This window comes from Parafrankia sp. FMc2, assembly GCF_041008525.1.
Classification (GTDB): Bacteria; Actinomycetota; Actinomycetes; order Frankiales; family Frankiaceae; genus Parafrankia.
In genome coordinates this window covers 1-55,013 of the sequence record NZ_JBFLUG010000048.1, presented here as the reverse complement: position 1 = coordinate 55,013, position 55,013 = coordinate 1, and the positions used below count along the sequence as shown (strand labels likewise).

Here is a 55,013-nt window from a genome sequence, read left to right as displayed (position 1 = left end):
TGGGCTGGGTACGGCGCAGCACCGCGACCTCATGCCGCAGCACCAGCAGCTCGATGTCCTTCGAGGCTGACGAACGGCCGAGGAGAACCAACCAGCCACACACCCGCACGAAGATCAGATAGAGCAGACGCACGGACACGACTGACCATCATGCCGCCAGTTCTCCATCGTCGCATCACCCCAGCTCACGGGCCCAAGTCGACTTTTGGCACCCCACAGCCGGCCACTCATATGACCGACCGCTTCCGGTGGACACCCCCGCGATTCCTGCTCGTGGCGTCGCTTCGGTCAAGTCTTCGGCACGACCGAAATGACTTCACCGGGATAAGTGGCGCATCGTGGGTCGTGCCGCTTTCCATCTGCGCCCGGAGGAGATACCGCTACTCCCAGAAAGGTGCTGCGGCCCCAGCGTTCCCAGGTCGAGGAGGACAACTTGCCGTCGCCCGACCAGCGACCTTCGCCTTCCCACCCGCCCTTTCCTGAGCTGCTTCTTCGCCCCGACCGGTCGCCCATCCCCGTGCTCTCCGATGGGTTGCTCGACCTGCCATGGGAGAGCCCGCCAAAGTCCGACGAGTTCATCCGGGAGGCGATGGCGTGGCATTTCAGTCCGGAGACCGGATCTCCGTTCTGGCTGGAACGAGCGCGGGCACTCGACTTCGATCCGGTGGTGGATGTGCGGACGATGGCCGACCTGGCGATGTTCGACAATGTCGTTGACGATCTCCGTGCGGTGCCGCTGGAGAGCCTTGTGCCGCTGGGATACTCCGCTTCTGGGACGTCCGGTGTGCGGCCGGAGGTCGGAGAGAGTGGGGGCACCACCGGTGAGCCGAAACGCGTGTTCACCTTTCCCGACGTCAAGAAGCAGTCCTGGACCTGGTACTGGTCGAGGCTCGCCGAGCACGGCGTCGGAGTCGACCGGAACTGGCTCGGGGTGGTTCCGGCGGGGCCGCACATGGTCGGCATACTGGCCCGCGACACCGCGGCCCATTTCGGGGCGATCTACTTCACGGTCGACCTCGACCCGAGGTGGGCGAAGCGGTGCGCTGCCCGCGGGGCCGTCGACGAGCTCAGGTCCTACGTCGAGCACCTGGTGGACCAGATCGAGTGGATTCTGCGCAGCCAGGACATCGGTCTGATTGCCATCACCCCACCTCTGCTGGAGGCTGTCTGTCAGCGGGATCACCTCGTCGATCTGATCAACGAGAAGGTTTCCACCATCACCTGGAGCGGCGCGTCGATGGATCATGACACCCGCGAGATGTTGCGGACGGATGTGTTCCCGGGTGTCGATCTGATCGGGATCTTCGGCAGCGCGATGATCTTCTGCGGGATTCCGGAGCGCCCCGGGGGCCGTTCCGACGAGCCGGCGGTCTTCGACCCCCCGTCCCCGTTCTCCTCGTTCTCCGTCGTCGACCCGGAGACGCGTCAGCCGGTGCCCTACGGAGAACGCGGCCAGCTGCTCACCCACCACATCACCCGGAACCTCTTCCTGCCGAACAATCTCGAGCGGGACACTGCGGTCCGTCATCCGCACGGTCTGGGTCACAGCGGGGACTCGATCTCCGAGGTGGCGCCCGTCCAGGAGTTCGGGGACGTCCGGGTGATCGAAGGGGTGTACTGAGGTGTCGGCGGGTCCCGCGGTGATCGGGCTTGATGCCCTCGGTCCCAGCGGTGCTTACCGGTCACGCACCACCGAACGGGTCGATGACGTCGCCGGGCGGCATGTCGCCGACCTCAGCCTGGTGCCCTCGCTGTTCGTGCAGCGCGCCATGCGGGCGCTGCGGCGGGCGCAGCCCCCGCCGCCCGAGCGGCGCCGGGCGATCCTGGCCGCGGCCGGCGCGCTCTTCGCCACCGGCACCGTCGGTGGACTGACCGTGGACGAGTACCGCCACCGGGTGGCCCGGGTGTCCGGCTTGCCGATCTCCGCCGTCCGCCGGACGACGGAGCATCTCGGTGACTACGCGGCGCAGGCGAGTGATGCCTCGGGACAGGCCCGGCCGACGGGTGCCGCGGCGGACTGGCGGGCGGCCGCCACACCGAACGGCGGGGGAGTGTGGACCCGGCGTGGCGATGTTCTCGCCGTGCACGCCCCGGCCAACACTCCGGCGATCCACACCGCCTGGCTGGATGCTGTTGCGCTCGGCTACCGGGTCGCCGTGCGGCCCTCGCGTCGGGAGCCGTTCACCGCGCACCGGCTCGTGCTGGCACTGCGCGAGGCGGGGCTCGGGGGCGACCAGGCGGTGCTGCTGCCCACCGGGCACAGCACCGCGGGCGCGGTCATCTCGGCGGCGGATCTGGCGATCGCCTTCGGGGGCGACCAGGTCACGCGGAAATACGGCGGCACCGCGGTGCTCTCCCAGGGACCCGGACGGTCGAAGATCCTAATCGCGGATGGCGAGGATCCGGCGCGTCATCTCGACCTGATCGTCGAGTCCGTCGCGGACCAGGCGGGAACGGGCTGCGTCAACGCGACGGCGGTGTTCGTGGAAGGCGACCCGCTGCCCCTGGCCGAGGCGCTGGCGGACCGGCTCGGGCGGCTGCGTCCGTTGCCCCCCGAACACGCCGAGGCCACGTTGCCGGTGAAGTCCCTGGGGGAGGCACGAGCCGTCGATGACTATCTGCGCTCCGCCGCCGGCGGTGCGAAGGGGCTGCTCGGCGGGGCGGGTGTGTCGGCCGATCTCGGGGATGGCTCGGCGTCGCTCACCCCCGCGGTCTTCGTCGTCGAACATGCCGGTGCGCCCCAGCTCAGGGTCGAGCTCGGTTTCCCCTGCGTATGGGTTGCGCCCTGGCGCAGGTCTGACGGGATCGGACCACTGAGCGAAACCCTCGTTCTCACCGCCGTCACCGAGGACGAGAACCTGATCCGGGAACTCGTCGGGGAACCTGGTATCGCCAATGTTTATATCGGCCCCATCCCCACTACCTGGACGCGCCCCGGACTCCCTCATGACGGTTACCTCGGCGAGTTCCTGATGCGGAGCAAGAGTTTCGCGCGTACCGGGAAATAGGAACTCTGTGCAGGCCTCGTGGTCACTGTGGTACGCCGGTTCCGGCCAGTACTAGAACCGCCGTGCCGAAACCCCGCCAACCGGTCCCTGACACCATGACAATCGGATTAGAACCGTTGTGGTTGTTTCAACGCGGATGATATTAGTTGGCGAGTGCATGACCGTATGAGGAAGAATTTCTACATCCGGAGATCCGGGTCTGTCACGGCCCCCGTCTGTGTCGGGGTGCCGCGTCCGTTGTTCGGCCGTGGCCCGCACCGTGCCGCGGCCGAACGTTGGCTCGCCCAGGTTGAGGGCGGAGCGGGATCGGTCCTCAGCGTCGAGGGCGGGATGGGCACCGGCCGTTCGGCGTTGCTCGGGGCTGTCGTCGCATCGGCGTGCAGGCGCGGTTTCCGGGTCGCCGAGGCGGCAGGAAGCCGCCACGAGACCGGGGCGCGGCTGCAGGTCGCCTGTCGGCTGCTGGAGATCACCTCTGCCGAGCGGGACCTCGGCGCCGGTCCGCAGGCGTCTGTCCCGCAGCCGTCCCGGGGGCCCGACGGAACCCGGCGGGGGCCTGATGCGACGCGCCAGACGATTGATGAGGCGTGTCGGAGGCTTGACGACCAGTTGTCTGCCCGGTCAGCCGCGTCGCCCATGCTCGTGGTCGTGGACGATGCGCAGTGGTCCGACGCAGATTCGTTGCGTTGCCTGGCCTTCGTCGCCCGCCGGTTGACCGGTCGGCGGCTGGGTGTCCTGATCGGCAGGCTCTCGGGTCGGCTGCGGCCGGAGCCGATGTTGCTTGACGAGCTGTTCCATGAGATGCGCGGTGGCAGGCGACTGGTCCTGGACACATTGGACGAACGTGCCGCTGACGACTTCGTCGGCTGGGCGCTGCCCGGGGCGTCCCGCGATTTCCGCGCGCGTCTGCGGTGGTGGACCGGTGACAACCCCTTCCTGCTCGACCAGGTGATGTCGGCGCTGGGTTGGAAGAACGGGGAGCCGGAGCCGGAGCCGCACATCGTCCCGTCGGGTGTGCTCCCCTGGCTGTCGGGCCGGCTGGGCGACGCCATGCCCATCGCGCGGGCGTTGGCGGTGCTCGCGGGGCCCGTCCCCGGTGGGGCGGACCTCCCAGACGTGGTTCCCTCCGGTGGAGAGCGGCCGGCTGTCGCGTCACTGGCGAGCCTCGCGCGGGTGTCGGTGCTGGACGCGGAGCGGGCTGTGGGGACGCTCGCCCGGCTCGGTCTGTGCCCGCCTGCGCTGGCCTGGTCCTCCGGACCGTCCGGGCCCCTGGGCATTCCGGCATTCCGGCATCCCGTCATCCAGGCGGCGGTTCTCGAAGCGGTCCCCGTGGCCGAGCGGGTGCGGTTGGTTCTCGGTGGCGCGCGACTGCTGGGCGCAGGTGGGGCGGCTGATGGAGCGCTGGTGTCCTACCTCCTCGGCAGCCGGGTGAGTGACCATCCGGCGGTGGGCGCACTGCTGTCGGCTCCGCTGGGCCGGGCACTGCGGGCCGTGCCGCCGGGAGAGCGGCCGGTAATCCTGCGCCTGGTGCTGGCCCACCCGCTGCCCGATGAGTGTCGAGCCGAAGCCCTGTGCCTGCTCGGTGCGGTGGAGCTCGATCAGGATCCGGAACTGGCTCTGACCCGGTTCGAGGACGCCGCTCGGCTCACGCAGGATCCGCGGCGGCGTCGGGCGATCGGGTTCGAACAGGCCAGGGCTCTCGATGCGCTGGGTCGGGCACAGGCAGCGGGGAAGGTGCTGCGCGACGGGTCTCCCGCCGGCTTGCGTGACCCCCTCGCGCGTCGGGCCGACGTGCTTCAGGCGACGCTGGCCGCGCAGGATCCGACAGCCGTGGGACCGGGTCCGTCCCTGCGGTCGCGGCTGGCCACCGGCCAGGACCAGAGCTCGGGCCAGAGCTCGGATCGGGACCTCGACGACGAGGCCGAGGAGATCGTCGCCGCACTGCGCGGCGGTGCGTCCGGTCGGCGGATGTCCCTGGAGCGGGCGTGGCGCTTCCTTCGTCCCGACGACCCGACGGGGCTCGCCGTCACCTGGGCGATGTTCCTCCGCGGTCGACTCGCCGCCGATCCCGCCGTGGCGCTGTCGCCGTTCGCCGTGTCGCCGCCACCCGAGGGGGCGGGTCCGGTCCGGGCGGTGCTGACACTCGCGCTGAGTGCCGAAGTCCTCCTGGCGGCGGCCCGGGTCGACGAGGCGGCGGTGGCCGCGGGGGAGGCGCTGTCCCGCCTGGCCGCACTGGAGCATCCGCAACGCCTTACCGGTGTGATCGCGGCTCTCGGCCCGCTGGTCGAGACCTGCGTCGAACGCGGCGAGCTCGGCCCGGCGCTGCGGCTGCTCGCCGAGGTCGATCTTGACGGCGACACCTCCATGGGATGGCATCACGTGGTGCTGTTGTGCAGCCGGGGCCGCCTGCGCCACGAGGCCGCCGACGCCGAGGGCGCCGTCGCGGATCTCCTGCGCTGTGGACAGCTGCTGGAGAGCTGGGGCGAGGCGGTGCCCTACCGGCTGCCGTGGCGGTCCCGCGTCGTACCGGCCCTGCTCGACGTCGGGGATCGCTCAGCCGCGCTGGAGCTGGCACGCATCGATCTGGCCACGGCGCGTGGCCGGGAGAACCGTCGCGAGTTGGGCTGCGCGCTGGGCGCCCTGGGGCAGGCGACCGGGGGAGTGGCGGGAGCCCGAATCCTCGCTGAGGCGGTCTCGGTGCTGCGTGACCCGCCGAGCCTTGACCTGATCGTCGCGCTGGGCGAACACGGCAGGGTGCTCGGTCGCACCGGGCGGGTGCAGGCGGGGCGGGCGAACCTGCGTGCGGCCTGCGCCCAGGCCGAGAAGGCCGGCGCTCGACGTCTCCGGGAGCGGTACGGCAACGAGTTGCGGGATCTCGGCGGCCGGGTGCGTGGTCGGACCTACGGCCCGGAGGCTTTGACGGCCAGCGAACGGCGCATCGCCCGGCTGGCGGCGGCCGGCCGAACCAATCGTGAGATCGCTGCGCAGCTTTTCGTCACACGCCGAGCGGTGGAGATGCATCTGACGCAGGTCTACCGCAAGCTCGGGATCACGGGTCGGGGTGATCTCGGCGCCATCAGTCTGGGTCTGCCGTGAACCGTCACCACCGTGTACCTGCCTAGCTATTTCGTTCCAGGCTGCCAGGTGAAGCAGCAGGGCGGCCCGCAAAGTCATTGATGCAGGTCGGTGGGGTTGTCCAGGGTGAGGATGGCCAGGAGCAGGGTGTTGTCGTGGCGGATTCTGTAGATGGTGGGGGCTATGCGGTTGTGACCGGCGAGACGGATCAACCCGATGGGCGATGTTACGGAGTGTGGCCATGATGCGGGGTAAGGGGCCGGTCCGGATCCTGGAGCATATTTACGGAAAGTGACGTCTCTGACCCAGTGGATGCGGTTCTCGATCGTTCGGTGCCCGCGGACGTAGCCGGCGAGCTCGGCGGGGGTGACCTCGTCGAGGGCCAGGCTTGTCAAGATGTGGAGGGTGACGGTCGTCGGGATCTTTCTGGTGACCTGACGGCAGCCCCTGCCGGTGGTCACGGTGCGCATGACGCGGCGGCGCAGGCGCGCAACGGTGCGGGCGTGGGGGTGGCGGGCGCGGATCGTGCCACTGGCCTCGGCGAGTTGGATCGTGCGCTTCTCGAGCCGGCCGTGGGCCTTCTCCTCGCTGCTGTGGCCGACCGGGGCCTTGGTCCAGTCGGTGGCCTGAACACAGTCGACGGCCAGAGCCGGGGTGTTGGCTTTGACGGTAAACACGAAGTGCGCGCCGAGTCCGGTGACGATCAGGTCGGCGTGGCCGCGGGTGGTGTGCAGGGCGTCGGCGGTGATGACAGTCCCGGTCAGCGGGTCGTGGCCGTGCAGTTCGCGTAGCAGCGGGCCGAATGCGGTGACCTCGTTGGTCTTCGCGCCGATCTCGTGTGCGGCGAGCACGGTGCCGGTGGTGTGCTCAGCGACCGCGAGCAGGTGCGGAGCCTGGCCATCGAGGCCGGCCGCGCCGCGCAGGGTCTTCCCGTTGACGGCGAGCACCCGGCGCCCGGCGCGGCCGGCCCGCCTCGACCGGGCGGCCAGCGCCGTCCCGGCCGCGGTCGCCAGCGCCGAGGCGTCCAATGCGGACAGGACCCCGGATCACCGTCCGCCGACGGCGCCTCACGCTGGCTGGTCAGGGGACTGGCCCGTGCGCCAGCCGTGGCCAGCACCACGGGCGGGGCATGCGCGACCCCGGCCAGCGTGCTCTCTCCGGCGGCTACCGCCACGGCGCACAGCGCCAGGACCACCGGCAGCTGGTGGCGCACTCCGCGCGGGTCACGCGGGTTGGCCACCTGGGTCAGGAAGTCCACGAGGCCCTGACCGGTGGCCGCCCGCGCCGCGAGCACCCCCAGCCCCGGACCGTCCGACCTGTTCCCGGCGGTGGGTGAAACGGGCATGTCAGACTGGACCGGCAACGAGGCCTCCCGGCGGCTGGTGATCTAAAAAATCTCCGTCTTACCGGGACCTCGTTGCCCCACCTCACCCGCCCTGTGGGCGTTGATTCTCCGTTGCCCGGACTGGCGATCTCCCGGCCAGCACCACCCGACGGAGAATTGCAGAGCGTAGCGGCTAGCCGTCCACGACCACCCGGCGATCATTCTCGCGCCCGCTACGGATCGTGAGGGTCACCTCGTCAGGCACCCGCTCACCCCGCCAGCACCGGCTCCAGTCTCACGCCTTCCGCGCACCACCGCCTACCTGCGTAAACAGACTTGCGGGCCGCCCTGGGCGAAGCAGTGCACCTGGTTTGCATTGACTTCAAGGTGACTTGATGTCCCATACTAGTTGAAGTTAGGTGACCCTAAGGAGATTTAATGATCGCCTTGACGGTGTTGTCGGTGTCGGCAGGGTCGGCGGAGGTCGAACGCCTCTGACGGGGATGTCCTGGCGAGGTGTTCGGATACGTGGCACGGTGTAGCGCTACCGGTGCCCGATTGGTAGCCCCGCCTTCGGGGGCCTCCTGTCTCTGACGGATGGCCGGCATTCTCGCGTTTTTTCCATGGCTGTCGTGTGGTCGGTCTACTGTTCTGCGGACGGAATTTCGCTCGGGGGCGGCGACCCGTGGAATCCGCGCTTGTGGGCTGTCTATCGCTGTCGCTGCTCCCGGGTAGGCCCGTGTCGAACGTTGCCGTCGGATTGTCCGGGGACAGGCGTAATCGTCGATCGTGTGAACTGTTTTCCTGCCTGGAAAGGAACCAGTCAACATGTACAGAATCCATGCCAGGACTCTCGTTCATGGAGGTGGCGGCTCGACACCATCGGGCATCCTACTGCTGGCGGATGGCCGCATCACCTATGCGGGCCCAGCCGCCGGCGCGCCACCGGCAAGACCGGAGGAGACGGTAGTCACGGTGCCGGTGGCGATGCCCGGACTATGGGACTGCCACACCCACTTCTCGGGCGTCCGCGGCCCGCTGAGCACCGAACGCCTGATGCTCACCCCGGCCGAGATCGCGGTGGCCCGCTCCGTGCGGGATGCCCGCCGCGCTCTGCACGCGGGATTCACCAGCGTCCGTGAGCTCGGCGGATACGGAATCTACCTCGCACAAGTCATCGACGAGGGCTCTGCCGAGGGGCCGACCGTCTATTCCGCGGGCCGGGTGATCAGCCCATCGGGTGGGCACTCCGACGCGCACAGCCTGCCCTATCCCTGGGTGGTGGACCCGCATCGCCGGGACGGGATGCTCCAGGTCGCGGACGGAGAGGCGGAGTGTCTGCGGGCGGTCCGCCTGCAACTGCGTATGGGCGCGAAAGTGATCAAAATCTGCGCGTCCGGAGGGGTGATCAGTGAGCTGGACCATCCGCGTCACCAGCAGTTCAGTGACGCCGAGCTGAAGGTCATGGTGGCGGAGGCGGCGCGGGCCGAGCGTGTGGTCGCCGCGCACTGCCACGGCATCGCCGGGATCAGGGCCGCGGTACGGGCGGGGTGTCGCACCATTGAACACGGCACGGAGCTGGACGAGCGGACCGCGAGCGAGATGAAGTCCGCGGATGCCACCCTGGTACCGACACGCACTGCCTACGAAGCTATCCTCACCCATCGGGACGAGGTCCCGCCGGCCGCCTTGCGTAAGCTGACCGAGCTCGAAGGCCGCCACCGTGAGGCCATGGCGATCGCGCGAGCCGTGGGAGTCCGGGTCGCGGCAGGAACCGACCTCGGCACCAGTACACCCGGTTCCCCGTTCGCCTGGGGCGGCAACGGCGCGGAGTTCGTTCATCTGGTGGCGGCGGGCTTCAGCCCGGAGGAGGCCGTCGCGGCCGGCACCGCGCTGGCGCCGCTCACCCTCGGCCCCCAGGCGCCGAGATCCGGCCAGCTCACCGCCGGGTACGACGCCGACGTCCTTGGGCTGACCGGGAACCCGCTGGAGGACATCGCCATCCTGGCCCGTCCGGCCGAGATCACTCATGTCTGGAAGACCGGGAAGCTTGTGAAGCAGCCGGCCGCGGTATCGGCGTGAGGGACATCGTCGTCGATGGACCGCCGGATGCCCCTGACGGCCGGCACTCCACCCGACCAGGTGCCGTGAGACTTCGCCCTGCGATCGAGATGGCCGACCGGGTTCTGGCATGTCTGCAGGGAATCGGGGACGTCGCGCGCAGGGCCAGGGGACGGCTTCCGCCGACGGGCCCCACGGGCCGGGCAGGTGGGGACTCCCCGGAGGAACCGCCGGCCGGCCTCTCCACCCGGCCGCCCGAACGGGCGGCGGATGTGACCGCCGACCCGCCCGGGGCGATACCAGGCCCGCCGGCGCCCGCGCTCACCCGCCGTCAGCAGGAGGTGCTGTTCCTCCTCGCGGAGGGCTCGTCCAACCGCCGGATCGGGCGGGTGCTGCACATCACCGAGCAGACGGTCAAGGCGCACCTCCACATGATCTACCACAAGCTCGGCGCCGCGAACCGCACCGAAGCAGTGCTCATCGCCCTGCAGTACGGGCTCGCACCGGACCGCGCCGGGAGCACCGGCACCGCCGGGAGCGGCACGGGAGGGCATGGTGCCAGAGAAGGCGGCGGGCGGGAGGGCGAGCAGGCATGGAGGTCCGTGCAGACCGCGCGGAGCCGCAACCCGCTTCCACGCCCCCCACCCGCGGTCCTCCCGGTCTTCTACAGAGCCTTGCCGATGCTGCGCAGCAGGATGTTCGAGGTGCCCTCGTAGATCTTCCCCGCCTTCGCGTCCCGGAAGAACCGCTCGACGGGGTACTCGCGGGTGTAGCCGTTGCCGCCGAGCACCTCCACGGCCTGGGATGCCGCTCGTTCGGCGACCTGGGAGGCGAAGTACTTCGCCATCGCCGACCGCGACAGGCGCTCGCCGACATCTCCCCCCGCTTCCACCTCGCGGGCGACCTGGTAAAGCAGTGCGCGAGCCGCCGCGACCTCGGTCGCGATGTCCGCCAGGACGAACTGGATCCCCTGGTACGAGCCGATCTTCCGACCGAACTGCTGGCGCCGCCTGCTGTAGGCGGTCGCCTCGTCGAGCGCGCCCTGGGCCAGACCGACGAGCTGGGCGGCGATACCGATGCGTCCGATGTCCAGAGCGGCGAGGGCGACTGCCTCGCCACCGCCTGCCCCGCCCAGACAGTCCTGATGGCGGACCCGCACGCCGGACAGCGCCAGGTCGGCGGTGGAGGCGGCTCGGATCCCCAGCTGTTCGGTGCGCGGCAGGACGGTGAGGCCAGCCGCCGCGCGTTCCACCAGGAACGCGCAGACGCCGTGCGCCTCGCTGCGAGCGAAGACCAGGAACAGATCGGCCGCGGCCGCGTTGCTGGTCCAGCGCTTGCGGCCGTGCAGCACCCAGCTGCCGTCGTCGAGCTGCTCCGCGGTGGTCGACATCGCGAACGCATCGCTGCCGGACTGTTCCTCCGACAGTGCGAACGCGCCGATCCGCCTGGTGGCGAGCAGCGGCAGGTGACGTCGCTTCTGGTCTCCGTCGCCCCGGCGGAGCAGCGTCGCGACCATCAGGGCGTTCTGCACGTCGACACAGACCGCCACGCCGGAGTCCACCCGGGCGATCTCCTCGATGGTGAGCACCAGCTGGAACAGGGAGCCCCCGCGCCCGCCGTACCGCACCGGGGCCTCCACAGCCATCAGACCCGCCGAGAACAGCTGCCGGCGCAGCCCGCCGTCCAGCGACGCGGAGCGGTCCATCTCCGCGGACAGCGGGGCGATGTGCTCGCGGGCGAAGGCCCGCACCGAGGCCCGCCATGCCGCGTCGGTTGGGTACGGCCCGCTGTTGGGTGTGCTGCCCGCGCCGACGCCGCTCACCGTGCGTCGCCCCCGCCGGGATGCCCGTCGGACTCGGTGGCCTGTCGGCCCTCCTCGACGAGCCGGGCGATGTCGGTGACCCTGGGCGACGCGTACAACGCGCCGAGCGGGACGGAGACGTCCCAGCGTGCGCGCAGGACCGTCATGAGCCGCATGAGATGCGCGGAGTGCAGGCCGAGGTGGGCGAGGCGGTCGTGCATGCCGACCGCCGGCAGCGCGACCAGACCGGCGATGACCTCGGCCACCTCGCGCTCGAGCGTCGTGCGCGGCGGAACATGACCGGCGGAGGTCGAGGTGCCCAGCTCTGGCAGGGCGCGGACGTCGATCTTCCCGCCGGAGGTGGTCGGGAACTCGGCGAGCCAGCCGAACACCGCCGGGACCATGTGTTCGGGCAGCCGCCGGGCGGCGAACTCCAGCACCTCGGCCTCGGCGACCTGCCCGCCCGCGGGAACGCCGTAGCACAGGATGCGCGAACCACCGGTCCCGTCCGGGCGTGCCGTCGCCACCGCCGTGCGGACAGCCGGATGGGCGCGGATGGCGGCCTCGATCTCACCGAGCTCGACCCGGTACCCACGTACCTTTACCTGGCCGTCGTCGCGGCCGGAGAAGCGCAGCGTTCCGTCCGGCAGCGCCTGGGCCAGGTCCCCGGTCCGGTACATACGCGCCCGTGGCAGTGCGGGTTCGACGCCGAACCGTCGGGCAGTCAGCTCCGCACGGTTGTGGTAGCCGGCAGCGACAGCTGGGCCGGCCAGGCACAGCTCGCCCCGTCCCCCGGGCGGCACTGGCCGGTCCCGCTCGTCGAGGAGATAGGCCCGCTGGTTGGGTAGGACGCGCCCGATCGGCAGCGGGGCGTCGGCCCGGACGTCCTCTTCCGTGATGCGGTGGCAGGTGGACACGACGGCGGCCTCCGTGACGCCGTAGAGGTTGTACAACCGAGGTTCCCGCGCGCCGTGGCGCTCGATCCACGGGCGGAGCGTCGAGCTGTGCAGACGGTCGCCGCCGATGAACACCTGCCGCAGCGACAGCCGGCGGGTGGCCGTGGCATCGGCGGCCGCGAAGCTCTCGAACAGGATCGGGGTCTGGCTGCACACCGTCACGGACTCCTCCGCCACCAGCCGGTGGAACTCGTCCGGTGTGCGCACCGTCGAGGCCGGGACGACGACGAGCCTGCCGCCGTTGCCCAGAGCACCCCAGATCTCCCATACCGAGTAGTCGAAGGAGAAGGAGTGGCTGAAGGTCCAGACGTCGTCGGCGTCGAAACCGAACAGCATCCTGCCTGCGGCCAGCAGACTCTGGACGTTGTGATGGGTGACCACCACCGCCTTGGGCGCACCGGTCGAGCCGGAGGTGTAGAGGACGTACGCGGGGTCGTCTGCCGCGACCTCGGGCAACGGGCGGTCGGTTGGCGGTGGGAGCGGGCCGTCGAGTTCCACGACCGGTCCGCCGAATCCGGGGAGCCGCCCGGTCAACGCGGCCGTGGTCAGCACCGCGGCGATCCCAGCATCACCGGCTGTCGCCGCCAGCCGCTGCGGCGGGTGCGCAGGATCGAGCGGGACGTAGGCGGCGCCGGCCCGGAGTACCCCGATCATCGCCGCGACCATGATCTCCGACTGCTCCAGGAGCAGGCCGACCCGGTCACCCGGCGCTGTTTCCGCCGCGAGCAGGGCCTCGGTGACAGAGCGGCTGCGCTCGTCCAGCTCACGGTAGGTCAGCCGGTTCCCGGCGAACGACACCGCCTCCTGGTCGGGGGTACGTGTGACCCGGGCCGAGAAGGTTTCGTGCAGGGCAGACCGGTCGACGCCGCAGGGACCGTCCGCCGCGCCGGGCAGCGGCCGGATCCGCGCCGGCACGGGAAAGAGCTCGCCGAGGGTGAGTTCCGGCGTCGAGCTGACGGTCTTCAGCACCGAGCGCAGCTGGTGGCAGAACCGGTGCGCCGCCTGGGCCGAGAACCGGCCGCGGTCGTAGATGACCCGCAGCGGCATTCCTTCACCGGGCATGATGACCATGGTGATCGGGTAGTGCGGCCGGCCGTCGTAGCTCATCTCGGCGAGCTTGATCCCGGTCTCGGTGAGAGCGAAGTCCGGCATCGGCATGTTCTCGTAGGAGACGCTGCTCTCCAACATCGGGACGTTTAGCGGGAGTTCCAGGATCCGCTGGACCTCGAACAGCGGCATGGTGGTGTGCTCCCGGACCGCCGCGATGTGGACCTGCAGGTCCCGTAGCCAGGCCAGCGCTGTCCGGGTCGGTTCCAGCTGTTCACGGACGGGCATGGTCGCGATCAGCGGGCCGAGGATCGACTCGCTGCCGGGGAGCTCCGCCGGGCGGTGCGCCATCGTGAATCCGCAGATGACGTCGTTGGTGCCGTAGTGGTGGGCGAGCACGATCATCCACGCGCCCTGGACGAGGGTGTTGAGAGTCAGCTGCTGGGTCCGGGCCAGCTCCCGCAGCCCGGGTTCGAGGTCTGACAGGTCGAGCTCGACGAACCCGTGGCTCGGGGTGCCCGGAGCCGGCGGCGTGCCGCCGAGCTGGAGCGGCTCCGGCGGGTTGAACCCGGCCAGCTCCGCCTCCCAGAAGGCACGGCTGTCCGTCCCGTCCTGGTCGGCCCACCAGGCCACGTAGTCCCGGTAGGGCCGCGCCGGGCGTCGGGCGGGGACAGCGGATTCGCCGAGGCACACCGCGCGGTAACAGTCGATGAAGTCGGTCACCGCCAGACCGAAGGACCAGCCGTCCATCAGCAGGTGGGACAGCCGCCAAACGAAGATCCACCGTTCCGGCTCGCTGTGGATCACCGAGAGTCGCATCAGTGGTGCGCGGTCCAGCGGGAAGCCGGCGATCCTTTCGCGGTCGAGCCAGTCCGTGATCCGCCGGCGCTGCTCAGCCACCGGAACACCCCGCCAGTCGAGTACCTCGAAGGGAAGCTCGGCGTGCCGGCGGACCACCTGCAGCGCGCTGCCCCCGGACCGCCAGTGGAACGAGGTGCGCAGGATCGGGTGCCGGTCGACGACCCGCTGCCAGGCCCGACGGAACTCCTCCGGCCGCAGGATCCCGTCGAAGGTGAGGAGGAGCTGTTCGATGTACACCCCGGTGTCGCCGCGGGCGAGCTGCTCGAACAGCAGGCCCTGCTGGATCGGGGTGAGCTCGTAGACGTCCTCGACGTCCCTGGCTGCCTCGTGTGGGCTCATCTGCGCTGCCTTCTACTCGAGAGTGGACAGGAAATCGGCCAGCTCGTCCGGCCCGATGGCGGCGAGCGGGAAGTCGCTGGGGTCGTAGTCCCCGACCTCGCCGTCGGCGCAGTGTTCGATCACGGTCTCGACCGCCGCGGGGAACGCCTCCGCCACGGCCGCGACCGCCGCGGCCGCCTCAGCGGTGTGACGCCAGGTCAGCCACAGCGCGCCCGCCACGACGACTGCACCGACCTCGCCCCGGGCCCCGACCTCGCCTGGCGCGGCGGTCTCGTCGCGGACCTCGTCCAGCGGGCCGGACCCGGCGGTCGCCGTGCTCCCCGGAAGGTGCAGCACCTCGGTCGGGCCGGCCACAGCGTCCAGCACGAGCGGGCCGGACGGCGGCTGCCACTCGCCGTCGGAGAGCTCCCGCATGTGCAGCATCCAGCCGGGAGGCGGCGGGGACGAGCCCTGCCGGAGCTGCCGTTTCACCGTGCTGACGACATCCCCTAGGAGGGCGTCGGGTGGCGGCACCGCGACCGTGACGAGCCGGGTGAACCGTCCCGCCGCCGCGGCGAGCGCGGCCGGCCGGTCGGACCGCTCGACGCTCAGTGAGGGCCGGCCGTCGGAGGAACCGGCCCGGGCGACGGCCAGCGCGACGGCCAGGGCCACGGCCTCGCCGAGGTCGAGGCGGTAGGCGCGCAGTGCCGCCGCGCGCAGCCGGTCGGTCGTCTCGGCTGTCAGGACCGTACGGCGGCTCCCGGGCGACCATGGGCGCGGACCGGCGCCGGCCGACCCCGGCCCGCCGGCGCCGGCCGTCGACATGTCGGTGCCGGTCACCGGCCCGTCGGGGCGGCCCGCGGCCCAGCCGAGGAACGAGCCCGCGGGAGTCTCCCAGCGGATCGGCGCACCGTCGGCGAGCTGCTGGTGGGCGTGCGCGAAGTCGGCCAGCAGTAACCGCCAGGACGCGTCGTCCGCCGCGGTGGCCGCGGCGAGCCAGAGCAGGCGTTCCCGGCCACCGGTGAGGACCTGCGCGACCTTGACCGTGACGCCCGCCCTGGGGTCGATCTCCGCGGCCATCTCGGCCGCGATCTCGGCCAGTGCGCCCTCCTGGGCCTCGGACGCCAGGCCACGCAGGTCGATCCGGGAGAACAGGCTGTCTTGCGGCGGGTCCGCGTCGTACTGGCCGGACACGTCCGTTCCGTCGGTGTCCGTGCGCGACCGCAGCGCCAGCCGCAGCGCGTCATGCCGGCGGACGAGCTCCAGTACCGCCTGCTCCACCGCGGTCGCGTCGGTGCCGTCCACGAGGTCGACGACGAGCCGGTTCACGGTGCCCGCGGCGGCGAGAACGCGCTGGTGCTCGGTGAGCGGCACCAGGGTGGCCTCGGGGCCGGCCTCCGGCAGCTGGTCCAGCCGCACTGCCAGGTCGAGGAATGTCTCGCTCTCGAACAGGTCCTGGGGACGCATCCGCAGCCCTCTGGCGGTGGCCTGGCCCACGAGCTGGATGCCCATGATTGAGTCCCCGCCGAGCGCGAAGAAGTTGTTGCTCGCGCCGACCGTCTCCACCGAGAGGATCTCGCTGGCGAGTGCTGTCAGCAGCCGTATCGTCTCGCTGTGGTGGTCGTCGGGATCGTCGGCGGTTCTCCCGACCCGCTCGGGTGCCGGCAGCGCGGCCCGGTCGACCTTCCCGTTGTCGCTGAGCGGAAGGCGGTCGAGGACGACGAGGTCGGCGGGCACCAGGTAGGCCGGTACCGTGTCGGCCAGATGCCGGCGTACCGAGGCGGCCAGCGCGTCGGCGTCGAGGCGTACGCCGTTGTCGGGTCGGGGCACGAGGTAGGCAACCAGCCGGCGCTGGGCGCGTTCGCCCAGCGCCGCCGCGACGACGGCCTGCACACCGTCGTGCTGCGCTATGGCGTGCTCGACCTCGCCCAGCTCGACCCGGAAACCGCCGATCTTGACTTGGAAGTCCTCCCGGCCGAGGAACTCGATCGAGCCGTCGGGCAGGTAGCGACCGAGGTCGCCGGTGCGGTAGAGCCGTTCCGAGGTCCCGGGGCGGAACACGAACGATTCGGCGGTGCGGCGCTCGTCGTTCCAGTAGCAGGCGGCCAGACCCGCCCCGCCGATGTGCAGCTGCCCGGCGGTCCAGACGGGTGCCGGCTCCATGCGGTCGTTGAGCACGTGGAACGTCTGGTTGCGCAGAGGGTAGCCGTAGGGGATCGAGGTCCACGTCGGCGGGACCGCACCGACGGGGAAAGCGATGGACCACACCGCCGCCTCGGTCGCGCCGCCGAGGCTGACCACCGACAGGCCGGGGCTGAGCTCCCGGGCCCGGTCGGGCAGACTGACCGGGATCCAGTCCCCGCTGAGCAGCGCCAGCCGCAGCGGCAGCGACCGCGCTGGTGGCGAGAGCGGTTGCGGTTGTGCGGTGCTCTCCACGTAGGTGACCAGCATGTCCAACAGCGCCGGCACCGTGTTCCACACACTGACCGCGTGCTTGTGGACGAGCGTGGCCCAGTGCGCCGGGTCGCGTCGTGCCTCGGCATCCGGCAGGACCAGCGCGGCGCCGGTACCCAGCACCCCGAAAATGTCGAAGACCGACAGGTCGAAGCTGAGCGAGGACAGGCCTAGCACCCGGTCCCGGTGCGTGACGGCGAATCGCTCCACCACGTCATCCAGCGTGTTCAGCGCGGCCGCGTGGGTGACGGCGACGCCCTTCGGCGTGCCGGTGGAACCGGAGGTGTAGATGATGTAGGCGAGGTCCTCCGGCTCCGCCGGGCAGCGCCAGCCGGCCACCGCCCGCGGGTCCCAGTCCTTCCCGTCGGGAACGACGAGCAGGGACACCGCGTCCGGCCACTGCCGGTCGTCGCCGGCCTCGACAAGAACACAATCGATGCCGGCGTGCTCGACGAGCCACTGCCGCCGGGCGGCCGGCAGGCCGGGGTCGATCGGCACATAGGTGCATCCCGCCGCGCTGGCACCGACCGCGGCGACGACCTGCCGCCAGCCCTTGGCCAGGCCGACACCGACCAGGGCACCCCGGCCCAGACCGTGCGCGGCGAGGAGCCGGGCGACCTCGACCGCACGCCCGGCCAGCTCGGCGTGCGGCAGGGCCCGCTCCGTGGTGATGACCGCGGGCAGCGCCGCGTAGGAGGGGTCGAGCCCGGCGTTGAGTACCCGGGTCGGCAGCAGTCCGGACGGTGCGGGGCCACCGGTGTCGTTGGCACGCGTCCGGGCGTCGAGCTGCCAGGTCGGCAGGGCCGCCAGCGGCGGGCCCTGCCAGCCCCGCGCGGTGGCCAGCCCGGCGAGCAGCTCCTGGTAGGCTGTGAAGATCTCCGCCATCAGATCGGGGGGGAACAGCTCGTCCACGGCGTGCCAGGCGAGTTCCAGCCGCCCGCCGAACTCGAGGACGAAGTGGTCGATGGTGACCTGCGGGGTCTGCGAGATGAACCCGACCTGCTCGCCGAGCCAGGCGACCGGGGACGGCACGGAGGCTGGGTCGGTCTCGGTCGACAGCGCGCTGGTGAAGACGACGGGCATCGCGCCGCCGCTGGCCTGCCCGCGCAGCCGGTTCAGCTCCCGCATGATCCGCACGCCGCTGACGTAGCGGTGCTCGAAGTCCTCCCAGCTGCGCCGCTGCACCTGGGTGACTAGATCGGCGAATGTGTCGACCCCCCGCAGATCCACCTCCAGCAGCTCGAAGGAGGCGAACTCGCCGACCATGTCGATCACGTCCGGGTGGAACGGCAGCCGGTTGACGGCCGTGAAGTTCAGCGTGAAGTGCTGATGAGTGCTCCACCGGCCCAGCGCGGCCGCGTACGCGGCGAGCAGGACGCTCGAGGGAGTGACACCGTGCTCACCGGCCCTCTCCTTGATCGCGGCCCAGGTGTCGGCGTCCAGCGTCGCGTGGCGGCGGACGAACGTCGGCCGGGCGAGTTCGCCGGGAGCCATCACCGTGGGCAGCTCCGGCGCTGGCGGCAGCTCACGGATCCGCCGCTGCCAGTACTGAAGAGAACGCTCGTACAGCGGTGTCTGCCGCAGAGACTCCTCGGCCAGCACATAGTCACGGAAGGACGTCCCGGCGGGCTCGGCGAGCGCCGGCGCACCCTGCCCGAGGGCCTGGTAGTGGTCCCGCCAGGCCGGCAGGACCTGGTAGAAGAAGCTCGCGACGTCCGCGCAGAGCAGGTCGAAGCTCACATGGGTGCGGATCGTCCGGTCGTCGAGCCGGGACACCCGGATCTCCCACAGCGGCCACGTGTCGGCCGGGCGCACGTCGGCGGCCATCCGGTCGGAGACCTCGGCCAGCAGCGCGCCGGCCCGCTCGGTGGTCAGGCCACGCAGGTCGAGTTCCGCGAACTGGTACCGGGGGACGTCCGCCAGCACCCGCTGCCGGCCGTCGGGCAGTACGACCATGCGCAGCATCTCGTGCTGGCCGATCACCCCCCACCAGGCACGCTCCAGCCGGGCCGGGTCGAGGGTGTCGCTGTCGAACTCCAGGTAGAGGTGCGGAGCCACCCCGCCCATGTCGAAGCTGCCGAGCCGCCCGATCCACTGGGCCTGCTGCATCTCGTTGAGAGGGAACGGCTCGTGCCGCAGCGCGGGTGCCGGGGTCAGCTGCGGCAGCTCCGGTTCGAGGTCGTCGGTGCCTCCGCCCTCGGCGAGCAGCCGAGCCAGCCCGGCCACGGTCGGCTGCGCGAGGAGCTGGCTCGGCGTCGCGGTCCGTCCCAGCTCCGACCGCAGCCGGTTGAGGATCTGGGTGGCCATCAGCGAATGGCCGCCGAGCTCGAAGAAGTTGTCGTGGACGCCGACCGGGGCGAAGCCGAAGAACTCCTCCCACAGGCCGGCGAGGGCGTGCTCGGTCTGGTCGCGGGGCGCCGTGTAGGTCGTCATCAGGTGCTCGGGACGGCCGCTGGAGGTGTCCGTCTCCCCGCCGGGATCAGCCGTGGTCTCCGCCTCGCCCACGATGCCGTCGGGTACGGCGAGGATCGTGTCGGAGCCCGGGGTGGCGGGCTCCACCCAGTACCGCCTGCGCTGAAAGGGGTAACCGGGCAGCGTCGCCTTCGGCCGGTTCGGCCGGTTCGGCCGGTTCGGCTGCGAGCGGCTCCAGTCGACCGCGACACCGGCCAGCCACAGGCCGGCCAGCGAGCCGAGTAGCACCTCCAGATCGGGGGCGTCCTGGTCGGGCCGCCGCATGCCGCCCAGCACCGCCGTGACCGTCGCCGGCTCCGCCGCCTGGCGGGCCAGCGTACCCAGGGTGTTGCCGGGCCCGACCTCCAGGAACACGCAGGGCCCCAGCTCGGCCGCGGTGTCGCGGACCGCGGCTCCGAACCGCACCGGGCGGCGCATGTGGCCGCCCCAGTACTCGGGATCCCGCGCGTCCCGCCCGCCCAGCCAGCCCGTGGTGACCGTGGACCGGATGCGGTGCTCGGGTTCCCGTAGGTCCAGCGAGCGGATCTCCTCGGTGAACGCGGGCACGATCGGGTCGACCATCGAGGAGTGGAAGGCATGTGAGGTGTGCAGCGGGCGGGTGGAAATGTCCCGGTCGGCGAGGCGTTCGCGTAGCCGCGCGAGTGCCTCGTGCGGCCCGGAGACCACGCACAGGCCGGGAGCGTTGACCGCGGCCACGGACAGCTCCGGCGGCAGCAGGCCGGTGAGATCGTCTTCCGACGCGCCGACGGCGATCATGCCTCCGGGTGGGAGGGTCTGCATCAGCTGCCCGCGCAGGGCGACCAGTCGCAGGACGTCGGCCAGGTCGGCCACCCCGGCCAGGACGGCCGCGACGAACTCGCCGAGGCTGTGCCCGATCATGGCGGCTGGTCGGACGCCCCAGCTCTCCAGCAGGCGGGCGAGGGCGTACTCGGTGGCGAACAGTGCGGGCTGGGCGAGCGCGGTCTGCGCGAGCCGCAGGTCCCGGGGACCGGCGGCCCGCGCGTCGGCGCTGTCCGGGTAGAGCTCCTCGCGCAGATCGACGGCCAGGTGCGGGGCCAGGATCTCGGCGCAGGCGTCGACCGCGGCGCGGAAGACCGGCTCCTGGTCGTAGAGCCCGCGGCCCATGCCGGGGTACTGGGTGCCCTGCCCCGGGAAGAGGAACACCACCGCGGGCGGGGCCAGCGGGGCGACCGCGCTGGACACCCGGTCGGGAGCGGCTCCCGCCAGCAGGCCGGCGGCCGTGCCGAGATCACCGGCGACGAGTGCGCGGCGGAACCGCAGTGACGTGCGGCCGAGCTGGGAGGTGGCGGCCACCGCCTCCAACCGGTGCGCGGCGGTGGTGGTCTCGGTCCCGGCGGCGGCGGTCCCGACGGCCTCGGCGGTGGCGGCCAGCTGGGCGGCCAGTTCGGCGGTGGCCTGGTCCAGCGCCTTCGGTGACTTCGCGGAGAGAACCAGGATCTGTGGTCGCTGGGGAAGCACCGGCTCTGCCGGCTCCACCCGGGCCGGGGCCTCTTCCAGGACTGCGTGGGCGTTGGTGCCGCCGATACCGAAGGAACTGACCCCGATTCGGCGGGGATGGGTCCCGTTCGTCCAGGCGGTCAGTTCGGTGTTGACGTAGAACGGCGTCCTGTCGAAGTCGATACGTGGGTTCGGCCGCTGGAAGTGCGGGTCGGGTGTGAGCTCGCGGTGACGCAGCTGCAGCACGGCCTTGATCAGGCTCGCCACTCCGGCAGCGGACTCGAGATGACCGATGTTGGCTTTCACCGAACCGAGGGCGCAGAAGCCGGTGTCGGCGGTGTGCCGAGCCAGCGCCCTGGTCAGCGCATTGATCTCGATGGGATCACCGGCCGGGGTTCCGGTGCCGTGCGCTTCGATGGCCGTCACGGTGCGGGGGTCGATCGCGGCGGCGTCCAGGGCCCGGGCGACCAGCCGTTCCTGCCCGGAGGCGCTGGGAGCGGTGTAGCCGACCTTGTCGGAGCCGTCGTTGTTGACCGCGATCGACCGGATGACCGCCAGGACGTTGTCCCCGTCGGCCAGCGCGTCGCTGAGTCTGCGCAGCACCACCGCACCGACGCCGCTGCCGAACACGGTGCCCCGGGCATCCGCGTCGAACGGCCGGCAGTGGCCGTCCGGGGAGTAGATGAGTCCCTCCTCGTACAGGTAACCCACGTGATGGGGGACCCGCACGCAGACACCGCCCGCCACCGCGGTGCCGCAGTCGCCCGCGAGCAGGGACCGCACGGCCTGGTGCACCGCCACCAGCGAGCTGGAGCAGGCTGTCTGCACGGTGACCGCCGGGCCGGTGAGCCCGAGCAGGAACGCGGTGCGGGTGGCGAGATAGTCCTTGTCGTTGTGGATCTGCAGCTCGAACATCGACGGGCTGGTCACGATCCGGCGGCCGCCGAGCAGGTTGGACATCAGGTAGGCCGACATCCCGGCGCCGGCGAACACGCCGACGTCGGCGTCGGTACCGGGGCCGCGCCCGGCGTCCTCCAGCGCGTGCCAGACGGTCTCCAGGAACAGGCGCTGCTGCGGGTCCAGCAGGGCGGCCTCCCTGGCGGAAAGGTTGAAGAAGCCCGCGTCGAACTGGTCGATACCAGTGAGGACGGAGGCTGCCCGCACATAGCCGGGGCGGGAGAAGAGCTCCTCCGGGACGCCCTCGGCCAGCAGCTCGGCGTCGGAGAGCGTCCGGATCGACTCGACGCCCTCACGCAGGTTGCGCCAGTAAGCGTCCAGGTTCTCGGCGCCGGGGAAGCGACCCGCCATACCCACGACGGCGACGTCCGCGGCCTGCGCGTCGGGACGTGCCCCCGGGTGGTCGGTGACGGTCATCGCTGGTCCTCCTGCCGGGCGGTGGGTGCCAGTCGCGCGATGTCGTGGGTGGTGCCGCCGTTCAGCGCGAGATCCGCGCAGATCTGTCCGAGCAGCGGCACGAACTTGAAGCCCCAACCGGCGCTGTACAGCACGATGTGCTCGCCGTGATCGATCAGGCCCGCGGCGTCACCGAGGTAGAACTGGCGGCTGAGATCACCGGGCAGCACCGCCAGGCAGGCGGAGACGTGCGCCGGCGCCGGATCGACCGCGGGCAGATGCCGGTTGACCCACGCGCCGGTACGGGCCACGTGCCGCCGGTCCGGGACGCCGGTGGCCTGGTCGGCATGGCCGAGCGGGTTCACCTCGAAGACGGGGCCGACCCGGACCAGTTCGCTCGGCGACCACGGGTTGCGGCCGAAGCCGTAGAACAGGTTGGTGTCCTCGGGGGTCGGTTCCTGGAAGACGAACCAGAACGGGAAGTCAACACTGTCGTCGCGGCGTCGCAGCCCGACGATCGGCATCTCGTAGACCTGGATGTCCAGCGTGACGCCCAGGGGCCGGAGCAGGTCGTTGATGTGCCCGCCGTTGGCCAGCACCACCTTGTCGGCCCGGTAGGTCGCCCGGTCGGTGCGCACGGTCACGCCGTCGGCGTCGGGACGCACCTCGAGCGCGGACTCACCGGAACGCAGCACGCAGCCGTGCCGCTGCGCCTGGCCATACAGCGCGGCAAGGGTGCCGCGCACGTCGATGGTGCCGCCGTCGGACTGCAGGAAGCCCTCGAAATGGGGTGGCAGCCCGGCGAAGCCGAACCGCCGCTCGATCTCGCTGGCCTGCAGCCACTCGTAGTGGATGTCGAGCTTGTCCATCACCCGGGCCGTGGCGGCGATCTGACCTTCGTTGGTGTCCACGTTGATGTCGCCGAACCACAGGCTGCCGATCTGGTAGATCAGTCTTCGCTCGGCCAGCTCCTCCAGCTTCCGCCACTGCGGCAGTGCCGCCAGCGTCAGCTGGAAGAGGTCCTCCTGCGTGTACTGCAGTCGCCAGTGACGTTCCGCGCCGCTGGTCCCGGCGCGTTCGGTGAAGAAGCCGTACCGGTCCATCACCAGAGTGCGGTGACCACGGGAGGCCGCCTGCCAGCCGGTCGACAGGCCGACCGGCCCGCCGCCGATCACGATCAGGTCGAACGGGGTCGTCTGCGTCATCGTTGTTCGTCCTCTTCCTGGGTGTCGGCGGGCGTCGGAAAAGATCGGGCGCGGCGGGTCCTCAGGTGCCGGCCAGGGCCCGGTTCGCGGTCTCCGCCTCGGAGAGGACGGTTCTCAGGGCCCTGAGCAGATACGAGATCTGCTCCTCGGAGAGGACTGGCTGGCAGGGAAGATTGACCTGCTGGTCGAACCACATGCGCTCGGTGACGGGACACTCGCCCGGGTGGTGGCCCTGCGCCCGCCACTCCGGCAGCAGGTGCAGCGGAAAGTAGCGCAGCCGCATCTCGATCCCCAGCTGCTCCAGCCGGCCCACCAGGGCGTCACGTGTGATGCCGGATCCGGGATCGAGGAAGAAGGTGTAGAGATGATGGGCGTTGACGACGCCGGGCTGTTCGGGAACAGCTCGCACGAATGGAAAGGGCGCCAGCGTCGCGCTGATCCTCCCGGCGATTTCCTGCCGCCGGTTGATCAGATCGGTCAGACGGTCGAGCTGGACCAGTCCCACCGCCGCGGCCGGCTCGGACATTATGGCGTTGGTGCCCGGGTGCCGAATTTGGGTGCAGTCGTGGCTGAAGGCGTTTCCCGGATGCAGCATCCAGGTATGCGCGGCGGCCTGGCCGCCGAGTGTCCGCGGCGCCGGCGCGTAGATGCTGTCGGACTCGTTGGACCGCATCAGGTCGAGGCGCTCGGCCCAGTCGTCTCGGTTCAGCGTGACCATGCCGCCCTCGCCGAGGGTGGTGATGTTCTTGCTGGAGTGGAAGCTGAAACAGCCGATGTCGGCCAGTGATCCGGGGCTGGCTCCGAAGTAGGAGCCGCCCAGAGCATGGGCGCAGTCCTCGACCACCAGGACCCCGGCCCCCCGGGCGATTTTCATGATCTTGTTCATGTCCGCCGTGACGCCGCCGAAGTGCACCAGGAGGATGGCCTTGGTTCGGGGCGTGATCAGCGTGGCTATGGAGTCCGGGTCCGCGTTCAGCGTGACGGGGTCTATGTCGCAGAAGCGCACGGTGACCGGATGACGCAGCAGTGGCTGGACAGTCGCCTTGTAGGTCTGCGGTGTGGCGATGACCTCGTCGCCCGGCCACAGGTCCAACAGGGAGATCGCGAGCTCCAGCGCGACCGTGCCACTGGTGACGGACAGGGCGTGGCGCGTGCCGACCAGCTCGCTGAACCGTCGCTCGAAAGCCTCCCGATACCGCCCTGACGACAACGGCGAACCGGAGTTCAGCACTCTCGCGACGGCCTCGGCCTCTTCGGTGCCCAGCACGCTGCCACGTCCGGGGTAAGGAACGATATAGGCATCTGGTGACATCGTGGTAGCCACTTCCCGTACTGCCTCGGACTCCGACCCGGAGTACTCCATGGCGGACTGGTCGCACCGCTTCAACGATTTCCGGCTGGCGGGCAGCCGTCATGATCGTGCATTTTTGGTCGGGGGTGTCTCTACTGGACGATGGACTACGGTCGGTTCTACGACCAGAAGTAGACCCCGATGTCGGTGGTATTCGGATAGGGTCGTTCTCCAAAATCGGATGGCGACCAGCGGGCGGTGGAAATGAAGGAACTGCGTGATGTGCTGGTGGGGCTTGGAGTCGAGGAGGTGGAACTTCTTCCGGACAGTCGGATCCGCGAACATCTCGCGTTGGACTCGACGGAGACCGTCGAACTGGAGTCCCTGCTGCGGAGGCGGTTCGGCGTGATCGTGAATCTCTGGGACACCCACGACTACACGCTCCGGGAGCTCGACGAACAGATCGGCCAGGCGAGGGGAGAGGCGGCCGCGGTGATCCGTATCCCCGCGGCGCGGGCCCGCGGGTACGAGCGGGACGGCCTCTGGGGGAACCTGCGTGTGGACGAGCTCGTGCTGGGATCCGGTGTCGAGGGGGAGGCACTCGTCGCGGGTGGGCGGCGCCTGAGCCACAGCGAGCTGCGGGACGCGGTTGTCACGGCCGCGGCCCGGCTGAGCTCACGGGGTGTTCGTCGAGGAGACCGGGTCGTCGTGCAGCTTCCGAACGACGTGGAGCTGATCGTGCTCACCCTCGCGCTGTCTCGGCTCGGCGCACCGGCCGTGCTCGCCCCGGTCACCCTGCGCCGGCACGAGCTCGAGCAGGTCGTCCGGGTCACCCAACCGGCAGCGATCGCCGTTCCGCACAGCTATGCCCGCTTCTCCCACCTGGACCTGGCACGACAACTCGCGGCGGACCACGCCTGCCTGCGCCTCGTTCTCGTGGCCGGTACCGCGACAGCGACGGTCACCGATCCGGCGGGAGACACTGCGGCAGATGGAGGAGCAGCCACCCTCATCGACCTGACGGCCCTCTGCCGGCCGTCGGGCACCCGCCCGCTGCCGGACGACCCGGGGCCGGCCACCCTCGAGGACCCGGCGCTCTGCCTGCTCTCCAGCGGGACCACCGGCCCGCCGAAGGTGATTCCGCGGATCGCGCAGGCGTACGCATACCAGCTGCTACGCACCGTCGAGCTCTCCGGAGTCGGCCCCGAGTCGGTATACCTCGCGGTGATGCCGGCGACCCACGGGTTCGTGCTCGGCTGCCCGGGGGTCCTGGGCACTCTCGCCGCCGGCGGGCGGGTCGTGCTCGGCTCCTCGGCCGAACCCTCGGTCGCCTTCGATCTCGTCGAGCGGGAGTCCGTCACCCACACCACGCTGGTGCCGGCGCTGGCACAGCGCTGGGTGGAGGCGGCGGCCACGAGCGGTGCCGACCTATCCAGTCTGCGGGTGATCCAGGTGGGAGGAGCCCGCCCTCGCCCCGACCAGGTCGACCGGATTCCCGCCGTCCTCGGCTGCCAGGTACAGCAGTGCTACGGCATGAGCGAGGGGCTGCTGTGCTACACGGCGCTGGACGACCCGGACGAGGTGGTCTTCGGCACCCAGGGCAGGCCGGCGTCGTCGGCCGACGAGGTCCGGGTGGTGGACGCCGCCGGGGAGCCGGTACCCCCTGGCGAAGTGGGTGAGCTGCTGACCCGTGGGCCCTACACGGTCGCGGGGTACTACGCCGACCCGGAGGCCGACCGGGAGTGCTTCACCCCGGACGGCTTCTACCACACGGGTGATCTGGTGCGGTGGGGTCCGTCGGGCTGTCTCGTCGTCGAAGGCCGCGTCCGGGATGTGATCAACCGGGGTGGGGAGAAGATCTCCGCGGTCGAGCTCGACCTGCTGGTGGCCCAGCATCCCGCGGTGGCTGCCGCCGCTGCCGTGGCCGGCCCTCATCCGCGGTATGGGGAGGAGATCTGCCTGTACGTCGTCCCGAGTCCCGGGCACGCCCCTGATCTGGACGAGCTGCGGAGCTTTCTGGTCGGGCGCGGGCTGGCCCGGTACAAGTTGCCGGAGCGGCTCGAGGTCGTCCCGGAGCTTCCGGTGCTGGGCATCGGTAAGGTCGACAAGAAGACCCTGCGTAGCTGGGCCCACCGCTTGGCGGCCGAGCGTCGCTGATCAGCCGGAGGTCGATCGGCGGGAGGTCGGCCTGGTGGCTGCGACGGTGAGGGTGCCGTCGCTCCAGCCGCCCGGGCGAGCGTCCGAGCGGGGGAACAACGCCCGCAGCGCGGTCATCGACTCTTCCTGGGTCTGTTCGGTGAGCGGGCGGTTCTCGTCCTCCCACAGCCGCAGCGCGGTGGGCACGTCCTCGTGGTCGCTGACCGCCCGGGCCAGATTGATGGCGTTCATCATCGCGGTGCCCGCCCCCTGGCCGATGGTCGGCGGCATCGCGTGCGCCGCGTCACCCACGACGGCGGCCCGCCCCGCCGACCACTCCCGCAGGCTCAGCACCTCGTACTGGTCGTAGCGGGGCGACTCGGGGAGCTCCGCCAGAACCGGCCGCAGGGACGGGAAGGTCGAGCACCACAGCTCGGCGTCCAGCGGGGTGGCGAGGGCCGGGTCACCGATCAGCGCACCGAGCAGCAGGTAGAGATCCTCGTCATTGCAGGGCACGTAGAGCACTCGTCGGCGCAGGTTGAGATGCCAGTAGTTGACGTAACCGCCCCACCTGCCGTCCCGGCCGGGCGCGCGGTCGCGAGGGACCAGGAACCGGTACAGGCCGAAGTCGAAGCGTTCGTGGCGGTCCAGCAGGCCCAGACTTCCTCGGACCACGGAACGGATCCCGTCGGCGCCGACGACCAGGTCGGCCTCCCAACGGGTACCGTCCGCGGTCACCAGCGCGCCTTCGGGGTCGGCAGCGGTGACCCGTGACGCCGGGCGCAGCTCCACCCCGGCCTGTGCGGCGCGCTCCAGCAGAACCGCAAGCAGGTCGTGCCGGGTGAGGGTGACCATCCGCAGTCCGTCCGGGAGCGGAAGTGGACGGACACCCAGCAGGTCGCCGTCCGCGTCGCGTTCCTCCCAGTGTGGCGCCTCGTAGCAGCGGGCCAGGGCCGCCGGCAGGCCGCCCAGCTCCTCCAGCACCCGCAGGCCGTTCTCCCACAGGAAGATGCCGGCGCCGAACGCCGGTGGCCGGATGGCCTGCTCGTGTACCCGTACCCGCCAGCCACGCCGAGCGAGCTCAGTGGCGACAGTCAGCCCGCCGAAGCCGGCGCCCGCGATTTCCGCTGTTCTGGTCACCCGTTCACGATGGCGCCGCCAAAACACGCCGCACAAGCTGGCCGAAGGGTGGCCATGGGGAACCTCCTTAGGTTCTAAGCCCGTTGCCCCTCCCCGTGGCTGCGGGTCTAATTGCCCGCAACACCGGAATCAGGAGGACAGTTGAGTACCAGCGACACCGACGTCCTGATCGTCGGATGCGGTCTCACCGGGTCGTCGGCGGCGGTTCTGCTCCGCCGTTTCGGGGTCCGGACGACCGCACTCGAGCGTCGGGTGAACACCTATCCCTGGCCGCGTACCAGAATGATTCTGGGGCGGTCGATGGAAATCTACCGGACGGCCGGTCTTGAACAGCAGATAAGGGCCCGGGCCTCGTTGTTCGCCGAGTATCCGGAGATGGCCCGGGCCCGGACCGTCGCCGGGCAGGAGTTCATGCGCGGCGAGACGGAGGGCATGGACGAGGCGAACGCCTACAGCCCGGCGCCGTGGCAGCCGATCGACCAGCACCGTCTGGAGCCCCTGCTGCGCGAGCAGGCGGTGGCCTGCGGTGCCCGCCTCGAGTACGGCGCGAAGGTAGTCGAGGTCGAGCAGGACGACGCGGCGGTGACCGCCTGGGTCGAGGACGCGGGGACGGGGGCGGTCCGCGAGATCCGGGCCCGCTACCTGGTCGCCACCGACGGGGCCGAGGGCGCCGTCCGCCGTCAGCTGGGAATCGCGATGCGCGGACCGGGTGTGGTCGGGCATTACGTGAACATCGTGTTCCGCGCCGACATCACCGGGCCGCTGCGTGACCGGCCGGTGGGGCTGTGGTTCCTCGACGAGCCGCGGCCCGGCTCGGTGATCATGCCGCAGGCCGCACGGCACCAGTGGATTCTGATGGTGCCTCACGATCCGGCCACCGGCGAGACCCTCACCGACTTCGACGACGCGACCTGCACGAACCTGGTCCGCGCGGCCGTGGGACTGCCCGGCCTCGACGTCACGATCGTCCCGATGAGCGACGAGGGCAGTGACCCGGTGGCCCGCATGTGGGAGGTCGGGGCCTGCGTGGCCGAGCGGTTCCAGCAGGGCCGGATCTTTCTCGTCGGCGACTCGGCCCACCTCATGCCGCCGGTCGGCGCGTTCGGCGCCAACCTCGGTATCCAGGATGCCCACAACCTGGCCTGGAAGCTCGCCGCAGTGGTCAACGGGCAGGCCGGCCCCGAACTGCTGGAGAGCTACGAGCGCGAACGCCTCCCGGTGGCCGAGGTGACGGTCGACGCGGCGACCACCCACCTGAACGTGCGCAGCGTCGCGGGTGGGGAGGGAAACACCACCGGTGGGAACCTGGCGGTGATCTTCGGCTACCGCTACCGGTCCACCGCGGTTCTCGACGAGGGCGACCTGCCCGACGTCCTCCTGGAGCCGGCCGACCTGCGCGGCCAGCCCGGGACGCGGGCCCCGCACCTCTCGCTGCTCCGAGACGGGGTCGAGATCTCCACGATCGACCTCTACGCCGACCGTTTCGTGCTGGTCGCCGGATCGCGGGGCGAGCGTTGGGTGGACGCGGCGGCCAAGGCGGCCAAGGATCTGGACCTGCCGGTCGCCGTCCACCGGATCGGTGCCGACCTGGACGACCCCTCCGGCGGTTGGAGCGCGCTGCACGGCGTGGGGACCGACGGCGCGGTGCTGGTCCGCCCGGACGGCTTCGTCGCCTGGCGGGCGCGGCACCTGCCGGGGGGCGAGGAAGCGGTGCTCACCGACGTCCTGTCCCGGGTTCTGGGACGTGCGGCGCGCCCGTGACCTGTACGCCCCGGCCGGCCCGGCGCGGGGGAGTTCTAGGCTCATCGGCTCATTGCCGGGGCCGAACGGCGGTGCGACGCTGGCGGAACAGCGGACCAGCAGTCCGGGACCGCGGCGGCGAGTTCTTCTGGAAAGCGTTCAGTGAATGACGCGCGGAGACCGGAAGGAACCATGACACAAAACGGAAGAGCAATCCTGGCGGCCGGGCCGACGGTCGTGACGCCCGACGATCCGCGTTACGGCCTGTTCACCAGCGGCGAGAACCACCGTTATGTCGCGAACCCGGAGCGCATAGTACTGGCCACCTCCTCGGAGCAGGTTGAAAAGGCTGTCGGAGCGGCCGTCGCGGCTGGGAAGAGGATTGCCGTCCAGGCCGGCGGGCACTGCGGCGAGGCATTTGTCTCGAATCCGGAAATCGACGTGATCGTCGATGTCTCGCTGATGACGGACGTCGGTTTCGATGCCGACCGCAATGCCTTCTTCATCGAGCCCGGCGCCACTCTCGGGCACCTGTACGGCGCGCTCTACAAGCGCTGGGGGGTGACGATCCCCGGTGGGACGTGCATGTCGGTCGCCGCCGGCGGGCACATCTGCGGCGGAGGTTTCGGACCGCTGTCGCGGCTGCTGGGCCTGACCGTCGACTATCTGTACGCCGTCGAGGTGGTGGTGGTCGACGGCGGCGGCACCGCGCGGACGGTGCTGGCCACACGGGAACCCGATGACCCGAACCACGACCTGTGGTGGGCGCACACGGGCGGCGGCGGCGGTAACTTCGGGGTCGTCACCCGCTACTGGATGCGTATCCCGGAAGGTGTTGGTACCGACCCCGCGAAGCTGCTGCCGCGTCCGCCGGCCACGCTGCTGATTCTGCAGATGTCCTGGCCCTGGGAACACCTCACCGAGGACGCGTTCACGCGACTCGTCCGGAACTTCCTGACCTGGCATCTTGCCAACGGCGCGGTCGACTCGCCCGGTCTGGGGCTCTACGCCTATCTGGAGTGCTTCCACCGGTCCACCGCGGACGTGACGCTGACAGTGCAGGTGGCCGCGGACCAGGTCGACGCCGACGAGCGGTTGGACGCCTTCCTGGCAGTGATGGGTGACGGTGTCGGGGTGACACCCGCGGTCCGCCGGCGCCAGCGCCTCCCGTGGCTGACGGCGAGCTGGTACCTCACCCCGCCGGACAGCGGACCCGGGGCGATCGCGGTCCGGCGGAAGGTGAAGTCGGCGGATCTGCGCGGTCCGCACACCGACGAGCAACTCGCCACCGTCTACCGCCACCTGACCGGCCCGGCGCTCAACGGCCTGGCCTACATCGAGTACATGGGCTACGGCGGCAGGGTGAACGCGGTGCCGCCAGAGGCCACCGCCAGGGTGCAGCGCTCCACCGCGGTCAAGACCTTCTACAACATGATGTGGGTCGACCCGGCCGACGACGAGCGTCACATCCGCTGGCTGCGGGAGATGTACCGAGAGGTGCACGTGACGACCGGGGGAGTGCCGGTGCCCGGCGGCGTCAACACGGGCGCCTACATCAACTACCCGGACATCGACCTGGCCGACCCGGCGTGGAACACCTCGGGCGTCCCGTGGCACACACTCTACTACGGGGACAACTACCCGCGGCTTCAGCGGATCAAGAGTACCTGGGACCCGGGCGACGTCTTCCGGCACACTCTGTCCATCCGTCCCGCCTGATCCGGCGATCGGGTGGAGCTGATGCCGGCCGGCCGCTGATGCCGGCCGGAGGTCGGGGATGGCGGCCGGCCGCGGTCGGAGGGCCGGTTGTCGGCCGTCAGGCGGGTGGCGGACCCGGCGGGCGCTGGGAGGAGGCGAGGCCCTCGCGTAGGGCGATCACGACGGCCTCCGTGCGGTCGGCCGCTCCGAGCTTGCGGTAGATCATGTGCAGGTGCGCCTTGACGGTCTGCTCGGCGATGTGCAGGGAACGGCCGATTCTGCGGTTGGACAGCCCCTGGGTCAACAGATCGAGCACCTCCTGCTGCCGGTGGGTCAACAACAGCTTGCGCTGCGCGGGCAGGATGTCGCCGGGGTGCGGGTTGGTCTGCGCCGGGTGCGGCATCGGCAGGTGTGACGTCGGGAGCCGCTGCGTCGACAGATACGGTGGTTGCACCGGGAACTTGGCCCGACGGGGCGGGAAGGTCTGCTCCGCGGAGTCGGGTCCCCCCGGGCGAGGCTGGCCGGAGGGCAGTCCGCTACGGGCCCGGCGTGCGAGGTCTCCCAGCTCCTGCAGCCCGACGAGTACCTCGTGCACGGCGACGAGTGCGGCTTCGACCCCGTCCGCCCTCCGTTGCTCGGCCAGCTGCGTGACGTTCATATGCTCGGACATCATCACCTCGGGGAAAGTCGGTTCCAGAAGGTCACGGGTCGACGAGGGCATGCGGACGCAGCCGGCGGCCCGCCAGAGCCGTAACCGGGTACCGCTGGCCGGGTGAGGGTCCGCGCGTCGGCTGTTCGCCGCGGGCTGGGACTCGGACAGCTGGTCCGGATCGCTGTGGCGGGCTGCCGACTGTGACGCTGATGTGGCGCGACGATGATGTGGCGCGACGTTGATGTCGTGCGACGTTGATGGGGGAAGTGGCCGGCAGGCTGGTGACCGAGGCTGTCGGCCTGGCAGGTGCCGGGCCGGTCGGTCCGGCACGGTCGGTGTGGGCGGGCTTTGCCTGCCCGCCCGGGGCTCGGTCAGATAATCCTTTCTCCAGGTGCACCGGATAATCTTCCCGACCGGTTGCCGGGCACACAACATGACCGAAAGTTCGAATACCGGTTTACACCGGGTGGACTAATCGTATTGTCGATCTGTGTCGCGGCGGTTGTAATGAGGCCGTTGTCGTCTCCTCCCGGTGGGCGGCCCGCCCGGCATTGAAACGAGGTCACGATGTCCACAGCACCCGCGGAAACCATCTTCGCGGACGCGGTTCTGAATGCATGGTTGGCGGGAGTCGGCCTGGCTGTCGAGTACGTCCGCGCCGAGGGGAACACTTTGTACTACCGGGACGACCGCGGCGATGAGGTCGCCGTCCTGGATCTGCTGTGCGGATTCGGATCGCTGATCTTCGGCCACCATCACCCCGAGATCGTGGCGCATGCGAAGGCGGCGCTCGACGCCGGGATCCCGGTGCATGCGCAGCTGTCGAAGCAGCCCCACGGGAACCAGGTCGGCGCCGCGCTGAACGCGATAGTCCGGCGGGAGACTGGCCGCGACGACCGGTATACAGCGGTGTTCGCCAACAGCGGGGCCGAGGCGATCGAGATCTGTATGAAGCACGCGGAGCTGGAGCGCCGCGACCGCGTCCGGGCCCTGATGGACGAGGTGGCCGAGCACCTGGAGCAGGCCCGCCGGGCGGTCCGTGGCGGTGCCGCCACGGCCGCTGCCGCTGGCTCCGATGACGCCGGCGCCGTCGGGGACCCGGTTGAGCGCTTCGAGGCGCTGGCAGCCGAGGTGAGCCGCCGCAATGCCGAGCTCCTCGGTCGGCCGCCGCTCTTCCTGGCGCTGGAGGGCGCGTTCCACGGGAAGCTCGTGGGCAGCATCCAGCTCACTCAGAACGAGCAGTGGCGGGCACCGTTCGCGGCCCTGGCCCCGGCAGCCCGCTTCCTTCCCGCGGCCGACCCCGAGGCTTTCGCCAAGGCGGTCGCGAGCCTTCGCGAGTACGCGCTCGACGTGATCATCGACGCGGGGAAGGTGCGCCTGGTCGAGCGTGATTTCCCGCTGGTCGGGGCGCTGTTCGTCGAGCCGGTGCGCGGGGGTGCCGGCATGCGTCCGGTGACCGCCGCGCTGGCCCGGGAGATCGAGCGGACCGCGGCGACGCTGGGCTGCCCGGTCGTGGTCGACGAGGTGCAGAGCGGCATGGGCCGGACGGGCGCCTTCCTGGCAAGCTCGCACATGGGACTGCGGGGGGACTACTACACGCTAGCCAAGAGCATCGGCGGCGGGATCGCCAAGAACTCCGTCGTCCTCGTCCGCCAGGATCGGTTCCGCCCCGAGTTCGAGGTCATCCACAGTTCCACGTTCGCCAAGGACGGCTTCTCGGGCGCAATCGCTCTGAAGACTCTGGAGATGCTCGAGGCGAATGACGGCGAGGCCTATCGCGTCGCCGCGGAGCGAGGCGGCCGGCTGGCGGTGACGCTCGCCGCCGTGCAGGCGGACTTCCCCGACGTCGTCACGGGTGTCCACGGCATCGGCCTCATGCTGGCGATGGAACTGGCCGAGCAGTCGGAGTCGGCCTCGGAGGTGATCCGGGAGCCCGCACGGGCGGGATTTCTGGGGTACTTCCTGGCCGGCTATCTTCTGCGCAGGCACCGGATCCGGGTTCTTCCCGCCGGCCCGGCGTGGAACTCGGTGCGTTTCGAGCCATCTATTTACCTGACTGACCAGGATATCGAGCGAATCGACATCGCCCTACGTGCGATGTGCTCGATCCTGCGTTCCGAGGACGGCGGTGCGCTGCTGTAGTCCACCACCCGCAGCGCCTGATCCGCGCGGCGAGGCAGCGGACCGGGAGCGTGTCCGTCCGGTGGACCCGCTCCCGGTCTGGTTCAAACGAGTTCCGCCGGCGCGGATCGGCTACTCCATGGGTCGCTCGGTCAGCTCGAAGCTCCACGGCAGGCCGAGCGCCCACCGGCCGAGCAGCTGGCGGGTGACGAAACGGGTGGGCGGGTGGTAACGGGCGGCGTGCACGTCCCTGATGAGGCGCGAGGCGGGGCCGTGCGCCGCGTACGAGGCGACTCCGACGAGCTCCGCGGCCAGCTCCACCGCCCTGATGGTCTTCTCGATCGCCTGCTGCTTGAGCGCCAGCATGGCCGGGGTGAGATCCCGTGGGTCGGTCTTGTGCTCGTCGAGCTGGCGGGCCAGGCCCGCGCAGGCCACCTCCAGCGGGAGAACATCGGCGAGGATGTCACCCAGCGCCGACTGGAAGGACGGCAGCGCCGCCCGGGTCACTTCCAGGTGGCTCACCCGGGAGCCGGCGAGCGCGCGGCGGGCCTGGTCGATGGCGGCGGTGGCGACACCCAGGTAGCACGCGGTGGCCGTGGTGCAGAACCAGCCGTTGCCCGCGGCGAAGACGTCGTCGCCGACCGAGCCGGGTGCGCACCGGTGGATGATCAGGTCGTCCGGGATCGCGCATTCGGTCAGTCGTACGGTGTCGGATTCCGAGGCGCGCATCCCGAGGGTGTTCCAGGTGCGCTCGACGGCGACTCCCGGAGTGCTGGTGGGGACTAGCGCGACCAGCAGGCTCTCGGGCCCGCCGGCCTCGTCGATCATCTGCAGGCACAGCAGGTCGCTGCGTTCCGCCAGCGAGCACGGCACCTTCACCCCGTTGGTCACCCAGGTGTCACCGACCCGGCGGGCGGTGCAGTTGGACCTGGTCAGGGCGCCGCCCAACCCGGGCTCGGCGAAGGCCGACGCGACGATCTGGCCGGTGCGGGCGATCGCCTCCATCAGCTGCGCCGACTCGTCGTGGTGCCGGTTCCAGTGCTCGACCATGTAGCCCATCGAGAACAGATGCATGTTCATGCCGACGGAGAGACCCGCGTCGGCGGCGCCGAGCCGGCGCTGCACCGCGCAACACTCGACGAGCGAAGCGCCGCCACCGTGGAACTCCACGGGAACCGGCAGCCCGAAGTATCCGCACTCGCGCAGCGCCTCGACGCTGCGGTCGGCCAGCCGGCCACCACGGTCGTTCTCCTCGGCCAGCCCGGCGAGCTCGGTGACGACACTCTCCGGAAGGAGATGCTCGGTGTCCGGCCAGATGGCATCCACACCGCGTTGATAAGCGCTCATCTTCTCCCATTCGTCCGATCGCCGAGAAGTACTCGCTCGGCTGCTTCGCGGCCGGGAGCCGTCGTGTCCGTCGAGCATGTCGGCCGCGCCACGTCGAGGTACGTTGCCGGGAGCCGCTCCTACCGCGGGTTGTGTCGCGGACCCGGCACCACGTCGCACCGTCTCGAAGATTCACATCTGGGTGGACCAGCCGCCATCGACCGTTCGTTCTAGAACGTCCGGCGCCGGACGTCCGCCGGCCGCTGCCCATCACCGGCCGAGCACCGCGGCACCGCCGGCCCCGGGGCGATGGGCATCGCGCCGAGCGCTCCTTTTCGTCACGACCCCGGTCGGCACGGACCTGCGCTGCGACGGGCCGATCATGTAGTCTCACGTGTGGGCAAGGGTTTCCGTCACACCGCAGTTGTGACGATATTTCAAGGATTGACATGAAGTCGGCTTCATAAGTAAAGCTAGGCTTTCCTAACCCGCCGAGCCACGGGAAGTCCCTGCATATGACGACAGCCGCTGACGATGGCGGAATACCGTGCTCTCGGGCGCTCGACGAGATCTGCGACGAAGTGGTCGGAACACCGATCCAGCGCAGGAAGACCGCCGCGATGCATTTCCGCTCCACCGCCTCGCCCAGCTTCCCCACCTGCCGCCCGCGTAGTCTTGTCGCCGCGGTGCTCGCATGCTCCGCGATCGCATGGGGTGTTACGGGTTGCGGCGACGGAGGGTCGGAAACCGCCGCGTCCGGTACCGGCGCCGGAATACAGGTCGAATCCTGCGGTCGAACGGTCACTCTCGACGCCCCGGCCGAGAAGATCGTGGTCATCGGCGCAGCCACGACGGACACCCTCGTGGATATCGGCGCCGGTGACCGCATCAGCGGCGTCGTATCGGCTTCCGCGCGACCGTTGCCCGCCAACCAGCATCTGTTCGAAGACCTGCCGGACCTCGGTGACTACTACCCCAGCAGGGAAGCGCTGTTGGCCCACGGGCCCGACCTCGTCATCGCGGAGCAGGGTCATGTCGTCTCGGGGCAGTCGGGAAGCCCGACGATCAGCGAGCTGGAGAAGGCGGGAATCGCTGTCTACGTCGGCACGACCGGCTGTGGCACGATCGATGGCACGTACGCCACGGATCTGACGGCGGTGTTCGATGACATCGAGCGCATCGGCACGCTGGTCGGCGAGGAAGCCGCCGCCGCGACCCTCGTCGGTCGGCTGGAACAGCGGATGACCGACGTCGGTGACAAGGTCCGGGGCGCCACTCCGGTCAAAGTCGTCATGATGTCGCTGATCGGATCCGACCTCTATGTCAGTTCCGGCGGGATGACGGCTGACATTCTGGACGGTGCTGGCGCCGTCAATCTCGTCGACAATGACCAGGAAACGCTGGTCTACAGCAAGGAACAGATAGCAGAGCTTGATCCGGAAGCGTTCATCTTCTTCCCCTCGATATCGGAGTCTGAGGCGCGGAGATATCTTCGGGACAACTTCCCGACCACCGGCGCGGTCAAGAACGACCGTCTGTTCGTCATCAACCCGGATCTGGCCGGCACCACCGGTCCACGTCAGGTCCAGGCGGTCGAGGACTTCGCGCGGTTCCTGCACCCGGACCGCTTCGCCTGATGGCCGCGAGGAATCGTGCGGCGCGCGTGGCCGAAGTCGGCACGCCGGCCCACGTCGAGGTCGGCGGCGGAAGGCGGGAACCGGTTCGGAGGTGGCGTCACAGAAGCGTCCGGCGCCTGTCGGTAGCGGTCCTGCCGGCAGTGCTGGTCTGCGCGATGTCCCTGGCTGTCCTGATCGGTTCGGTGGGGTTGCGGCCGGGCGATGTGGCCTCGGTTCTCCAGAACCATCTGCTCGGGGGTTCCCGGCCGGTGAGCGAGGTCAATGACTACATCGTCTGGCAACTGCGTGTACCGCGCGTGCTGTTGGCGGTGGTCGTCGGGGCAGGCCTGGCCCTGGCGGGCGCGGTTCTGCAGGCGACTGTCCGCAATCCGCTCGCGGATCCCTATCTGCTTGGGGTGTCGGCCGGGGCCGGGCTCCTGGCGGCGATCACGATCACCTTCGGCGCCGCCGCCGTCGCCGGACTGTCGACCTCTGGTGCCGCCTTCGTCGGTGCGCTCGCATCCACCGTGATGGTGCTTTTCCTGGCCCGGCAGGAGGGGCGTTTCACCCCGACGCGACTGATCCTCGCCGGAGTGACCATGTCGTACCTTCTCTCCGGGCTGACCAGCTTCGTGATCCTGCGCGGCGGAGATCCTGAGGCGGCGCAGTCCATCCTCTTCTGGATGCTCGGCTCTCTCGCCTCCGCGAGCTGGTCGACCCTGTTGATTCCGACCATGGTCGTCGCCCTAGGGGGAGGCTATCTCCTCTGCCATGCCCGCGCCCTGAATGCCATGGTGCTGGGTGACGACGGAGCGCTGTCGCTGGGCGTAGCCATCCACCGGCTTCGAACCCGACTGCTCATCATGACTTCGCTGGTCACCGGGGTGCTGGTCGCGGTCGCCGGCGGCATCGGCTTCGTGGGGCTGGTCATCCCACACCTGGTCCGCATCCTGTTCGGCCCTGATCACCAGCGCCTGTTGCCCATGACAATGCTTGTCGGCGCGATCTACCTCGTCGTCGTCGACGTGCTCTGCCGAGTGTCGATCAGACCGGAGGAGATTCCGGTCGGCGTCGTCACGTCAGTACTGGGTGCCCCCGTCTTCCTGTGGCTGATGCGAAAATCTGGAGCAGGGCGATGACACGGTTGGAACTCGACCGCATATCCGTGACCCTCGCGGGCAGGCCGGTCCTCGCCGACTGCAGTCTCCAGGTCGGGAACGACGAGCGAGTGGGGCTCGTGGGCCCCAACGGCAGCGGCAAGACGACACTGGTACGTGCTATTTATCGAGCCGTCGACCCCATTGCCGGCTCGGTTCTGCTTTCCAGCGACAACGTGGAGAAGCTGAGTCAGCGTGAGGTGGCCCGCCGGGCGGCTCTGGTGCACCAGGAGCCCGTGACGTACTTTGAATTCACTGTCGAGGAGATCGTCGCTCTGGGCCGAGCACCGTGGCAGGGCCCGTTCGACAGAACGCGGCAGGTCGACCGAGTCGTGATCCGCGAGGCGTTGGCACAGGTCGGCATGGCCGAGTACGGGTCCCGGCAGGTCGGAACACTCTCGGGTGGGGAGAAGCAGCGCATCCTCGTCGCTCGAGCGATCGCGCAGAAGACCCCGCTGCTTCTTCTCGATGAGCCCACCAACCACCTCGACATCCATGCTGCGCTGGACCTGCTCGAGCTTGTCCGCGCACTGGGGCGAGCGACGTTGTGTGTGCTGCACGACCTCAATCTCGCTGCCACCTACTGCGATCGGCTCTATGTCCTCAAAGCGGGCAGGGTCGTAGCCGCCGGGGCGCCGGTCGACATCCTGACCCCCGCCCTGATTCGCGAGGTCTTCGGTGTCGACTGTGTCGTCCTCACCCATCCGGTGACGAAAAGTCCTGTGCTGGCATTCTCACGCAAGACCAAGCAGGACAGAACTCCGGAACCCGAGCCGGTCCCCCACCCCCGGCGGTCACGGTAATATGATCAACTACTCCGCTTCGGTCGAGGGCCTGATCGACAGTGTGTGATGGAAGACGTCCGCCGGGTCCCAGCGGGCTTTGACCCGCTGCAGCCGCGGGTAGTTCTCCTTGTAGTAGAGGTGATGCCAGGGAACGCCGGAGGTGTTCCAACGCGGGTCCGCCAGGTCGGCGTCGGGGTAGTTGATGTAGGCGCCGTCGCTGACTTCTCCCGGTACGGGGACGCCACCCGAATCGCCGTAGACATCGCGGTAGAAGCGGCGGATCCAGTCGAGGTTCTTCTCGTCGTCCTCGGCGTGCAGCCAGGTCGCGGTGTAGACGGCCTTGAGGACGGAGTCGCGCTGCACCAGCGCTGTCGCCGTCGGGCTCACCGCGTTGACCTGGCCACCGTAGGAGAGCAACCAGAGGGCGCCGTGCTCGAGCTGGGGATGTGGAGTCCCCAGGTATTCGTACACGGTGTCCACCTGGTCGGCCGTGAAGCCTCGGCGCAGGTACCCGGATTTTCCCTTGTAGCGGTCGTGCTCTGCGCCCCGCTGCGACTCCGCGTCCTCCACGGGCGGCATCATGGTGTACAGCCAGGGCTTTGGCCCGTCAATGATCATATTTCCGCCAACGCCGTCGCCGACAGCGGCGAAGAACGCCTTCAGCAGGTCGCGGGAACCAGGCTCGCCGGCCTCGGAGATAGCCACCACGACGATGTCGCCGGGGCCGTCCTTCTCCTGCCGGCAGGAGACCGTGAGTCGCGCGGCCAGGCCGGCGCAGGGAGATCCCGGCGCGCTGTTGCGCTCGTGCCAGGCAGAGTAGTTCCGCATCAGCCGGTGGAACGAGTCGCGGTTCATCTCCTGCCAGGACCACGTCATGATTCCGGTCAGCAGCGAGGCTGGCGGCCTGGGGAGGACCGTCGTGGGATCATTGCCGGTGGCCGCCGGTGATCGGAGCCAGTAACGTGTGACCACACCGAAGTTTCCGCCCCCACCGCCGGTATGGGCCCACCACAGGTCGTGGTTCGGATCGGCGGGGTCCCTGCTGGCCCGTGTCGCCCGCGCGGTGCCGGTGCCGTCCACCGTGACGACCTCGACGGCGTCGAGATAGTCCACGATCGACCCCAGGCGGCGGGACTGGACACCGTAGCCACCGCCCTGGACGTGACCGCCGACGCAGACGGTGTGTCCCCATCCGCCGGGGACTGTGACGCCCCAGTTGACGTAGAGCTGTCGGAACACCGCTCCCAGCGTCGCGCCGGCCTCCACGACGAAGGCATGATGAGAGGAGTCGTAGTAGATGCCGTTCATCGCGGCCATGTCGATGATCACACCGCCGGGCTGTTCGCCCACGGAGTTCTCCATGGAGTGACCGCCGCTCCGTATACCGATTCGCTGACCGGATCGGACCGCGTGCGCCACCGCTGCCACAGCCTGATCGGTCGTCCGTACCACCCGGAAGTAGTCCGGGCGATGCGTGAACCGTTCGTTCCGTCGTCGCAGGGCGAGATCGTCGTACCGTGGGTCCTGCGGGTGGATGGCTGGTGGAAGTGGGTCTGGCTGGCCGGATGCGGCACCGGGTCCGGAAGAGTCGACCGTCATCGCTGTTCCTTCCTCATGGGCGCGTGCCCGACGCGGTGCATCGGGCACGCGGGCAGCTGGGGGAACGACGGAACTGCTACACGGGACTCCGCGGCATCCACTCCGGCGGGCCAGGCTCCGCGTTGAGGCCCTTCTCGATGAAGACGAGGTTCCGATAGAAGTGGACGGCGGAGACCGTCCGATCCGTAAGAGATGGCTGGTAAATGGCCGCGTCCTCGTATTCCGGATAGTGCAGACCGTCCAGCAGGCCCTTCATCCTGGTCATCGCCGTCTGGGCGCCCTCCGCGTCGGGGCGGGCGCCACCGAAGCCGGGCCAGTAGGTGGTCCCGAAATCCTCGATCACGTACAGGCCGCCGTCGCGCAGGTACGGAAAGAGCGCTTCGAAGGACGTGAGAACATGCTCGCTGACGTGGCTGCCGTCATCGATGATGACGTCGAACGGCCCGACCTGCTCGCCCAGCCTGCGCATGGCCGCCGGGTCGTTCTGGTCGCCGACGATCGTCCGCAGTCGCGGTCCGTGGACTGAGGTCTTCTCGTAGACGTCCAGGCCGAAGATTCGACCCCGCCGGAAATAGTTCTGCCACATCCGGAGCGAGGCACCGCCGGAGGATGTGTCCCCGTAGCCACCGATGCCGATCTCCAGGAGGCGCACCGGTTCGTCGAGCAGGTGCCGAAAATGGTTCTCGTAATGCCCGGTGAACCAGTGGAGAAAACCCCACTTGTCGGAACGGTACCGGACGGAGAGCTCGCCGAGGTCCGGCGTTCTCGGTGAGCACGCCGCGAGGACGAGCTGGATCACCTCGGCGTAGGCGGTCTGGGTGAGGAAGAGCTGGTAGGTGTCCTCCCAGGAGCCGCGGCCCGGCAGCTTCAGGAGCGAATGCACCTCCCGGGTGAGACCACCCGGCCTGCCGGCGGGACCGTACAGAGCGGTGACGAGATCGGCTGCCTCGAACCTGATGTGCGCTCCGGGATCCCCGGCGCGGCCGCCGGTCACCTTGATCCGGCCGTTGCCGAACGTCAGGGTGCTCTCGGTCGATTCTTTTCCGAAAAAGATCTCGAACAGGAGCTCGACTTCCATTTCCTGACGGGGCAGGCAGCGGGCCACGATCTCGTCGACCAACGCCGGGGCAGTCTTCTGCAGAGTCAGTTGCTCGATGGTTGAAATGAGTTCTTCCGGTGAACCTCCGGCCGCCAGCAAAAGAGATTCGTTGATGTTTTCCGGGGAGTTGATGGGCATAGGGAGACGGCTCCGATGTCGTCGGGACAGGGAACTTCCGTATCGGTTGTGCCGCTTCAAGGATCGACCGGTGTCCCCACGAAGTCCCTACGGTGACACCGAAGTCTCCACCGAAGGCCCGGCGTCGCCGGCGGCCTGGTGCCGGGCGGGATCGGTCCGTGCGCTGATACGCCAGCTCCGGGTGTGTTCGTGCTGCCTGGACAGCCGAGCGAAGATGCCTTCGGTGCGCAGAAGCTCGGCGGGCGGTCCGCACTCGGCGACCCGGCCGCCGTCGAGAGTGATGATCTGGTCCGCCGCACGCAGGGTCGCGGGGCTGTGCGCGATCACGACGACGGTGCGGGCCGGGTCGTCTCCCAACGTGGCGATGGCCCGGCTGACCGCCGCCTCGTTCTCGGGGTCGAGCGCGGAGGCGGCCTCGTCGATGAGCACGATGCGGGCGTTCTTCAGGAAGGCACGGGCGATGGAGACGCGCTGGCGCTCGCCGCCGGACAGCTGCGCGCCTCCTTCGCCGACCTGGGTCCGCCAGCCGGCGGGCAGTCGGTCGATCACCTCGTCGAGCTGGGCGGCACGGGCGGCGGCGAGTACCTCGGCCTGGCTCGCGTCGGGCCGGGCGAGGCGGATGTTCTCCTCGATCGTGGTGTCGAACAGGTAGACGTCCTGGAACACGATCGCGATCTGGGCCGTCAGGGCGGTGTGGTCGTAGTCGCGCACGTCCACACCGCCGACCGCGACGGAGCCGGAGTCGACGTCGAAGAAGCGTGCGACCAGGCGCGTCACGGTCGTCTTGCCCGACCCCGAGGCGCCGACCAGCGCCGTCGTGGTGCCCGGTTCGCAGCGCAAGGACACGTCCGCGAGGGCGCGGGTGGCGCCGTAGGAGAAGCTGACGGCGGTGAACTCGATGCCGGCGTGCGGGACCGCCCGCACCGGGTGCGGGGCCGCGGGCAGCGCCCGCGTCCGCAGCACATCCTCGACGCAGGTCACCAGGTATTCCATCGCGCCGAGGCCGGAGGCATGGCCACCCAGCCCGCCGAACGGCTCGACGAAACGGACCGCCAGTACCAGCAGGGCGACGGCGTCGGCCGCCGGCAGCGTCCCGTCGAGCAGGAAGCCGGTGCCGAGCAGCACCGTGGCGACGTACGCGGTGGCCACCACGGCACTGAACGCGAGTTCCGGTACCAGCATCCGCCGCAGACCACGTCGGTATCGCAGGCGGTGCAGGTCGAGAGCCTCGCGGAGCCGGACACCGCCGGTGGCGGCCAGACCGGCTGCGCGCAGCACGGGCTGGGCCCGGCCGAACTCCAGCGCCCGGCCGGCGACCGCGTTTCCACCCACCTCCATGGCCGCGGACACCTCCGCGACCGTCCGCCTGGTCTGCCGGAGCACCAGCAGCCCGGCGGGAAGGCAGACCAGCAGTGGGATCGCCAGCCGCCAGTCGACCACGGCGATCACCGAGACGACGGTGATCGGCACGAGCAGGCCGGTGATGGCCGGTGCGATGATGACGAAGGTGAGTTGCGCCAGCTCGCCGGTGATGTTGGTGACGGTGCGCACGAAGTGGCTCTTGCGGTCCGCGGTGAACCAGCCCAGCGGCAGCGTGGTCACATGCCCCATGAGCCGTCGACGCAACTGGACGGCGAGTTCCATCGAGGCGGCGAAACCCACCGGCGCGACGAGTGCGCTGAGCAGGCAGTAGGCGAGCAGGCCGGCGCTGCCGAGAACCAGCCATCCGGTGGCGGCGCCGAAGTCCGGTTCGGGTCGTAGCAGTGCGCGCAGCACCGGCACCAACAGCCCGAGCAGCAGGCCCTGCAGAACCGCCAGGACGGCGGTCAGCAGCCACAGCCGGACCAGCAGGCCGGGTGACGGCCACAGCCGCCAGAGACGGCGGATCATGCCGCGGCCCCGGTGTCCTGAGCCCACCACATCCGGGCGTAGCGACCACCACGGGCCAGCAGGTCCCGGTGGGTGCCGTGCTCGACCAGGCGACCCCGGTCAAGTACCAGGACCTGGTCCGCGTCGACGATGGTATGCAGTCGGTGCGCGATCACGATCACCGTCCGGCCGGCGACCAGCTCGCCGAGCGCGTCCTGGACCGCCGCCTCGCTGTCCGCGTCCAGTGCGGCGGTCGCCTCGTCGAGGATCACGACCGGGGCATCGGACAGGATCGCGCGCGCGATGGTGAGCCGCTGCCGCTCTCCTCCGGACAGCCCACCGCCAGCCTCGTCCAGGACGGTGTCGTAGCCACCGGGCAGCCGTTCGATCACCTCGTGCAGCTGCGCCGCCCTGGCCGCGGCACGTACCTGCTCGTCGGTGGCGTCCGGCCGGCCGATCCGGATGTTCTCGGTCACCGTGTCCCACAGCAGGATGACGTCCTGGAACACCAGCGACATCGAGGCCAGCAGGGTCTGCGACGACTGCTCGCGGATGTCCACCCCGCCGATCCGTACCGCACCCGCGGTGACGTCGTGGAAGCGCGGCAACAGCGCGGCCAGCGTGCTCTTGCCGGCCCCGGACGGCCCGACCAGAGCGGTGACGGTGCCCGGCTCGCACCGCACGCTGATGTCGCTGAGCACGTCGGTCACACCGTCGTAGGAGAAGCTCACCCGATCGAGCTCGACGCGGTGGCCCACCGGTACCCGCGGCTCGGCGGGTTCGGGAAGCGGGTCGAGGGAAAGCAGCGCGTCCAGATGCCCGGCCGCCATCCGCGCCGCCCGAAGCCCCTGCGTGCTGCGCATCAACGGGTTCAACGAGGTCGGCAGCCCGATACCGACGATCAGGAACGGCAGCAGGTCGGACATCGAGAGCCAACCGGCCCGGACGAATCCCAGGCCCGCGGCCGCGACGACACCGAGGATCGCCGTCTCCGCGGTCAGCACCTGGTTGACCGAAGCGGTTGCCAGGTTCTCCGCCGTCCAGGCCCGATACGCCGCCGTGTGCTCGTCCTGCGCGCTGTCGAAACGGTCGAGCACCCGGTCGGTCGAACCGCCGAACGTCTTGACCACGCTGATGCCGTCGACGTACTCGACGGCGGCCGAGCTGATCCTCCCCTGGGCGGCTATCAGGCGTGCGATGTGTCCCGACGACGACCGCATCGCGCGGCGGAAGCCCAGGACGGAGAGGGTGGGCACGGCGACGGTCACCAGCGCCATCCGCCAGTCGACGACCAGCAGATAGCCGAGTGCGACGGTCAGCGCGCCCGCCGCGCCGAGCACGCTGCCCAGCGTGTGGGCGAACAGGTGGTGCATCGCTTCGAGGTCGTCGGTCATCGCCTTCTTCACCTGGGCCGACCCCGCCGCCCGGAACCAGCCCAGCGGCAGCACGCCCAGCCGCCGGGTCAGCCGGATGCGCAGATGGTGCAGCATCCGCGCGTCGGCGTCATGCCCGACGTGGGCCGACAACCCGTCGAGGACGAGACGCAGCACCGCGCCCGCGACGCCGCCCACCGCCCAGGCCCAGACCGCCCGGGACTCCGCCGCGGGGCCCGGCGCGGCCAGCGCGGTACGGGCGATCTGGGCGATCGCCACGTAGGACAGCACGCCGGCGGCCGCGGCCGCCGCGGACAGGGCCGCGCACCCGACCAGCTGCCTGCGGATCGGGGAGAGCATCCGGGCCACATCGCGGAAGGGCAGCATCCGTGGCGCGGCCGGTGGGACGGCCGCGCTGGTCGAACTGGTCCCGCCCGTCCCGCCCGTCCCGGCGGCCGCGATGGTCCCGCGGGGCCGTCCGCCGGCTGGTGACGCTGATCGCGATCCCGCCCGGGCGCCGCGCGGGGCTGGTCCGGCACGTGTCATCGGATGTCCTCGTTCCAGGCGAAAGACGCGACCCGCACGGAATCGGTCCGCGGCGAAGGGGAAGCCTTAGGTTGACCTAATCCTGTGACCTGACGTTGACTTCATGTCAATGTCGCCAGCCGGTCGGCGGCCCCTGACAGCAGGACCCCTGTCATCCGGGAGATCGGGGGCCGGCAGGCTGCCGACCTCGAAGGCCTGTGACGAAAGACGGAGTGAAACGATGGGCGGGATGTGATGAAAAGACCTGGCGTGGTGGTCGCCGGCAAGAGCGACCGAGGAGCCGAGGGTGGTGACTCCCGTGCCGGCGCCGATTCCCGTGCCGGTGACGCGCCGGCCGCCCGCATCGGCGAGGCCGCCGCTTTGTACGAGCTGGCACCGTCCACCCTGCGGTGGTGGGAACGCCAGGGCGTGATCAGCCCGTCCGGCCGCGGCGACAGCCGGCGGCAGTACCGGGAGCTGGAGCTGCGCCGGATCGGGCTCGCCTATCTCTGCCGCGTCGTCGGCAGAATGCCGTTGGACAGCGTCGCCGTCGTCACCTCGGCCGAGTGCGGTACGCAGTCGTGGCAGCGGAAAGTCCGCCTGCAGGTCGCCGAACTCGACGCCCAGATCGAGCGGATGACCTTCGCCCGCGACTACCTGGCGGACCTGCTGCGCTGCCCGGCCGACGATCCCGCGCGGTGTGCTCACCTGGACGCCGAACTCGTCCGGAGAACTCCCCGCGGCCGTTTCCGCGACGTCGGGCTGATCGCCGCCGCCCGGGCTGCGGCGAGCGGCCGTCTCCCCGCCGCGCCCGACGAACCGGACCCCGCCGGCCCCGGCACTCCGGAGCCGGGCGGCGGTGCCAGGTGCGCGTACTGCGATCGCGCGGTTCCGCGGGTACCACTGGGGCGTCCCCGTACCTACTGCACACGCGCCTGCCAGCAGCGGGCCTATCGCGCGCGGGCCAGGGCGGCCGAGAGCGCGAGGAGCGGGGAGAGCGGGGAAAGCGGGGAGAGACCCCGGTGAGTACCCGGCGCCACACCGCCCACCGCCACACCGCCGCAGCGCAGTCACCAGGCGGCACCGGGACGGGAGGTGGGAGCGGGTGAACCTCAGGTGCGCGCGGAAGCCTTTGCCGGCGCGGCCCGCTCCGGTCGGGGCCGCTGGGCGGCCCCGTCACCACGCATGGTGAGCAGCACCAGCACGGCCGCGGCGACCGCGATGGTGGCTGAAACCACGGCGACCAGATGCAGGCCGTCGGTGTACGCCTGCTCGAAGGACCGCCCGTCGAGATGGGTGATCTGGGAGGCCAGCAAGGTGCCGAGCAACGCGACTCCCAGCGATGTGCCCGTCTGCCGGATGGCGTTGATGGTCGCCGCGACGGTACCGGTGCGTTCCCGGTCCGCCGCCGCCATGACCGCGGCGTTGGAAGGCGTCGCGGTCAGCCCGTACGCCGCGCCCACCAGCGCCAGCAGGATCGCCAGCAACCAGTAGCCGCTGTCCGGGCCTACCAGGAGCAGCAGGCCCAGCGCGGCCACGAGCAGCAGCATGCCGCTGACGAGCGGTCCGCAGAACCCTGCCCTGGCCACCCACCTCGCCGCGACGGCCGGCACGAACAGCCCGACGACAGCGACCGGCAGCAACATGAAACCGGCCCGCACGGCGTCGTGATGCTGGACATCCTGCAGAAATGTGGGCAGGAAGACGGTCAGGGTGAATCCGCTGAAGCCGAACACGAACGCGACCGTGTTCGGAGCCGTGAACCGGAGATTGGCGAACATCCGGATCGGCAGCATCGGCCGCTGCTGACGCAGCTCCACCACCAGGAACGCCACGAACCCGATCACCGCCGCCGCGATCGGCACCACCGTGGCCGGCGCGGACCAGCCATGCGCGCCGGCGTTCACCAGGCCGTAGGACAACCCACCGAGCCAGCCGATCCCGAGCGCCTGACCGGCGAGGTCGAGGTCCGCGTGCCCGGGGTCGGAGGATTCCGGGATCGAACGGGAGCCGAGTACCAGGGCCACGACGCCCAGCGGCAGGTTCACCAGGAAGATCGACGGCCATCCGAACGTGTCGACCAGCACGCCGCCGAGCACCGGGCCGGTGACGCCCGCGACGCTGACGACGGTGGCCCAGCCGGCCATCACCCGCGCCCGCTGTTCCAGGTCCGTGAACGACTGCGCGATCAGGGACAACGAGCCGGGCAGAGCGATCGCGGCGCCGGCACCCTGCACGAAGCGGCCCGCCACCAGCAGACCCGAGGACGTCGCGGCGGCGCAGACCGCCGAACCGGCCGTGAACAGCACGACTCCGACCAGGAAGACGAGTCTGCGCCCGTAACGGTCGCCCAGAGCCCCGGCGGACAACGCCAGGGCGGACAGGCACAGCGTGTAGGAGCTCACCACCCACTGCTGGGCCGCGTTCGACATGCCCAGGTCGGACTTCATGCTGGGCAGGGCGATCACGACCACGTTGACGTCGAGCAGAGCGATGAAGGCCAACAGGTACACCGGCACGACGAGGCCGAGCTGCTCCCGGGCGATCCGGGGCCTGGCCCTCGGTGCGGATCCGACGGACATCCTCAACTCCCTGGCACAAGAGGTCACAGGTCACGGCCACCGGCGAGGCCAGGACAGGCGGAACAGCCCCCGCCCGACACCGCGCGGCGCCCGACCGCCCCAAGCCTGCGACCTGAAGCCGACTTGACGTCAAGCGCTGCGCGACTCTCCGCCATCGGATGTGTGAGCAGAGGTGATGTGATGGATGGCCCCGCCGGGATGATGAAAGTCCCCGGTCGCGTGGCTCACGTGACGAAACCTCCGGCTCCCCCGGGTTCCTTCCGGCGGTGCGGAACCCGTGCCGGCGGAAGTCAGGTGGCAGTCGCCTCCATCAGGGAGATGCCGGGCTGCGCCGGCAGTGTGGCGGTGCTGGTTATCTTCAGCCCCGCCCGGGTGCAGAGTTCCACGAGATCGGCCCGAGTCCGTTCCCTCCCGCCGTAGAGCACGAGCATGGTGAGGTCGCTCAGAAAAGGATCCCGCGGCTCGGTCGACTCCGGTCGCTCCGGCAACACCTGTTCGACGAGAAGGACGCGGCCGCCCTCGCCCAGCGCCTCACCGCACCGACGGAGCACCGTGACGGCCCGTTCATCGTCCCAGTCGTGCACGATGCTCTTCAGCAGGTAGAGGTCAGACCCGGTCGGCACGGCCTCGAAGAAATCGCCGGTGGTGACTGTGCAGCGCCGGTCCAGCCCGGCCGCCCTGACGGCACCGAGGGTCTGCGCCACACCCGATGGGCTGTCGAAGACCACACCTGTCAGATGTGGGTGACGGCCCAGCACTGTGGTGAGCAGGGTGCCGTCTCCGCCGCCGACATCGGTCACCCGCGTGAAACGCGAGAAGTCGAAGCACTCCGCGAGTTCCACGGCCAAGCCCCGGGTGATCTCACCCATGGCCGCGTTGTAGAGCGCGGACAGGTCCGGATGGGCTGCGAAGTGCTCGAACATCGGCCTTCCGAACACATCCTCGAACGCGGCGCGGCCGGTGCGGACCGACGAGTCGAGCCGCGACCACGGCAACTGGGTCACCGGGTCCGTCACCAACCGCGCCATGTGACGAAGCGATCCCGGGTGGTTCACGCGGAGCAGATGGCCGGCCTCGGTCAGCGAGTAGACGCCTGGACGAGGCTCCGTCGCCAGATCCAGCTCCACCATCGCCCGCAACAGCCGGTTCATCCGCTCGGCCGGGATGTCGTAGTGGCGCGCGATGCCGTCGACCGCCGTCTGACCTTCGCCGATCGCGTCGGCGAGACCCAGGCGGACGACCGCCCCCACCACCTGCGTTCCTGTCGACCCGAACACCAGCCGCAGCAGGGTCTGATGGGGATTCGACGCCACCTGCACGGCGTTCACCTCGGGCATTCTTTTCCCTTCGAAGCGGATCGGCTTCTCCTTGCTCCGGCTGTTGCGCCGGCCGCCTACGTTCGAATCGCCGATCGAGATGAATCGAGACCCTCTGAGGGTGGGATCCAGTCAAACCGACTGTTGCGGCTCCTGCAACCGTCCTAGAACTCCGGATCGAGGCGGCCGGGACTCCTCCCGCAACCATCGGCTTCTCCGGCGGAGGGAATCGCCCGGTCGTTGCGCGCCCGGCCGGGGGCGACCCGCTGTTCACGCCCGGGCGACCTCGAGTTCTACGACGGACACCGCCTAGGCGTGTTACATCCTCGGGTGTAGCTCCTACTGGGACCACCGGTCATCTTGTGTACCTCAGCCCGGTTCCCGGAGAGTCCTGGCAGGGTGGCCTCGGTGTTCTTCGGGCGGCCCTCCGTTCGATCTCCGCCGTCTGGATGTCGCTCTGTGGGCGTCGGCAACCGGCCGGAAACTAGTATGAGAGGAGACTAGTGATGCATATTCTTTTTTCCAGTCTCGCGCACTATGGACATATCTTTCCGATGCTGCCGCTCGCCGTTGCCGCAGCCCGGAGGGGGCATCGCGTCGGGTACGCGGTAGACAAGGCCCTGCATCCGACCCTGTCAGCTCTCGGTCTGGAACCGATTGCCGCGGGAATCTCGCTGGCAGAGGCGTTCGGGCGGGGTGGAGAACAACTCTTCGGTGCGCAGGTCGATCGTCAGGAGATGACCCCCGCGCAGGCTGAACATCACGTGATGGTAACCTTCGGTTCTGTGTTGCCGCGCAGCTACGCGGCTGATCTCGGCGAGGTCTTCACGCGGTTCCGGCCCGATCTTCTGGTCTACGATTCTGTATGTCCCGGCGCGGCTGTCGCGGCCGAGCTGGCCGGCATCCCGGCCCTCTGTCACGGCCTTGGGCATCGTGAGCTGAACACGCTTACTCCAGAGTATGTGAGCCAGGTGCACGAGTTCGCCGCGGGACTGGGTCTCGATCTCTCGCCCGGCGACCTGAACCCACTCGGACACCCATACCTGGACATCTATCCACCGTCGCTGCAGGATCAGGAGTTCCGTGCGGAGGCTCGCAGGATCGAGCTACGCCCGGTACCGTTCGCACAGCCGGGCGGTCCGCCAGTTGGTCTGCGGCTGTCCGGCCGCACGCGCCCGCTGATCTACCTCACCCTTGGTACCGAGGCGGGGGCGGAAGGGGCGGGTGATGTGCTCCGCCAGGCGGTCCGAGGGCTCGCGGTACTCGATGCGGACGTGCTGGTCGCGGTCGGACCGAAACTGACGCTGGAGACGGTCGGACCGGTACCCGAAAACGTGTTCCTTCGGTCCTGGGTGCCGCAGGCCGACCTGCTGCCGCATCTTGACCTGGTCGTGCACCATGCTGGCTCGGGCACGACGTTGGGGTCGCTGAGCCACGGCCTGCCTCAGCTGGTGATGCCACGTGGGGCGGATCAGTTCATCAACGCGCGATTGATACTGACGGCCGGGGCGGGGGAACGACTGCTACCCGCCGAGTTCACCTTCTCGGCCGTGACCGAGATCGCCGCCCGTCTGATGGCCGGGAAAGAGTACCGCGAGGCGGCCGGTCGGATCTCGCGCGAGATCGCGCTCATGCCTTCCCCCACCGAGGTCGCGACCAGACTCCCCGACCTTGTCGCCGAGCTGAAAGCGAGTTAGCTGTCCCTGCCGGGCCGGCCCGGCCTCGATGATCGAAACTCCCGTGGATGGTGAGGGGGAATCACGCGGTCGAGGGTAAGGTCGGCGCGACCCCTGAGGGCGAATTTGCCGGGTGTTTTCTCGGTGGCCAGACCGATACTGGCAAACGCCCGGAGAAACCGGAGCATAGATCGCGGCGGCATCTTGCGGATGTCCGCGAGATCGGTGTACTCCGCTCCGGAGCTCCTCATGTTGTCTGTGATTTTCAGTCGAGCGGAAATTCCCAGTACCTGTGTTGCTGTGGCGCCATGGATAAGCTTGACAAGCGCCTGTCGTGGCTCGTCGGAGCTGGGTATTATATTCCCTTCGGGATCCGGAGTCCCCGCTTTCCCCGGAGGGTGCGGTTATCTCGGAAACTAGGTGGTCGTTCTCGGTGTCGAAACAGTTCTCGACCGAAAGTCATACAACCTCCGGCGTATTCTCTCTTCATGGTTTCCGGCGATTCGGTGGCGGTGTTTCGCCCTGCCATTCAGGTGGTCTCGCCGGTCGGCGAGGCGGGCGGTGTGCCGGAGCGTGCCGTCGCTGGAGCCCTCGCCGCGCACGCCCAGGAGGCTCGGCGCGCTGTCATCGTGGTCGTGTACCGGCTCGCCGCCCGTACCAGGCCGACCGGGTCGTCACGCTGTACGCCGGCCGGATCGACGCGGCCACGGACGCGCGTCCGGATCTCAGCATCCGGGAGAGGTGCGCCCATCCGGGCGCCGCCGGAACGACAGCCTCGCCCGCAGTCTCGACGGACCTTCCGCGTGGCCGGGCAGCGAACGGCGGGCCGGTCGGTCGCCGCCTGCCTGGCCGCGGCCTTCCCGCCGGCGTACCCGGTAGGCCTGCTGCTGGCAGGCGCGTGTGCAGTACTGGCGTGGCCGGCCGCGGGAGGCCTGGGCCAGCGGCCCGGCGCAGTAGGCGCACACCGGTGTCCGTTCTGTCGCGGACTGCCGGGTGTCGCCGAGGGTGTCGGGCTGGACTGGTGCGCCGACAGCGCCGGGGTGGTCGGCTCCGCCTGGCCCGCCTGGCCGGGCCGCCCCTACCGGTCGGGGCGGGCCCTCGGACCCGGCGGCCGCGCTGCGCGCGGCGCTTACCAGGTCCTGGGTGGGAAAGCGACCCCGAGGGGTGCGCAGGAGAAGCTCGGCGTCGAGATAGGGGCATTGCACTGGATCATCGTCCGAGCAGCGCAGCAGGCCGGAGAGATATTCCCGGGCGGACTTCATCCGCTCGATCTGCCGGTCCAGATCGGAAAGTTTCTCGCGCACGGTCCGCTGCCAGCATTCCGCGTCGGTCCCGGTTGACGTCACGACCGCGGCGCTCTCGAGTGGCATGCCGCCGGTGATGCAGCACAGATAGGCAAGCCCAATTCGGCGCAGGTCGAGATCGCAGTACAGGCGCTGACTGCCGCCGGGGCCGGGTCGGCTGACCACGCCCTGCCGTTCCCACCAGCGCAGGGTCGAAGGTGCGAGGCCAAAGAGTGCCGCGGCTTCGCCGATACGGGCAAAATTCTCTTTCATGTCAAGGATTTCACCCCAGGTGGACTCGGGGATCAAGGCGTTTCGGAGTATCCGCAGCCCACCCGGCCACGAATCCACGACACCGGGGAGGGCGTATCCCCGCGACGATGCCGCCTGCCCGAATGCGGCCTGGCACCCGGCGAGGAGGTTCAGGCCGGGGCATGGTGTGCCAGTACCGCGTGCGGCCGATCGTGATCCGGCGACGGAGCCGGATCGGTGTGCACCGTCGCGGCTGTCAGACGGGGGACGGCGTGCAGGAGCGCGTGCTCGGCGTCCACGGCGATGGCGTGGGCCTGCACGACACCGAGATCGGGGGAGACGGCGATGTCGGCCTCACCGCGCAGCTCGTGGCCGACCCAGCGCAGGCGTACCGCACCGACCCCGTGGACGCCGCCCGTCGACGCCAGGGCCCGCTCGGCGGCCTCGACCAGGCTCGGGTCGACCGCGTCCATCAGCCGGCGGAACACCTCGCGGGCCGCGTCCCGGAGCACCGCGGCGATCGCGACGCTGATCAGGATGCCGACCACCGGGTCGGCCAGCTCCCACCCCAGCGCCAGCCCACCCGCGCCGGCCAGGACCGCCAGGGAGGTGAAGCCGTCGGTGCGGGCGTGCAGGCCGTCCGCGACGAGGGCCGCCGAGCCGATGCGCCGGCCGACCGTGATCCGGTGTCGGGCCACCCACTCGTTGCCGACGAAACCGATCAGCCCGGCGAGAGCGACCGCAGGCAGGTGCGAGACGGTGCGCGGATGCACCAGGCGATCCACCGCCTCGTACGCTGCGAGGCCCGCCGACGCGGCGACGACCAGCACCACCGCCACGCCGGCGAGATCCTCCGCGCGGCCGAGGCCGTAGGTGAAACGGCGGGATGGCGGACGCCGCCCCAGCACGAACGCCACGGCGATCGGGACAGCGGTGAGCGCATCCGCGACGTTGTGAACGGTGTCGCCGAGCAGCGCCACCGAGCCGGACATGAGCACGACGACGAGTTGCAGGCCCGCCGTCAAGCCGAGAACCGCCAGCGACAGCCAGACCGCGCGCAGGCCTTCCGCGGAGGCCTCGGCCGCCGCGTCCACCCTGCCCATGGAGTCGTGGTGGTGCGGATGGGCGAGGTGGGCGACCACCCGCCGCGGCCAGCCCGCTGCCCGGCGGCCGTGGCCGGCGCCGGCCCGATGCCCGGGTGGGGATTCGTGCCCGTGCGGATGGTCGTGTCCGCGCACGGTTTCGCGCCTGTGCGCGGATTCGTGCTCGGACGGAACGCCGTGCCCGTGCGGCACTCCGTGCTCGTGCCCGTGATGGTGTTCTTCGCCGTGGTTGTGGTGGTGCCCGATTCTCATGTAGTCACGATCCCATGAAGTATCGGATGCGGCTTCGGTGCAGAAAGAAGCGACCTGTACCTGCGAATTCCTCGCACTTTCTCGTCGGCCCCGGCGGGTGGAACCGGTGGGTCGTGCGCCGCTGCCGGCCGTCCCGCCCTGCCAACTGTTCGACGAACCGCGCCGAATCCGGCCACGGTCCGTCGCTCCCGCTCGGCCTGGGGCGCGTCGCCGGCTGCCGGCAGTGTCCGTGTGGGTGGCCGCATACCATGTCGTCAGATCTTCTTCCGGACGGCCGGTGTAAGCTCGCTTCAGGTCACACCGGCCCTCCGCACTTTGTCAGCTCGGCAGGTAAATTATCATGCAGGCATCGGCTGATCTACCTTTCTCTGTTGTCAGGTAGTATTTTTCCTGTCATCCTTCTATGCTGTGGTAGTTGAAGTAGTCGATGCCTCTGTCGACGACTCTGGCAAGTTCATCGCGGATTCTCGGGTCGTTCCAATTCCACCCGCTGTTGACGCCGTACCTCGCCCCCACCTTGTTGTTGTGCAGGTCAATTTGGGCTTCTACTCGTCTTTGCTGCGAGATCAGGGGTGTGCCCAACTCGTGTGCCTGCCCGAGCTCGATTGCCCAGTTGTAGCCGAAGCGTGCGGCAACCATGGCCGTCCAGTGAACCTTTCCCGGTAAACGGTTGTGGCGCTGGTGACATCAACGCCGTGTGGTGGGAGTGGGCGTCAGGTGGTCCTGCGGTACTCGGTGGAGCAATGGTTGAGACCTGTGGATCGGCTGGGAGGGCGTACCTTCCCGGTGATCGAGGTTGAGGTCTCAGTCAGGCCGACGTTGGCGCGTCGGTCGGGAAGGCACGCCCGTGCTCACGGTAGTACCTGAGGACAACGGATCCGAGGACGGCCAGGC

General features: G+C 69.9%; 31 protein-coding genes and 1 pseudogene. 14 read left to right on the top strand and 18 right to left on the bottom strand.

Annotated features, from left to right (window positions below; all coding sequences use genetic code 11):
• Positions 1-433: 433 nt before the first annotated feature.
• The 3 genes from AB1460_RS18155 (at position 434) to AB1460_RS18145 (ending at position 6,101) form a co-directional block, all read left to right on the top strand.
• A complete protein-coding gene (locus AB1460_RS18155; protein ID WP_368962726.1) occupies positions 434-1,621 on the top strand; it encodes a phenazine antibiotic biosynthesis protein in 1,188 nt (395 codons plus the stop codon).
• Position 1,622: 1 nt separating this feature from the next.
• Positions 1,623-3,008, top strand: coding sequence for an aldehyde dehydrogenase family protein (locus AB1460_RS18150; RefSeq protein WP_368962724.1), 1,386 nt, complete (start codon positions 1,623-1,625; stop codon positions 3,006-3,008).
• Positions 3,009-3,233: 225 nt separating this feature from the next.
• The gene (locus tag AB1460_RS18145) at positions 3,234-6,101 is read left to right on the top strand and encodes a helix-turn-helix transcriptional regulator (RefSeq protein WP_368962723.1); all 2,868 of its coding nucleotides are present in this window, start codon (positions 3,234-3,236) and stop codon (positions 6,099-6,101) included.
• A 74-nt stretch (positions 6,102-6,175) separates the two neighbouring features.
• Here AB1460_RS18145 and AB1460_RS18140 read toward each other — a convergent pair whose 3' ends face one another.
• A complete protein-coding gene (locus AB1460_RS18140; RefSeq protein WP_368962722.1) occupies positions 6,176-7,108 on the bottom strand; it encodes an ISAs1 family transposase in 933 nt (310 codons plus the stop codon).
• Positions 7,109-8,232: 1,124 nt separating this feature from the next.
• Between AB1460_RS18140 and AB1460_RS18135 the strand changes: the two genes are divergently transcribed.
• Positions 8,233-9,486 carry an amidohydrolase family protein gene (locus tag AB1460_RS18135; protein WP_368962720.1) on the top strand — a complete coding sequence of 418 codons (1,254 nt, stop codon included), beginning with the start codon at positions 8,233-8,235 and terminating at the stop codon, positions 9,484-9,486.
• Between the two features lie 65 nt (positions 9,487-9,551).
• Positions 9,552-10,181 carry a helix-turn-helix transcriptional regulator gene (locus AB1460_RS18130; protein ID WP_368962719.1) on the top strand — a complete coding sequence of 210 codons (630 nt, stop codon included), beginning with the start codon at positions 9,552-9,554 and terminating at the stop codon, positions 10,179-10,181.
• Here AB1460_RS18130 and AB1460_RS18125 read toward each other — a convergent pair.
• The 5 genes from AB1460_RS18125 to AB1460_RS18105 all read right to left on the bottom strand — a co-directional run bounded on the left by AB1460_RS18125 (position 10,130) and on the right by AB1460_RS18105 (position 24,657).
• Positions 10,130-11,287, bottom strand: coding sequence for an acyl-CoA dehydrogenase family protein (locus AB1460_RS18125; RefSeq protein WP_368962718.1), 1,158 nt, complete (start codon positions 11,285-11,287; stop codon positions 10,130-10,132). The two genes, AB1460_RS18130 and AB1460_RS18125, sit on opposite strands and share 52 nt — an antisense overlap.
• Positions 11,284-14,469, bottom strand: a complete 3,186-nt coding sequence (locus tag AB1460_RS18120; protein ID WP_368962717.1) for a non-ribosomal peptide synthetase — start codon at positions 14,467-14,469, stop codon at positions 11,284-11,286. Before AB1460_RS18120 ends, AB1460_RS18125 begins: the two co-directional genes overlap by 4 nt.
• A gap of 12 nt (positions 14,470-14,481) precedes the next feature.
• On the bottom strand, positions 14,482-22,206 hold the full coding sequence (locus AB1460_RS18115; RefSeq protein ID WP_368962716.1) for a non-ribosomal peptide synthetase/type I polyketide synthase: 7,725 nt from the start codon (positions 22,204-22,206) through the stop codon (positions 14,482-14,484).
• Complete coding sequence (locus AB1460_RS18110) at positions 22,203-23,390, bottom strand: NAD(P)/FAD-dependent oxidoreductase (RefSeq protein WP_368962715.1); 1,188 nt, start codon at positions 23,388-23,390, stop codon at positions 22,203-22,205. The genes AB1460_RS18115 and AB1460_RS18110 overlap by 4 nt, the downstream gene beginning before the upstream one ends.
• 61 nt (positions 23,391-23,451) lie before the next feature.
• The gene (locus AB1460_RS18105) at positions 23,452-24,657 is read right to left on the bottom strand and encodes a DegT/DnrJ/EryC1/StrS family aminotransferase (protein WP_368962713.1); all 1,206 of its coding nucleotides are present in this window, start codon (positions 24,655-24,657) and stop codon (positions 23,452-23,454) included.
• A gap of 288 nt (positions 24,658-24,945) precedes the next feature.
• On the opposite strand from AB1460_RS18105, the gene AB1460_RS18100 reads away from it, so the two are divergent.
• A complete protein-coding gene (locus tag AB1460_RS18100) occupies positions 24,946-26,838 on the top strand; it encodes an AMP-binding protein (protein ID WP_368962728.1) in 1,893 nt (630 codons plus the stop codon).
• On the opposite strand, the gene AB1460_RS18095 is transcribed toward AB1460_RS18100, so the two are convergent.
• On the bottom strand, positions 26,839-27,957 hold the full coding sequence (locus tag AB1460_RS18095; RefSeq protein WP_368962712.1) for an FAD-dependent oxidoreductase: 1,119 nt from the start codon (positions 27,955-27,957) through the stop codon (positions 26,839-26,841).
• Positions 27,958-28,098: 141 nt separating this feature from the next.
• On the opposite strand from AB1460_RS18095, the gene AB1460_RS18090 reads away from it, so the two are divergent.
• Together AB1460_RS18090 and AB1460_RS18085 are read left to right on the top strand one after the other, a co-directional pair.
• Complete coding sequence (locus AB1460_RS18090; RefSeq protein ID WP_368962711.1) at positions 28,099-29,718, top strand: FAD-dependent monooxygenase; 1,620 nt, start codon at positions 28,099-28,101, stop codon at positions 29,716-29,718.
• Positions 29,719-29,889: 171 nt separating this feature from the next.
• Positions 29,890-31,416, top strand: a complete 1,527-nt coding sequence (locus tag AB1460_RS18085; protein ID WP_368962709.1) for an FAD-dependent oxidoreductase — start codon at positions 29,890-29,892, stop codon at positions 31,414-31,416.
• A gap of 97 nt (positions 31,417-31,513) precedes the next feature.
• On the opposite strand, the gene AB1460_RS18080 is transcribed toward AB1460_RS18085, so the two are convergent.
• Positions 31,514-32,053, bottom strand: a complete 540-nt coding sequence (locus tag AB1460_RS18080; protein ID WP_368962708.1) for a helix-turn-helix transcriptional regulator — start codon at positions 32,051-32,053, stop codon at positions 31,514-31,516.
• A gap of 561 nt (positions 32,054-32,614) precedes the next feature.
• Here AB1460_RS18080 and AB1460_RS18075 point away from each other — a divergent pair.
• The gene (locus AB1460_RS18075) at positions 32,615-34,189 is read left to right on the top strand and encodes an aminotransferase class III-fold pyridoxal phosphate-dependent enzyme (protein ID WP_368962707.1); all 1,575 of its coding nucleotides are present in this window, start codon (positions 32,615-32,617) and stop codon (positions 34,187-34,189) included.
• Between the two features lie 111 nt (positions 34,190-34,300).
• On the opposite strand, the gene AB1460_RS18070 is transcribed toward AB1460_RS18075, so the two are convergent.
• On the bottom strand, positions 34,301-35,515 hold the full coding sequence (locus tag AB1460_RS18070) for an acyl-CoA dehydrogenase family protein (protein WP_368962705.1): 1,215 nt from the start codon (positions 35,513-35,515) through the stop codon (positions 34,301-34,303).
• Positions 35,516-36,009: 494 nt separating this feature from the next.
• On the opposite strand from AB1460_RS18070, the gene AB1460_RS18065 reads away from it, so the two are divergent.
• From AB1460_RS18065 to AB1460_RS18055, 3 genes are all read left to right on the top strand, one after another.
• On the top strand, positions 36,010-37,131 hold the full coding sequence (locus tag AB1460_RS18065; protein WP_368962704.1) for an ABC transporter substrate-binding protein: 1,122 nt from the start codon (positions 36,010-36,012) through the stop codon (positions 37,129-37,131).
• Positions 37,132-37,286: 155 nt separating this feature from the next.
• Positions 37,287-38,249 (top strand): FecCD family ABC transporter permease, encoded by a 963-nt coding sequence (locus AB1460_RS18060; RefSeq protein WP_368962703.1) that lies wholly within the window; start codon positions 37,287-37,289, stop codon positions 38,247-38,249.
• Positions 38,246-39,070 carry an ABC transporter ATP-binding protein gene (locus AB1460_RS18055; RefSeq protein WP_368962702.1) on the top strand — a complete coding sequence of 275 codons (825 nt, stop codon included), beginning with the start codon at positions 38,246-38,248 and terminating at the stop codon, positions 39,068-39,070. The genes AB1460_RS18060 and AB1460_RS18055 overlap by 4 nt, the downstream gene beginning before the upstream one ends.
• A gap of 9 nt (positions 39,071-39,079) precedes the next feature.
• Here AB1460_RS18055 and AB1460_RS18050 read toward each other — a convergent pair whose 3' ends face one another.
• The 4 genes from AB1460_RS18050 to AB1460_RS18035 form a co-directional block, all read right to left on the bottom strand.
• A complete protein-coding gene (locus AB1460_RS18050) occupies positions 39,080-40,651 on the bottom strand; it encodes an FAD-binding oxidoreductase (protein ID WP_368962700.1) in 1,572 nt (523 codons plus the stop codon).
• Positions 40,652-40,727: 76 nt separating this feature from the next.
• Positions 40,728-41,888 (bottom strand): class I SAM-dependent methyltransferase, encoded by a 1,161-nt coding sequence (locus AB1460_RS18045; protein ID WP_368962699.1) that lies wholly within the window; start codon positions 41,886-41,888, stop codon positions 40,728-40,730.
• An 87-nt stretch (positions 41,889-41,975) separates the two neighbouring features.
• Positions 41,976-43,778 (bottom strand): ABC transporter ATP-binding protein, encoded by a 1,803-nt coding sequence (locus AB1460_RS18040; protein WP_368962698.1) that lies wholly within the window; start codon positions 43,776-43,778, stop codon positions 41,976-41,978.
• Entirely contained in the window at positions 43,775-45,490 is a 1,716-nt protein-coding gene (locus AB1460_RS18035; protein WP_368962697.1) for an ABC transporter ATP-binding protein, read from the bottom strand. Before AB1460_RS18035 ends, AB1460_RS18040 begins: the two co-directional genes overlap by 4 nt.
• A gap of 420 nt (positions 45,491-45,910) precedes the next feature.
• On the opposite strand from AB1460_RS18035, the gene AB1460_RS18030 reads away from it, so the two are divergent.
• A complete protein-coding gene (locus AB1460_RS18030; RefSeq protein ID WP_368962695.1) occupies positions 45,911-46,681 on the top strand; it encodes a MerR family transcriptional regulator in 771 nt (256 codons plus the stop codon).
• An 86-nt stretch (positions 46,682-46,767) separates the two neighbouring features.
• Here AB1460_RS18030 and AB1460_RS18025 read toward each other — a convergent pair whose 3' ends face one another.
• The gene (locus AB1460_RS18025; RefSeq protein WP_368962693.1) at positions 46,768-48,237 is read right to left on the bottom strand and encodes an MFS transporter; all 1,470 of its coding nucleotides are present in this window, start codon (positions 48,235-48,237) and stop codon (positions 46,768-46,770) included.
• Positions 48,238-48,527: 290 nt separating this feature from the next.
• On the bottom strand, positions 48,528-49,574 hold the full coding sequence (locus AB1460_RS18020; RefSeq protein ID WP_368962691.1) for a methyltransferase: 1,047 nt from the start codon (positions 49,572-49,574) through the stop codon (positions 48,528-48,530).
• A 485-nt stretch (positions 49,575-50,059) separates the two neighbouring features.
• On the opposite strand from AB1460_RS18020, the gene AB1460_RS18015 reads away from it, so the two are divergent.
• Entirely contained in the window at positions 50,060-51,250 is a 1,191-nt protein-coding gene (locus AB1460_RS18015) for a glycosyltransferase (protein WP_368962689.1), read from the top strand.
• A gap of 845 nt (positions 51,251-52,095) precedes the next feature.
• Here the strand turns inward: AB1460_RS18015 and AB1460_RS18010 are convergent.
• The 3 genes and pseudogenes from AB1460_RS18010 to AB1460_RS18000 all read right to left on the bottom strand — a co-directional run.
• Positions 52,096-52,785 (bottom strand): annotated as a pseudogene (locus tag AB1460_RS18010) (MerR family transcriptional regulator); the annotation flags it as partial.
• 149 nt (positions 52,786-52,934) lie between these two features.
• On the bottom strand, positions 52,935-54,119 hold the full coding sequence (locus tag AB1460_RS18005; RefSeq protein ID WP_368962685.1) for a cation diffusion facilitator family transporter: 1,185 nt from the start codon (positions 54,117-54,119) through the stop codon (positions 52,935-52,937).
• A 393-nt stretch (positions 54,120-54,512) separates the two neighbouring features.
• Positions 54,513-54,758, bottom strand: a complete 246-nt coding sequence (locus AB1460_RS18000) for a DUF6973 domain-containing protein (protein ID WP_368962683.1) — start codon at positions 54,756-54,758, stop codon at positions 54,513-54,515.
• Positions 54,759-55,013: the final 255 nt, after the last annotated feature.

Excerpts from the sequence above, each read along its gene's own strand:
- AB1460_RS18135 (WP_368962720.1), top strand. The coding sequence starts at position 8,233 with ATGTACAGAATCCATGCCAGGACTCTCGTTCATGGAGGTGGCGGCTCG.
- AB1460_RS18120 (WP_368962717.1), bottom strand. The coding sequence starts at position 14,469 with ATGAGCCCACACGAGGCAGCCAGGGACGTCGAGGACGTCTACGAGCTC.
- AB1460_RS18115 (WP_368962716.1), bottom strand. The coding sequence starts at position 22,206 with ATGACCGTCACCGACCACCCGGGGGCACGTCCCGACGCGCAGGCCGCG.
- AB1460_RS18110 (WP_368962715.1), bottom strand. The coding sequence starts at position 23,390 with ATGACGCAGACGACCCCGTTCGACCTGATCGTGATCGGCGGCGGGCCG.
- AB1460_RS18100 (WP_368962728.1), top strand. The coding sequence starts at position 24,946 with ATGAAGGAACTGCGTGATGTGCTGGTGGGGCTTGGAGTCGAGGAGGTG.
- AB1460_RS18085 (WP_368962709.1), top strand. The coding sequence starts at position 29,890 with ATGACACAAAACGGAAGAGCAATCCTGGCGGCCGGGCCGACGGTCGTG.
- AB1460_RS18080 (WP_368962708.1), bottom strand. The coding sequence starts at position 32,053 with ATGAACGTCACGCAGCTGGCCGAGCAACGGAGGGCGGACGGGGTCGAA.
- AB1460_RS18075 (WP_368962707.1), top strand. The coding sequence starts at position 32,615 with ATGTCCACAGCACCCGCGGAAACCATCTTCGCGGACGCGGTTCTGAAT.
- AB1460_RS18070 (WP_368962705.1), bottom strand. The coding sequence starts at position 35,515 with ATGAGCGCTTATCAACGCGGTGTGGATGCCATCTGGCCGGACACCGAG.
- AB1460_RS18065 (WP_368962704.1), top strand. The coding sequence starts at position 36,010 with ATGACGACAGCCGCTGACGATGGCGGAATACCGTGCTCTCGGGCGCTC.
- AB1460_RS18060 (WP_368962703.1), top strand. The coding sequence starts at position 37,287 with ATGTCCCTGGCTGTCCTGATCGGTTCGGTGGGGTTGCGGCCGGGCGAT.
- AB1460_RS18055 (WP_368962702.1), top strand. The coding sequence starts at position 38,246 with ATGACACGGTTGGAACTCGACCGCATATCCGTGACCCTCGCGGGCAGG.
- AB1460_RS18050 (WP_368962700.1), bottom strand. The coding sequence starts at position 40,651 with ATGACGGTCGACTCTTCCGGACCCGGTGCCGCATCCGGCCAGCCAGAC.
- AB1460_RS18045 (WP_368962699.1), bottom strand. The coding sequence starts at position 41,888 with ATGCCCATCAACTCCCCGGAAAACATCAACGAATCTCTTTTGCTGGCG.
- AB1460_RS18040 (WP_368962698.1), bottom strand. The coding sequence starts at position 43,778 with ATGATCCGCCGTCTCTGGCGGCTGTGGCCGTCACCCGGCCTGCTGGTC.
- AB1460_RS18035 (WP_368962697.1), bottom strand. The coding sequence starts at position 45,490 with ATGCTCTCCCCGATCCGCAGGCAGCTGGTCGGGTGCGCGGCCCTGTCC.
- AB1460_RS18030 (WP_368962695.1), top strand. The coding sequence starts at position 45,911 with ATGAAAAGACCTGGCGTGGTGGTCGCCGGCAAGAGCGACCGAGGAGCC.
- AB1460_RS18025 (WP_368962693.1), bottom strand. The coding sequence starts at position 48,237 with ATGTCCGTCGGATCCGCACCGAGGGCCAGGCCCCGGATCGCCCGGGAG.
- AB1460_RS18020 (WP_368962691.1), bottom strand. The coding sequence starts at position 49,574 with ATGCCCGAGGTGAACGCCGTGCAGGTGGCGTCGAATCCCCATCAGACC.
- AB1460_RS18015 (WP_368962689.1), top strand. The coding sequence starts at position 50,060 with ATGCATATTCTTTTTTCCAGTCTCGCGCACTATGGACATATCTTTCCG.
- AB1460_RS18005 (WP_368962685.1), bottom strand. The coding sequence starts at position 54,119 with ATGAGAATCGGGCACCACCACAACCACGGCGAAGAACACCATCACGGG.
- AB1460_RS18000 (WP_368962683.1), bottom strand. The coding sequence starts at position 54,758 with ATGGTTGCCGCACGCTTCGGCTACAACTGGGCAATCGAGCTCGGGCAG.